Consider the following 57671-nt stretch of genomic DNA (forward strand, 5'->3'; position numbering starts at 1 on the left):
CCGGTCTTGAAAACCGGCGAGGGGAAACCCTCCCAGAGTTCGAATCTCTGCGCTTCCGCCATATAAAAGAAGGGGTTACCGAAAGGTAGCCCCTTTTTGCTATGGGCTCGTAGAACTGACTTAGGATATTTTTTCTGAAGCGATGGCCTGTCGAGGGTGAGAGACACCTTCGTTTTGCGGTCGTAAACCAGCACCTGACTCTCAGTTTTATGTTCGCTGAAGAGCTGCTTATCGCGGCTGCTGCCTTCGTAGTCTGAGATCCCCTTCGCTTTGAGATCGTGGAACGTGCAGTCGAGAACGTATCCCAGCTTTACCGATGCCTTCTACCTGGCGTCTTCCCTGTGATGGCTGAATCCACGCTTACCCAATCCGCTGCCGTGCGTCCCCAGTATGACGTATGAGCCCGGATTATTTGGCGTAACCGCACCAATATTGGTTATCCCTCTGCGGTGAGCTTTGGCTATTTGCTGACGGATAATAACGGCTTTGCCGTCCCTGCTATCAACGTCCGGGGTGATAACAGCTTTGAGGCGCTCTGGCAGTTTAACCCCAATGATAAAACGCTGTACTGCCCGGGTAATGTCTATGTAGGCGGCGCGGCCTATCAGAATGACGGCAACGTTAACAGTTCTGTCTGGGGTGGATATCTCAGTAACTGGCTGAATAACCAGTTCAAAAACCGCGCTGACAATATTAATAACCGCGCGACGTAGGACTACGTTAATAACGACAACATGCCCACGCGCAATGCCGCTGACTATATCGACGCGGTGACGGATATTGATATGAATAACGCACCGGACATTGGGTGGCTGGAGGAGTCGGCGGTGTAGAGCATGCAAACCGCCAGTCTGAAACTGCAGCTGGCCCCTTATGTGTATCCGTTTACGCTGCCTGAAAGTTGCACGATAAAATAGTGTAAGTGATAGCTAATCTCATCGGTTGACACTGATACTGGATAGGCATACAGTTGTTTTGCTGGATATATATCCAGTACTCATCCGCTCCGTTCAGGAGCTTAACGCTGATAAAAAAGGAAATCACGATGGCCGATGAGAAGAAAAATGCCCAAGTTACAGGTGGTATTAACGATGACATTCAGGAGATGAAGTCCCTCACCACCCTGCGTAAGCGGGTGATCGGCGACGGGGAGGTGGTCTCTAAATCCGGCAATGCATTCCGCCTTGCGGGCGGCAATACCGGGGTTATCCTGCGCAAGGATGACAGTGATTTTTACATGCTCACCACAAAAGACGGTCAGGCCCAGGACGGGGAGTGGAACACGCTGCGGCCCTTCTCCTTTAACCTCAGAACCGGCCGGGTCTCCCTGCGCAACGGGGTGGACATTTCCGGCGGGACCTTCGTCTCTCACAACGCCGGCATCACCGCGCAGACCACCGGGCCTGACCCGCTGATTAGGGGCCAGGAATATAACTCCCCGGAAATCTCCACGGCGTTCACAACCGGCAATACCACTGTCAAAGTGCTGATGGGCGCCAGAATCAGTCAGGATAATCAGGAGTATGGACTGATCTCTTACCGGGACCGGCGGGGGCAGTGGAACGAAGTCCGTCTGAAGAAAAATGCCGAGCTTGAAGTTGGCCAGCTTACCAAGCTCAATCCTGAGGGCTGGATTACCCTCGCCGGTAACCGCAAAGTGAATGATGTCGGGGACTACAAAACTAACGGCGTGTGGTTTCAGGGGCGGGGAAACCTCAGCGCTGACTTTTACCACTATGAGGAAACCGGCCACAATCATTATCTGGGTCTTCACGTCGCCAACGGAGGGGCCGACGGCTGGTTTAAATTCCGCAACGACGGTGACTTCTTTGCCAATAATAATCTTCACGCCGGCAATGCCACCCTCGCGGCGGACGGTAATGTTAACGGGCCCCTATGGGACGGCTGGCTGAACGACTGGCTGAATAATGCCTTCTGGTCCAGGGACAGCAATATTAACAACCGCGCGACGTGGGATTACGTCAACAACGATAATACCCCGACGGTGAACGCCGCCAACCGGGGAGCCATCGACGACCGCATCCGGTGGTGGCTGGCCAATCAGGGCGCCGGCGCCGTCGGCACCTGCGGGCTGTTCTACAACCTGTCCGGGCATGACATAAACCCCAACGACATCATTCCGGGTCATCAGCTCCGCTGGTCCTCGGCAGGGGAACGCCAGGGCGGAGCCCCGGACGGGTCGTGGCGCGCGCTGGGCACCGTGAATGCGAGCAAGGGCTACGACGGGGATGAGGTTACCCTGTACGTGCGCGTGAGCTGAGGGAGGTCTCATTATGGCGAATACACAAAACATCCCGTCCGGCTGGTTTGACGTGACTGATGCCCGCCATCCGCGCTGGTCTGACGTCTCGCGCCGGACCATCACCCTGGACGTGCTTTTCGGATGGTGCCGGGAAAGCGGAACGTACATCCCGTTTACCGCCTCCCCGGACGACGGCGAGGCGCATGGCCGGCAGCTGTTTGCCGACGCGAAGGCCGGAGAGTACGGGGAGGTGGCTCCGCCGCCGGCCGCGACGGCGAAAGCGGTGCAGGCGGAGATGGCCCTGCGCATCCGGGAGGCCACGGCGGTGCTGAGCGCCCTGGGCGTGCGGCAGGAGACCCTGGAGGACGCGGTGGACCTCGGGATGGTCGGGGACGACGCCCTGGCGGGACAGGATGCCATCCGGACGGCCGTTAAGGCCTGGAAAACGTACCGGGTCAGGGTGTCGCAGGTCCCAGCGCAGCCTGGGTATCCTCAGAATGTGGGCTGGCCGGATGCGCCTCAGTCAGATTCTACCGGCAGTGATTCAGGGAGGGCAGAGGTATGAGCGGTAACGGCGGCGATAATGCCCACGACAGCGCATTCGGCGGAGGAAGGAACCCGGGGATGGGGAACTCAGGCTCCGAAGATCATTCCGGGTCCTCCGGAAATAGCGGCTCAGGCAGTCAGTCAGGGGCGGGCCATTTTACCGGGCCATCAACTACTATCGGTCCGGACGGACAGGTACATATAAATCTTGAGGGCTGGTCAGAGGATAAAGGCAAGCCTGGCAGCAATGGTGGAAAGGGCGGCAGTGGAAAAGGAGAAGGAGGACAAATTCAGGGGGCGTTACTCACGCCAGTTCCCGGAAAACCCGGCAGTTACACGTCATCAAATCCAGGGCAGACAATGCTGGCGACATCCATTGATGATAATTCCGAAAATGGTACGGGTTCATATACCCTGCATACAGGGAAAAATCAGACAATAGAGGTTACAGTACCCAATGGTGATATTAAACAAATGACCGTTGAGTACAACAACTGGAAAGGTCCAAAGCTTAAATATAAGGATATGCAGAAATTTATTTCTGCTTTCATGGACGCAACCGCGCCTGACAGAGCAAGAAGAGAAGAGGCCCGACGGGCTGAGGAAACCCGTAAGGCCGAAGAGGCCAGAAAGGCAGAGGAAGCCCGTAAGGCCGAAGAGGCCAGAAAGGCAGAGGAGACCCGTAAGGCGGAAGAAGCCAGAAAGGCGGAGGAAGCCCGGAAGGCGGAGGAGGCCCGGAAGGCGGAGGAGGCCCGGAAGGCGGAGGAGGCTCGGAAGGCGGAGGAGGCCCGGAAGGCCGCTGATGTGGCTAAAGGTGAAGCCGCCCGTAAGGCCCTGTTTGCCAGCGTCGGTATCCTGAACGCGCCGTCCTACACCCCGGAAATGGTGAGGGCGGCTAACGCGGCGCTGTCCGGGGAAGGCGCGATGGCGCTGGGCCGGGCACCGGGGATGATACAGTTCTCGGGGGCGGGAACGCTGCCCTTCAGTCCCGGCGTTGCGGGAGGCGAAGCCGGTGCCATCTGGCGCGGCGTGACAGAGTTGTCCCGAATAGCTACCGCCACCCCTCAGGGGGCGGTTATCGCTGCGACCATTTTCTCAATTTTCCATATTCCGTCTGCCGGTGAGGGCAGCGACAGGGTTCCCGACCGCGATATCGACATGCTCGCCGCCCAGGCCAGCCTGTACACGGCGATGAAGACGGAGATTACGCCGGGGATGAAGACCGCGGACCTGCCGGTGCGCGGCTACATATCCGGCGACGGCAATGGCCGGCAGTCGGTGAATCTGGTCAGAACCGGGACGGGCGGGATTTCGCCCACGGTGCCGGTGCTGAACGCGGTGCGTGACAAGGCTACAGGCCTGGATAGAATTACGGTACCGGCAGTAGGGGGAGCGCCGGCGAGGACCATTCTGGTGAACCCGGTCCCGGTGGGGCCGAATGCGACGTGGCACACCGGAAACGACGCGCCGGTGCCGATGACGCCGGTGCATACCGGCACGGAGGTGAAGCAGGCGGACAGCATCGTCACCACGACGTTCCCGGCGGGCGACATTCCGCCACTGCAAGACTTCATCTACTGGCAGCCGGACGCGACCGGGACGGGCGTTGAGCCGATTTACGTCATGCTCAGTAGTCCTCGTGATTTACCAGGTAAAGCCAGCGGCAAGGGTGAAAAAGTGGGTGAAGGCTGGCTGAATATTGCCGGACAGGAACTCGGCGCACCGATCCCCAGCCAGATTGCTGATAAGCTGCGTGGGCGTGAGTTTGCGAACTTTGGTTCCTTTCGCAGGGCGTTCTGGACTGAGGTAAGTAAAGATCCTGAGCTAAGTAAGCAATTTGATCCCGGTAGTATAGCTACTATGAAAAACGGGCGAGCCGCATATGTTAGAAAAACTGAACGTATAGGGAAAAGGGTGAAGATGGAGCTACACCATATAAAGCCGATAAATGAAAACGGGGCGGTCTATGACGCAGATAATTTAGGTGTTGTAACTCCAAAACGACATATAGAGATCCATTCAAATAAGGGGAGTAACCGAAATGGCTAATAAGAGCCTATCTGATTATACAGAAAAAGAATTCCTTGAGTTTGTAAAGGGGATTTATAATGACACTTATTCTTCAGAAGATGCTCATATTGAAGCAGTGCTGGAGTTTGAGAGACTGTCTGAACATCCATCTGGTTCTGATTTGTTGTATTACCCGGAAAAAGGTAAAGAAGGGCCGGAAGGTGCCGTTAAAGAAATTAAAGAATGGCGAGCCAAAAACGGCAAGCCTGGATTTAAAAAAGGATAGTTTTCAATCAACTCTGTGTGATTCCTGAATTTCAGGAAATGCCTCACTGCGAGCAAGGTTGTCAGCCCCTACGCTGGCAACCTTGCTTTTTTGATTAACGGCGCGGCAGGGGTTGCTATGTGGGCAGTTTGAGTAGCTAAAAATGACCTCGCAACCTCGTTTAATTGATAAATCGTATCTCTCCTGACAGGGCATTCATCACTGACGACAGTGATGCGCTCGAAGGAGGTGCGCTGAACGGTGTCACGGTCCACGGCGTGCTCGCTCACACGATAACCGTTTTTGACAGGGAGGTGGGGCCGGTATAGGAGGAAACCCGTAGAATAATGACTTTTTGGCTGATGTAACCTATTGATTGGTAAAAGATGAAATCACAACCTTTATTCTATCAAATTGATTTATACGACTGATATTAAATGATTTTTCTTCAGTCTTGAAAACCGGCGAGGGGAAAACCTCTCAGAGTTTGAATCTCTGCGCTTCCGCCATATAAAAGAAAGGGCTACCGAAAGGTAGCCTGAGCCGTCAGCAACGCCGTAAAACACTGCCCCAACGCGTCTTTTACTGACTGTTGGGGCTTATTCAGTTAAGCGCAATCACGGCATAACCGGCGATCGCGTCGGCGCCCGCTCATCGTCTACCACCTGCCCAAATCGCGGATCGCCGCTGTTCCATGCGCTGACGAAGGCCTGAAGTTCGGCCTTGCTGCGCCCGACAAAATTCCACCACATCATCACCGGCTCGCTGAGCTTTGCGCCTCCCAGCAGCAGTATCCGCGCTCCCTTTTTCAGCGTTAGCCGCACGTTCTCCAGGCCATCGCCCAGATAGAGCAGCTCATTCAGGGCGATGGATTCATCATCGGCTGCGGCCGCTCCCTCAAGGACGAACGCGCCATATTCAAAATCCGGGCGCAGGGGAAGTATGGTCGTCGCTTCGCTACTGGCCCGCATATCGATCCCGAGGAGGGGAGAGAAGTGCAGCGTCGGGGCGCTGTGCCCCCCGGCGTCGCCAACCAGCAGGGTGAAATCAATAGCGTCTTTTTGCCACTGCGGCAGCTCGGGATAGTGGTCGAAGCGGGGAGGCATATTTCTGGCGGCGTCCGGCAGGGCGATCCACAGCTGCGCCGCGTGGAGCCGGGTGTGGCCGGGAGCCGTGTCTTCACTGTGGGCAATGCCGCAGCCGGCGGTCATCAGATTGACCTGGCCGGGCCTGATAATCTGGCGATAGCCGAGGCTGTCGCGGTGCAGAACTTCGCCGTCGAGCATCCAGGTAAAGGTTTGCAGGCCGACGTGCGGGTGCGGGCCGACGTGCATGCCTCCCTGGCCGCGTTCGAAAACCGCCGGGCCTGCGTGATCGAGAAAACACCAGGCGCCAATCAGCCGCCGCTCTCTGACCGGGAGGGCGCGCGAGACGCCAATGCCTCCGACATCGGTCACGCGCGCGCTGATGCGCTGTCGGGGGGCGGGTAGCATGGCCATGGCGTTGTCCTCTGAGTGTGATCGTCTGCCATTTTTAGCCCGAAAGTCCGCGAATTGCCAGCGCCATCGGGTGTAAACCTTACTCCACCAGCAGGTTGCCCGCGCGTACCGGAATCGCGCCGGCAAGCCTGACCACCAGCGCGCCCGTGCAGGCGAACCGGTCCCAGTGCCTGGCGTACAGGACGCCGCCGTGCTCCGCCACCAGCGGGGTCACCTTATCCCCAAGCGGATCGACGATCTCCGCCACGACTTCGCCCGGTTTGACGAGGTCGCCGGGATGGCGGTGGTGTAATACCACGCCGGCGTGCGGGGCGTGCAGATATTCACAGCCCGCCAGCGGCGTGGGGGCGTGCCTGAGCGGAGGCGCTGCTTTTACTTCGCCGCTGATATAGCCGCCCGCCGTCAGCGCCGCGATGATGACCCCGGCATCCTGCTGCGCCTGCCCGGCGGAGACATCCCGCACCCCGCGCAGCTCGAGCGTGGCCGGCAGCAGCCCGCGCGGCATCGGATACTCTGTCGCGAAGTGGCTTCTCAGCGTCAGCCAGGGTTCGCAGCAGGCCTCGTCGAACGGCTCCCCGCCGGAAATCTCCGCCAGCAACTGCACCTCGCTGCCCAGCCAGCGCGCCAGCGGTTCAATCTCCGGCCAGGCGTGGGGCATGGTGTAGAGGTGCGGCAGCGCCTCCCAGTCGCAGTGGATATCCAGCATCAGATCCGCCTGGGTGGCCATGCGCATTAGAGTATGGCGCAGAGAGGCAAGCTCGGTGGCGGGGCGGATCTGCTGATAGTAGTGGTCCAGCGCCTCGCGAATAAGGCGCCTATTTTCGGCCTCATCCTGCGTCAGCCGCCCGCGAAGCGTCTGAACCAGCGCTTCGCCGACCTGCGGAAATTGACGGTTAAAGTCCTGCCCCGAGGGCGCGTGGAAGCGCCCCAGGTGGGTGCCGTGCCAGTGCTGGCCGAGCCCGATGGGGTTAGCTACCGGCACCAGCGTGAAGGCCGCCCGCAGACGGCCAGCGCGCTCAAGTTCGAGCAGATGCTGCTTGAGATACCACGCGGTGGCGATCCCGGGGATCTCGTCTCCGTGCAGTCCGGCCTGTATATAGACCCGCCGGCCGCCGCTTTCACCGTAATGAAAACTGACGATCTCCCGCTGCGTTCCGGGCGTGGCGCAAAGCAAAGGATGGCGCTGCTCTCTCACGATCCTGCCCCGGGCTGCGGCTGAATAGAAATATCGGTTGCGAAATATTTCTTCTGGATTTTATCGAAGGTGCCGTCTTTTTTTATCGCCGTGAAGGCATTATCCAGCGCCGTTTTCAGCTCAGTATCGCCTTTGCGCAGGCCGATAGCCGTACCGGGGCCAATAATCGGATCCTGCACGATAGGGCCGGCCAGCTCAAATGCCTGCCCCTGAGGCTGTTTCAGAAAACCGATGGCCGCCTGCGCCGCGTCGGTGAATACCGCATCCAGCCGTCCCGCCACCAGATCGCTCTCCACCTGGGCCTGATCGCCATAGGCTACCACCGTCACGCCGTAAGGCTCCCACTTCGCTTTGGCATAGCGCTCCTGCACCGTGCCCTGCTGCACTCCCACGCTTTTCCCCTTCAGCGAACCGGCCTCTGGCAGCAGATTAGCCCCTTTGCGGGCGATCAGCTGGACGTGGGTATCGTACAGCGGCATCGTGAAATCGATCTGCTTCATCCGCTCCTCGGTGATCCCCATATCCGAGAGGATGGCGTCGAATTTGCGCGCCTTCAGCGCCGGGATCATGGCGTCAAACTGGCTCTCGACCCAGACGCATTTCGCCTGCAGCTGCGTGCACAGCGCATTGCCGAGATCGATATCGAAGCCCACGAGTTTGCCCTCCGGCGTCTTCGATTCGAAAGGAGGATAGGTGGGATCGACGGCGAAGCGGATCTGTTCAATACTGGCCTGCGCTCCGAACGCGCAGCCGGCCAGAAGGAGAGCGGTAAGGATTTTGCCGCAGCGCGGGCGGTGGATTTTCACTGTCATATTATCTTCTTCATTATGTGATGTTGTAAAAAGCAGACTACTCCCGCGCCGGCTAGATGGCAATTTATCCATAGCGTTCTGTCATAGCGTATTATTTTTGGTAATAACCAGACCGCTGCTCAAAAAATCAGAAAGGAAAGCCATTAATATCTGTCGGGAAGTTGATGATGTTGATTTGATCCCTTTATTGAATGCCTCAGCTTCGCGTTGCATCCGCGCTTTCCCGTCCCTGGTGAAAAGACGCTGAGGCGGGTTACGCTGCACGCCACGGCGCACCGGCAGCCGCGCTGATAAGACCCTGGCCTTTGTATGCTTGTAAATTCGCCGATTGGTTCTATAGTGCCTGAGTTGATAACGCGTATTTACAGGATGGCATGATGCGACTTAACGGAATGACTAAAGGGTTCTTTATCTTTATTCTGGCAATAGTGACATGGGGTTTTTTTGAGGTACTGGCACCTTACTTTTCAGCGGTATTCTGGGCGGCGATCCTCACCGTTATTTTCTATCCGGTGAAAAACAAGCTGCGGGCCCTGCTTAAGGACCGCAACGGCGTGGCATCCATACTGACGGTGGTGATCATCTGCCTGATCGTCTTTATTCCGCTGATGATAATCCTCTCGTCGCTGGCCTTTGAGCTGAACATGGTTTACACCAAGCTGCAGCATAATCGCACGCAGATCCCTGAGGTCGTCTCCGGGTTGCTCAACCACCTGCCGGGGTGGGCGCAGTCCTTTATGGCCGAGCACGATCTGAGCAACGTTGCGCAGATTCAGCAGAAGCTCTCTGCTGTCGCGCTTAAGGGCGGGCAGTACCTGGCCGGCAGCGCGTTTCTGATCGGCAAGGGCACTTTTGGCTTTACGGTGAGCTTCGGCATCATGCTCTACCTGCTCTTCTTCCTGCTCAAGGACGGTCCGTGGCTGGTGCGTCAGATCATGGATTCATTACCGCTGTCTGATTTTGTTAAACATCACTTGTTTGCGAAATTTGCCGCCGTTTCGCGCGCGACCGTGAAGGGCACGGTGGTGGTCGGCGCGGTCCAGGGCCTGCTCGGCGGTATCGCCTTTAAAATCGTCGGTATCGACGGCAGCATTCTGTGGGGGGCGCTGATGGCCTTCCTCTCGCTGGTGCCCGCCGTCGGCTCGGCGATTATCTGGGTGCCGGCCGCTATCTTCCTCTTCGCCACCGGTCAGATTTGGCAGGGGGCGTTTCTGGTCGGCTTTTTCGTCATCATCGTCGGGCTGGTGGACAACATTCTGCGTCCGCTGCTGGTCGGCAAGGACACGAAAATGCCGGACTATCTGATCCTCATCACCACCCTGGGCGGTATGGAGATCTACGGCATCAACGGCTTTGTCATAGGTCCGCTAATCGCCGCGCTGTTTATTGCCTGCTGGAACCTGCTTTCCGGGCGTGAGCACGAGGGTAACGTCGACGAACTTGATGATGACTTCATTCAGGAAGGCGAGCAGCGCCCCGAATAACGCCTTATCACCTCAGATAGTCCGCCTTCGCGGACTATCGTCATTTTCTAATCTTTCCTCTATTTCTGGATAAATACCTTCTGCCGACGCGTATGCAAAAAATAAATATTGTTCTCAATGTTTATTGAAACAATATTTTAAAAGTTTGCTATGGCGATAATGAGAGTAATAGATTGACCCTTCGAGGCTCGTAAGGATCCCTTTGTAGGGCATTCGGGTCCCGATGATGGCCTTGCCGCAGAACGGCTGCCAGAAATTCACCTTCAATAATGACTACCTTATCGGCGCGGCCCCGCTGCCCAATAACCCCGATGGCGGCAATAAGCCGGGCGACTCCTCTCCGGAGCGCTGCGTCAGCGAAGCGGATCCCGCCGGGTTTAAACTCTCTCCGGGTTCGCCTGCGCGCAATGCCGGCAAAGTCATTGCGGATAACGGCGGTAAAGACTATGCCGGCGCAGTCGTAAGCGAAACCGAACTCCTTGCAGGGCTATGAAAAACCCCTCTTTCTGTAAGTCAATGATTAATTGTGACAACTGGATAACAGACTCCGGCCAATTAATAGGGTTATAATGTGCCGCTTTTCAACCTGCGCCGCCGGGAAGAGCGGCGCGTATTAAGCACAGATCTAGAAACTGGCTGCTGAGCATCTGTCTTATACTCAGCGGAGTTGTAGGGAAGTAAGAATAAATAACTGATTGAAATCTGATGCTTAACGTTAATGATATAGCCTGCGAGCGTAACGATCAGCTGCTGTTCAGCGGTCTCACTTTTACGCTGACGGCCGGGGAAATACTTCAGATAGCCGGCCCCAACGGGGCGGGCAAAACCTCCTTGCTACGTCTGCTGGCGGGGCTGGCTAAACCGTGCGCCGGCCAGGTGCTGTGGCAGCAGAAAGCCGTCAGCCGCCAGCGGGAAGCGTGGCACGCCCAACTGCTGTGGATTGGCCACCGGGCCGGCATTAAAAGCACCATGACCGCCGACGAAAACCTGCACTTCTACCACCCGCGCTGCGATCGCAGCCGGCGCTGGCAGGCGCTGGAGCAGGTGGCGCTGGTGGGCTATGAAGATCTTCCCGTCGCCCAGCTCTCCGCCGGTCAGCAGCGGCGGGTAGCCCTGGCGCGGCTGTGGTTGAGCGAGGCTGCGGTGTGGATCCTCGACGAGCCCTTTACGGCGATTGATAAGGCGGGCACCGAAGTGCTGACCCGGCGTATCGAGCAGCACGTTGAGCAGGGCGGCGCGGTGATCCTCACGACCCATCAGCCGCTGCGCCCTCTTGCGGTGCCGCTGCGCACGCTGACGCTGGGCGAGGGGGCTTCCGCGCCATGCTGAAGGCTATTTTTTATCGCGACCTGCGGCTGGCGGTGCGCAACAGCGCCGAGATTTTCAATCCGCTGTGGTTTTTTCTGATCATCATTACGCTGTTTCCGCTGGGTATTGGCCCGGAGCCGCAGACGCTGACCCGCATCATGCCCGGCATCGTCTGGGTGGCGGCGCTGCTCGCCTCGCTGCTGAGCATGGACAGGCTGTTCCGCGACGACTACCTCGACGGCACCCTGGAGCAGATGATGCTGATGCCGCTGCCGCTGCCCGGCGTGGTGTTGTCGAAAGTGGCGGCACACTGGGCGGTGACCGGGCTGCCGCTGCTGCTGATTTCGCCGCTGGCGGCGCTGCTGTTTGGCCTCTCCTGGCACGGCTGGCAGACCCTGGCGCTGACGCTGCTGCTCGGTACGCCGACGCTGAGCTTTCTCGGCGCGATTGGCGTCGGGCTGACGGTGGGTCTGCGCCGCGGCGGCGTATTATTGAGCCTGCTTGTGCTGCCGTTGACTATTCCGCTGTTAATTTTTGCAACGGCGGCCGTGGACGCGGCGCAAATGCAGCTGCCGGTCGACGGCTATATGGCGATCCTCGGCGCGTTTCTGACCGGCTGCGCGACCCTCAGCCCGTTTGCGACGGCGGCGGCCCTGCGCATCAGCGTGCAGTGAATAATAAACATAATCACTTTACTACTGGCAATTTGAGCAATGACTATGAAGGCACTACATCAACTCGCCAAACCAGAGCGCCTCTACGGGCTGTGCGGGCGATTTATTCCCTGGCTGGCCTGCCTCAGCCTGCTGCTGCTGGTTGCAGGCTGCGTCTGGGGCTTCGTCTACGCGCCCGCGGATTACCAGCAGGGCCAGAGCTACCGCATCATGTATCTGCACGTTCCGGCAGCCATGTGGTCGATGGGCATCTATGCCTCGATGGCGATTGGCGCCTTTATCGGCCTGGTGTGGCAGATGAAGATGGCTGACCTGGCGGTAGCCGCTATGGCGCCGGTGGGCGCCGTTTATACCTTTATAGCGCTGGTGACCGGCTCCGCCTGGGGTAAACCGATGTGGGGCACCTGGTGGGTATGGGATGCGCGGCTCACCTCTGAACTGGTGCTACTGTTTCTCTATATCGGGGCCATTGCGCTGTACAACGCCTTCGACGATAAGCGCCTCGCCGGGCGCGCCGCCGGCATTCTGGTGCTGGTGGGCGTGGTGAATTTACCGATTATTCATTTCTCCGTGGAGTGGTGGAACACGCTCCATCAGGGGTCAACCAACATGCAAAAAACCATCGATCCCAGTATGCGCACGCCGCTGCGTCTGACTATTTTCGCCTTTCTGGCGCTGTTTGCCACGCTGACGCTGATGCGCCTGCGTAACCTTATCCTGCTACAGGAGCGCCGCCGCCCGTGGGTGGCCGCGCTGGCGGAAAAAGAGGGAGGCAAAGCATGAACAGCGCATTTGCCTCCTGGCACGACTTCTGGCTGATGGGCGGCTACGCCTTTTACGTCTGGCTGGCGGTGGCCTTTACCCTGGCGCCGCTGCTGGCGCTGGTCCTGCACACCCGTTTACAGCGAAAAGCCCTGCTGCGCGACATCCGCCGCCAGCAGGCCAGCGCCCGCCGCGTGGCTGCCGCGCGCGGCCGCGCTTCTGCACAAGGAGGTGAAGTATGAATTCGCGCCGTAAAACCCGGCTCTGGCTGGCGCTCGCCGTATTGCTCGGCATTGGCCTGACCACCGTGCTGGTGCTCTACGCCCTGCGCTCGAACATTGACCTGTTCTATACGCCGGGGGAAGTTATCTACGGTAAAAATGAAGGCGGCCAAAAGCCGGAAATCGGCCAGCGGCTGCGCATCGGCGGGATGGTGATGCCCGGCAGCGTTAAGCGCGACGCCCACTCCCTGAAGGTGACTTTTACGCTGTACGACGCGCGCGGCGCGGTCAGCGTCAGTTATGACGGCATCCTGCCGGATCTGTTCCGCGAGGGGCAGGGCGTGGTGGCGCAGGGCGTAATGGACGGGCCGGTGCATATTCAGGCCAAAGAAGTGCTGGCCAAGCACGATGAGAACTATACGCCGCCGGAAATTAAGCAGGCGATGGATATCAATCACCGCCCGGCTGCGGGAGGCGCTAAGTCATGATGCCGGAAATCGGAAACTTTTTACTCTGCCTGGCGCTGGGCATTTCGGTGCTGCTGAGCATCTACCCGCTGTGGGGCGGCATGCGCCAGGACGAAAGGATGATGGCGCTCTCCCGGCCGCTGAGCTGGGCGCTGTTCTTCGCTATTCTTGGCGCCTTCCTGATCCTCGTTTACGCCTTCGTGGTCAACGACTTCACCGTCGCCTACGTCGCGAACAACTCCAACACCCAGCTGCCGGTCTGGTTTCGGGTTGCCGCCACCTGGGGCGCGCACGAGGGCTCTCTGCTGCTGTGGGTGCTGCTGATGAGCGGCTGGACCTTCGCCGTGGCGGTGCTGAGCCGCAACGTGCCGCTTGAGGCCGTCGCCCGGGTGCTGGCGGTGATGGGGATGATTAACGCCGGCTTTCTGCTGTTTATTATCCTCACGTCCAATCCGTTTCTGCGCACGCTGCCGTACTTCCCGATCGAAGGTGCCGATCTGAATCCGCTGCTGCAGGATATCGGCCTTATCTTCCACCCGCCGCTGCTCTATATGGGCTACGTCGGCTTTTCGGTAGCCTTCGCCTTTGCTATCGCCTCGCTGATGGTCGGACGGCTGGACAGCGCCTGGGCGCGCTGGTCGCGCCCCTGGACCCAGGCGGCGTGGCTGTTCCTGACTATTGGTATCGTGCTCGGCTCCGGCTGGGCCTACTACGAACTGGGCTGGGGCGGCTGGTGGTTCTGGGATCCGGTGGAAAACGCCTCCCTGATGCCGTGGCTGGTGGGCACGGCCCTGATGCACTCCCTGGCGGTAACCGAAAAGCGCGGCAGCTTCAAGGCGTGGACGGTGCTGCTGGCGATCGCCGCCTTCTCCCTGTGCCTGCTCGGCACATTCCTGGTGCGCTCCGGGGTGCTGGTCTCGGTCCACTCCTTCGCCTCTGATCCGGCGCGCGGCGTCTTTATTCTGGCGTTTCTGATTATCGTCATCGGCGGCTCCCTGCTGCTGTATGCGGTGAAGGGCGGGCAGGTGCGCGCCCGGGTGCGCTACGAACTGTGGTCCCGCGAGACGATGCTGCTTGGCAACAACGTCCTGCTGGTGGCGGCGATGCTGGTAGTGCTGCTGGGCACTATTCTGCCGCTGGTGCATAAGCAGCTCGGGCTTGGCAGCATCTCCATCGGCGCGCCGTTCTTCAATATGCTGTTCACTATTCTGATGGTGCCGTTCGCGCTGCTGCTCGGCATCGGGCCGCTGGTGCGCTGGCGCCGCGACCGGCCCCAGCGCCTGCGCGGCCGTCTGCTGATCGCGCTGGTTACCACCGCCGTGCTGGCGGTGGTGCTGCCGTGGCTGCTGCAGGACCGCATCGAGGCGATGACCGTCCTCGGGCTGCTGATGGCCATCTGGGCCTTCGCGCTGACCGTCGCTGAAGTGATCGAGCGCGCCACCGATCGCCAGGGCCTGTGGCAGGGGCTGCGCAAGCTGAGCCGCAGCCACTGGGGGATGGTGGCCGGGCACGTCGGTATGGCGGTCACCGTCGTGGGGATTGCCTTTAGCCAGAGCTACAGCATCGAGCGCGATGTGCGCATGAAGCCCGGCGATAGCGTGGATATCCACCACTATCACTTCGTCTTTAAGGATGTTCACAACATTACCGGTCCCAACTACAGCGGCGGCGCAGGCCTCATCGAGGTGCAGCGCAACGGCCATCACGAGGCCACCCTGCGGGCCGAGAAGCGCTTCTACAGCGCCAGCCGCCAGGTGATGACCGAGGCGGCCATCGACGGCGGCCTGACCCGCGACCTCTACGCGGCGCTGGGCGAGGAGCTGGACGACGGCAGCTGGGCGGTGCGCCTCTATTACAAACCTTTTGTCCGCTGGATCTGGTACGGCGGGGCGCTGATGGCGCTGGGCGGTCTGCTCTGTATGCTCGATCCCCGCTATCGCCTGCGTAAATCTCTCAAGGAGGCGTCGTGAACCGTAAACTGCTTTTTATTCCGCTGGCTCTCTTCCTGGTCCTGGCGCTGGTGCTGATGTGGCAGCTGATGCGCAACGCCGACGGCGATAAGCCGACCGATCTGGAGTCGGCGCTGATCGGCAAGCCGCTGCCGGTGTTTACGCTTGAGGCGCTGGATAATCCGGGAAAAACCATTGACCGCGACACGCTGATCGACGGCAGGCCGCTGCTGCTCAACGTCTGGGCCACCTGGTGCCCGACCTGCCGCGCAGAGCACCAGTACCTGAACGGACTCTCTGCCCAGGGCGTGCGCATCGTCGGCATGAACTACAAGGACGACAGGCAGAAGGCGGTCACCTGGCTTAAGACCCTCGGCAATCCCTACGCCCTGAGCCTGTTTGACGGCAACGGGATGCTGGGCCTGGATCTCGGCGTCTACGGCGCCCCGGAAACCTTCCTGATCGACGGCAGGGGGATTATTCGCTACCGCCATGCCGGCGAAATGAACCAGCAGGTGTGGCAGCAGGAGCTGCAGCCGCTGTGGCAGAAATACAGCCGGGAGGCCCAATGACCCGACTTTTACTGGCGATGCTTATCGCCCTGTTTTCCTGGCACGCCGCGGCGGCCATCGACACCTGGCAGTTTAAAGACGAGGCCCAGGAGCAGCAGTTCCGCACGCTCACCGAGGAGCTGCGCTGCCCCAAGTGCCAGAACAACAGCATTGCCGACTCTAACGCGATGATTGCCCACGACATGCGCCAGAAGGTGTATGAGCTGATGCAGCAGGGCCAGAGCCGGCAGCAGATCATCGACTATATGGTGGCGCGCTACGGTAATTTCGTCACCTACGAGCCGCCGGTGACGCCATCGACCATTGTTCTCTGGCTGCTGCCGGCGCTGTTTATCGTCGGCGGCGGGCTGGTTATCTGGCGCAGCAGCAGGCGGGGCAGAGCCGCGGGCGAAAGCCTTGCGCCAGACGAGCAGGCGCGCCTGCGGGCGCTGCTGAAAGACGATGAGAGGAGCGAGCGATGACAACCGGCTTTATTGTAATGGCAGCACTGCTGGTTCTGTGCATCGGCCTGCTGTTTGTGCCCTGGAGCGGTAGGCGCAGCATCAGCCGCGACGGCCTCAACCAGCTGATCTACCGCCAGCGCCTGCGGGAGCTGGATGAAAACCGCGATGCCATCGACGCCAGCCAGCGCGAGGCGCTGGTGACCGACCTGCAAAAAAATCTGCTGGATGACGTTCCCGCTGCCACCAGCGCGCGCGCCGGGCGCGCCGGCGCGTGGGTCTATCTGCCGGGTGCGGTGGTGCTGGTGGCGGTTACGCTTGGTATTTTCTTTAAAACCAGTAGCCTGATGGCGGTGAGCGAGTGGCAGCAGGCCGCGGCGCAAACCCCGGCGCTGCTGCAGCGGGCGATGCATCCGGGCGCCCAGCCGCTGACCATGAGCGACCTGTCGCGCCTGGCCCTGGGGCTGCGCACCCGCCTGCAGCAGCATCCCGATAACCTCGAGAGCTGGGTGGTGCTGGGGCGCATCGGCGTGGTGCTCAACAATTACACTCTGGCTTCGCAGGCGTTTGAGAAGGCTTACCGGATGGCGCCGCAGAACGCGGACGTGAAGGCCGGCTATGCCGAGATCCTGCTGCGCTCCCCGGATGAGGCCGACAACCGGCTGGCGGACATGCTGCTGCAGGAGATGAACGCGCAGGCGCCGAACAATACGGAGGTGCTCGGCCTGATGGCCTTCAGCGCCTTTGAGCGCCAGCGCTACCCGCAGGCTATTGATGCCTGGCAGAAAATGCTGCAGGCGCTGCCCGCCGGCGATAGCCGCCGGGCGGTCATCGAACGCAGCATTGCAAAAGCGCAGCAGGAGCTGGATGGGGCAGGGAAGTAATAACGCCGCCGCCGGGTGTCCGGCGGCGGCGTGAGGATCAGGGCTTCAGCGACGGCTGCTGCGCCAGCTCCTTATGCGGAATATCCTTGCGAATTGCGCTCACCTCACTGGCCTCCACCTTCGGCGCCTCGTTGCCCCAGCTGCTGCGGATAAAGGTCAGCACCCGCGCCGCCTGCTCATCGTCAAGACGCCACGCAAAGCCCGGCATCGTCAGGCCGGTCACCTTATCGCCGGTCACCGCCATTTTGCTGCCGCGCAGGGTCACGCTGATGAGCGAAGAGGGATCGTCGCTCAGCACCGCCGGGTTGTGCGCCAGCGCCGGGAAGGTGTTGGCGTAGCCCTTGCCGTTCAGGCCGTGGCAGGCGGAGCAGTTATCGACATACTCCTGCGCGCCCGGATGGCTGACGTCGCCTTTGGTCAGGGCCGCCGTCGCCGCATCGTTGGCCTGCGGCGCCGCCGCTGAGGTGTCGGATGACTTCAGGGAGCGGAGATAGACGGCGATAGCCCGCAGATCGGCGTCGCTCAGGTACTGGGTGCTGTTTTCGATCACATCGGTCATCGAGCCAAACGCGGCGCTGTGGGCCGTCTGTCCGGTCTTCAGGAACTGAGTTATCTCCTCAACCGACCAGCGGCCAATGCCGCTTTTCATATTGCTGGTGAGATCCGGCGCGTGCCAGCCCTCCAGCGTACCGCCGGTGAGGAAGTCCGCGTCCCGCTCGGTACTGCCCTTCTCCTGAAAAGCGATGCCGCGCGGCGTGTGGCAGGTGCCGCAGTGGGCCAGGCCCTGCACCAGATAGGCGCCCCGGTTCCACTCCGCGCTGCGGCCCGCATCCGGCTTGAAGCGATCGCTGTCCTGAAACAGCATATTCCACACTGCCAGCGGCCAGCGCATACTCAGCGGCCACGGAATATCGCTGTCGCGATTGGCCTGCTTCACCGGCGCGACCTGGGTCATAAAGTAGCGGTAGAGGAGGTGCATATCCTCATCGTTGATTTTGGCAAACGAGGTATAGGGCATCGCCGGGTAGAGATGGTGCCCGTCTTTGGCAACCCCTTCCCGCAGGGCCCGGGCAAACTCCTCATAGCTGTAATCGCCGATGCCGGTCTCCTTGTCCGGGGTAATATTGGTGGAGTAGATATCGCCGACGGGCGTGGTCATCGTCAGGCCGCCGGCAAACGGCTTGCCGCCCGGTCCGGTATGGCAGGCGACGCAGTCGCCGGCCGCCACCAGCGCTTTCGCGCTGTTAACATCAAAATCGTCTGCGGATTTCGCCTGCGCGGAGGCGGCCAGCAGGGCCAGCGGCAGCAGGGAAAACAATCCGATCCGTTGCGTAGTCATAAGATTCCTTCCTTCTGTCAGGCCTGGACCAGCGGGCCCGGATGGGCTAAATACTGGTGGCGGATAGCGTTGGCGGCGAACAGCGCCGTGGCGCAGACGATGCCGGTCGGGTTGTAGGCAAGGTTTTGCGGGAAGCAGCAGGCGCCGAGCACGAAGACGTTCGGCACATCCCAGCACTGCAGGTACTTATTGACCACGCTATTATGCGGGCTGTCGCCCATCACCGCGCCGCCCGTGGTGTGGGTGGACTGGTAGGGGCGCACATCGTAGTGTGCATCCATTCCCATAAAGCCCATTTCGTAGTGCGGCGGGTTGATCTGGCGCGCGATCTCCTCCGCTTTGGTGCCGATGAAGTTAGTCATCTTCAGCTCGTTCGGCTGCCAGTCGAAGGTCATGCGTAGCAGCGGTTGGCCGTGCAGATCTTTGTAGGTCGGATCGAGATCGAGATAGCACTGCTTATAGGGCATGACGGAACCGGACGACCCGATGTTCATGGTGTGCAGATAGCTCTTCTTGATCGCCTGCTTCCAGCCGCTGCCCCACTTCGGCGCGTCTTTTGGCGTCGACATCTGCTGAATCGGGCGCCCGCCGGTGATGGTGGCCGAGATCGTGGCGCCGCCGACGAAGCCGAGCCCCGAGTGGTCGAAGTTTTCGGCGTTAAATTCGTCGATAAAAATGCCGGAGGTGCCGGTGGCGGCGAACGGATTGAAGTTGTGATCCTCATTGAAAAACAGCTTAACGCCGCCGTTCATCTGATAGGCATAGTTGCGGCCTACCACGCCCTCGCCGGTCTGCGGATCGTAGGGCTTGCCGATTTTTGACAGCAGCAGCAGGCGCACGTTGTGCAGCTGGAAGGCGCTGAGCACCACGAGGTCGGCGGGCTGCTCCACTTCCTGGCCGTTACCGTCGATATAGGTCACGCCGGTGGCTTTCTTACCGCTGGCGTCCATATTGACCCGCAGCACGTGCGAATGCGGACGCACTTCAATATTCTTATGGCGGGCGAGTGCCGGCAGCACGCAGGACTGCGGCGAGGCTTTCGAATCGTTAAAGCAGCCGTAGCGCTCGCAGAAGCCGCAGTAGTTGCAGACGCCGAGCTGCACGCCGTAAGGGTTAGTCCAGGGCTCGCTGCAGTTGGCCGCCGGGATCGGGAAGGGGTGATAGCCCAGCGCCTTGGTCGCTTTACTGAACAGCAGCCCGGAGTACTGGGTTTTAAGCGGCTTTGTCGGATAGGGATTCTGGCGCGGCGCCTCAAAGGGGTTGCCTCCCTCAATGATCTCACCCTTGACGTTGCCCGCCTGGCCAGAAGTGCCGCAGATCTTCTCGAACTTATCGAAGAACGGCTCCATCTCCTCATAGCTGAAGGGGTAGTCCTGGACCGTCATGTCGGCGGGGATAAAATCGGCGCCGTACTTCTCCACGACCGTACTGCGCATCTTCAGATCCGCCTCCAGCGGACGCCACAGCATCCCGTTCCAGTGCACGCCGGCGCCGCCGACGCCGTTGCCCGGCAGGAAAGAGCCGAAGCGGCGATAGGGCAGCGCGGTCTGCGAGACCGTGTGGCGAACCGTTACCGTCTCTTTTGATGCGTCCTGAAACAGCTTAAGGCGGATGCCGTAGGTCAGTTCGTCCATGATGCGCGGATAGGCAAAATCGGGCCAGGTGTCTCGCATCTCGCCGCGCTCGAGGGCGACGATATTCAGTCCGCTGTCCGCCAGCTCCATCGCCATCAGCGATCCCGTCCAGCCGAAGCCGACAATCACCACATCAACCGGTGCTTTTTTAATCGCCATTTTCACACGCTCCTTTTGCCGGAAATACTGACCGGGCCCAGCGGATACGGCTTGCCGGGGTTGTCCATAACCTGTTGATAGTCGGCGCGGGCGCCGGGAAAGCCAATCAGCTTCCACGAGGCCAGCGTCTGGTTGCCGCCGTGCAGCGGATCGGCAAAATAGCCCTCTTTGGCGTTTTCCAGCATCTGGGTGAAGAAGAGCTTGCCGTCGACGCTATCAAAGGTCAGCTTGCCGCCCTCCAGCTGGTGAAGGAGGTCATCCTGCTGCGCGGCGCTGAGTTCGGCAAAGGCTTTATTCTGCTGCTTGCGGCAGTGGGCGTTCACGGCGGCGATGCCGCGCCGCCAGGTATCGCGCGGCACCAGGCTGGACTGGTAGCCCAGCTCGGGCTCGGCGCTGGCGAAGGGTCCCTGCATATACCACAGGTGGCCATGGCCGTAGGGCAGCTCCATCTGTTTATCAATAAACACCGGCACACCCTCGCTGACGCCGCCGGGGCCGTATTCATCCTCCGGGATCAGCCGTCCGATGGCGGCAAGCACGAACTGCCACTCCTCCTGATTAAAAAAGGTCGGGACGTAATCGGCGCTGACGCCTTCACTCTTTGTCTTTGCGGCCTGTGCTACAAGCGGGTTTAGCGAACCGCCGACGGCGGCAATGGGGATGAGTGAAAGGGTTTGTTTTAAGAAACGGCGCCTGGGGGGAGCAGTATTCTGCATCTCTTTTTACATGGGACTTTCCTGTCATTGCTTCAAGTGTCATTGCTTCAAGTGTCATTGCTTCAAGTGTCAGTATTTGTTATCGACGATTAACTTATCCTGAATTGTCAATATTTGTTACCGACTGTTAACTTAGCCTGCTTACTATTAATTTCCATACTAATAGTGTGATCGCGATCACGCATCGCCGATATCGGGCAAAGCCTATCGCCGATTTTACATATTGATAACCGGACTTAGGAATACGACACCGCCTGGGCGGGTGCCAGCGCGGTATTTAGCCTACGTAAAATGAGCTGTTTACAAATATTTTAAAATCTTTGGGTTAAGTATAAAAAGAAATTAACGCAATAATGTGCAGCACAGCGGTACAGATAATCCTAGATATGACGGCGCTTTTAGCAGGTGCAGGAAAAATGACTGATGCTCTTTAAGAGGATTCAGGCGCTTCTGTACGCTCTGAAATTGCTGTTGGTTAACACCTTCATAACATTGTGGGTATGGTCCTCTACAATTCATTTTGCTATTCTCCAGAAAATTCTTAGCCTGTAAGGAAAAGTCCTAAGGTAGCGTAAGAAATAATATTGAGGAGGCTTATCGCGATTTTTATCGCTGCCCAAAGAATATCTCAGCGGAATGAAGGTGTATTTACGTTGTTATCACTAACTCTACGATGAAATAACTAATCCCAGCCGGAGAAGAGAATGCCAGGATGGACTCTGTAAAATTGACAATAATCCGCTGGACGGCGCTGTCGCTATTATTAGGCTGCGTATTTATGGTGCAGGCGTCAATAAACAGACCGCTGCCGGGCGCCGCCAGTATTCCGGCAATAACGCTTAAGGAAAGTATCCTTTTTGCTTTCGATCGCGACCCTTCCGTAGGTCGTCAGGCGGCGCAGTTGGGTATCGGTCAGGCGCAAATAGACGAAGCAAAAAGCGCGTGGATGCCGCAGATCTCCCTCAACGGCAGTACCGGCCACAGCCGCACCACTGATTCCAGCGGTTCGTTGAATAACTCTGCGGCCTGGGGCCTGAGCCTGACCCAGTTGGTGTATGATTTCGGTAAAACCAGCAGCGCCATTGATCAGTCAAAAGCCCAGCGCGATAGCTACCGCTATAAGCTGATGTCTACCCTTAGCGAAGTGGCGGAGAAAACCGCCCTCAGCTATGTGGAGGTCCAGCGTTATACGGCGCTGGTCGAGGCGGCGCAGGACAATATCAGCGCGCTGCAGAATGTGCAGCAGATGGCCAAACTGCGCGCCGACGCCGGGCTTAGCTCAACCTCTGATGAGCTCCAGACCCAGACGCGCGTCGCGGGTATGCGCGCCACGCTTGAACAGTACCGCGCCGCGCTGGGCAGCGCCCGCGCCCGGCTTGCCGTGCTGACCGGCATTGACGCCGCGCGGCTCTCGCCGCTTCCTGCTTCTCTTATGGTTTCCGGCGACTCGCTGGATAACATTGATTACTCACTTATCCCGTCAGTGCTGGCGGCGGAAAGCATGGCGACCTCCGCCGATTATGCCGTCCAGCGCTCGAAGTCGCAGCACTGGCCCACCCTCAGCCTCAAGGGCGGACGTACCCGCTATCAGTCCGATAATCGCTCCTACTGGGACGATCAAATTCAGCTCAATATCGATGCGCCGCTCTATCAGGGCGGCGCCGTTTCCGCCCGCGTACAGCAGGCGGAGGGCGCACGAGCAATGGCGGCTAATGAAGTCGATCAGGCGCGTTTTGACGTGTTGCAGAAAGCCTCCGTGGCGATGGCCGACTGGTCAGGCGCGCGCGGCAGACTGGACGCCGGCAATATGCAGCTGCAGAACGCCCTGCGGGCCCGCGAGGTTTATAAAAACGAATATACCCTGAGCAAGCGCAGTATTAACGATTTGCTCAGCGTTGAACAGGATGTCTGGCAGGCGATGTCATCGCGAATTATCGCCGAGTTCGACAGCTGGAGCGCGGCAATTAATTACGAAACGGCAGTGGATAATTTGCTGCCCGCCGTCGGCGTTGAAAAAAATGCCGGCGCAAGATTACCCGACCTCGGTTAACAAAACGTGCGGCGACCGCGGTCGCTAAAATAAATCAGAAATGGCGGGAGCTTTCCCGGAGATAACGCGTCTCTGGCGGAAGTCGGTATGGAAATGCTCCCCGGCAAGGAGAGTTATATGAGTAACGTAAGAGTTGTTGAAGTCATTATTCGTAAAACGGCAGAAAAAACCGCGCTGCGCGGTGAGGGAAATATTTCTGTAGCGGTTTCTGCGCCCAGCGTTATTGAGATCCAGGGGTCTGCCCAGGATGTCGAACGCTATGTTCGTCAGGGTAAAGATCTCCTTATCTATATGAAAGACGGCAGCGTGATCCGCTGCAGCCATTATTTTGCCGAAGACCCTGAAGATAAGCTGCATTCAGAGCTGGTATTTAACGATCAACAACACTTAACACATATAACATTTGCTGAAACGGGCGACACCGCCGCGCTCGCCTCCGCCGAACTGACGCCGCAGGCCACGCCGATTGCCAGCATTCAGCCTTTCCTTGAGCAGGGCAACTCGCTGGACGATGCGCCGTGGGGCTGGATCGCCGGCGCCGCGCTCGGCGGCGGCGCCATCGGCGCGCTGCTGGCCCACGATGGCGGCGGCGGACATAAAACCCGCACCGAAGTGATCGACAACACCCGCGACGTTGAGAGCGCCAGGCCAACCTTCGTGGTCAGCGACAATCAGGGCGATAAGCAGGGCGTACTAGCCGCGAAAGAGGTGACTGACGATAAAACGCCCACCTTCAGCGGCACCGGCCAGCCGGGCGCGACTATTCAGATCAAAGACAGTAGCGGCACTACGGTTGCCAGCGCCCAGGTCGATAAAGACGGCAAATGGTCGGTCACGCTCTCCCCGCAAAACGACGGGGAGTACACCTGGTCAGTGGTGCAGATTGACGGTACAAAAGTCACGCCTGCGGGCGATATTACGCTGACTATCTCATCTGCAACGGCTGCGATCGCCCTGGATACCACCGGCGGGGACAATATCATCAATGCCGATGAGCAGGGCAAAGGCTTTACCATTTCGGGTACCAGCAGCCATCTCCCGGAAGGCACCGCGCTGACCGTTACGCTGAACGGCAAAACCTATGCGGCGAAAGTGGGCGCGGACGGCAAGTGGAACGTCGCTATCTCCGCAGCCGATGCGAAAGCGCTCGGCGACGGCGCCTGGACGATTTCGGTGAGCGGAAAAGACGCTACCGGTAATACGGTTACCGGCAGCCAGGTGCTGCAGGTGGATACCCATGCGCCGATCGTCTCCGTCGATCCGGTGACCAAAGATAACATTGTCAACGCCGCCGAGCACGGCGCCGATCTGATCGTTACGGGTAAAACGACGGCAGAACCGGGTCAGAAGGTTACCGTCACCCTCAATGGTAAAAACTATACCGCTACCGTCGGCACCGACGGCAACTGGTCGGTGACCGTTGGCGCGGCCGACGTGAAGAACCTGGCGGACGGTAACCAAAACATTAGCGTCAGCATCAGCGATAAGGCCGGTAACGCGGGCTCGGCGAAAGCGGACTTTACCGTCGATACCGCCGTTCCCGCGGTGACCGTGGATAAAGTCACCGGCGACGACATCATTAACGGCAGCGAGCGCGGCCAGGTCCTGATCGTGACCGGCGAAGCGAAAAATGCCGGTGCCGGCGATGTGGTGACGCTGACCCTCAACGGTAAAAACTACACCGCCGTTGTCGATGCCCAGGGCAAATGGAGCGTGGGCATTTCCAAAGAGGACATGGCTGCGCTGGATGACGGCGCGCATACCGTTACGGTTAGCGTGACGGATAAAGCGGGCAATACCGGCAGCGTCAATCATGAGATCGCCGTTGACGCCACGCCGCCCGGCCTCACCATTGATAAGATTGCCGAAGACGGCGTGATTAACAGCGCGGAGAAAGGGCAGGATCTGACCATCAGCGGAACCGCGGTCGGGCTTGAAAAAGATGCCATCGTCACGGTTACGCTGAACGGCAAAACCTACCAGGCGAAAGTCGACGAAAACGGCAGTTGGAGCACCACGGTGCCGGCGGACGACGTTCAGGCGTTAGGGGATAAAGAGTACCTGGTAACCGCAACCGCCGCCGATCCGGCAGGCAATATCGGCAGCGCCTCCCATAGTGTTAACGTTGATACCGTGTCGCCGACGGTCCTTATCGATCGCATTGCCGGTGATGATGTGATTAACGCCGCTGAAGCTGAAGTCGGGCAGGAGATCCGCGGGCGCGTCATCAATGCGGAAGCGGGCGATCGCGTGATCGTTGTCCTCGGTGATAAAGAGTACGCGACAACGGTTCAGCCGGATCTGAGCTGGAGCGTGAACGTTCCGGCCGGGGATCTGACGGCGTTAGGCAACGGCCCGCTCACCGTTACCGCAACCGTCACTGACAGTTACGGCAACCGCGGCGGCGATGAGCGTCATTTCGCCATCGACGCCAATATTCCGGGCCTGCGCATCAATACCATCGCCGGCGATGATGTCATTAACAGCCTCGAACACGGTCAGGACCTTATCGTTACCGGCACCAGCAGCGGCCTGAAGGCGGGCGCTTCCGTCACCGTGAGCATTAACGGCAAAGATTACGCGGCGACGGTACTGGCCGACGGCAGCTGGAGCGCGGCGATATCCAGAGAGGATGTCGGGGAGCTGGCCGCAGGCGTCGTGAACGTCAGCGCGTCCGGCACCAGCGAAGCAGGCAACCCGGTTCATACCGATCGCCCCGTTACCGTCAATCTGGCAGACGTTGCCATCACCATCGACAGCGTGACCGATGACAATGTGCTCAACGCGGTGGAAAAGGGCCAGTCTCTGCTCCTCTCCGGCTCGACGGCTAACGTCGAAGCGGGCCAGGAGGTGACGGTTGTGCTCGGCGGTAAAACCTATACCGCAACCGTTGACGCCGACGGCAGCTGGCACCTGACGGTACCGGAGGTCGACGTGGCCGCGCTGAAAGACGGCAGCGTGAACGTACAGGCAAGCGTTGAAAACGGCGTCGGCAACGGCGCCTCTGCAGGCTGCGACTTCCGCGTTGATACCGTGGCGCCTACGCTGACGATTGACCCGGTCAGCGGCGATAATATGCTCAACGCCGCAGAGGCGTCTCAACCCCTTATCATCAGCGGCACCAGCTCGGCGGAGGCCGGGCAGGTGGTGAATGTGACCTTCAACGGCCGCGATTACACCGCTACCGTCGGCAGCGACGGCCGCTGGTCGCTGGAAGTTCCGGCGTCAGGCCTTGCCGGTATGGACAACGGCCCGGCGCAGGTCGCGGCGTCCGTGTCTGACCGCGCGGGTAACCCGACAAGCGCCGGCAGCTCTGTGCTGGTGGATACCGCCGTGCCGCAGATAACCATTAATACCATCGCCGGTGACGATATCATCAACAGCGCTGAACACGATCAGGCGCTGCTTATCGCGGGTAAAGCCAGCGGCGCGGAAGCGGGCGATGCGGTGAAAATCACCCTCAACGGTCGCGAATACCTCACCGTGCTGGACGCAAACGGCAACTGGAGCATCGGCGTTCCGGCGGCAGACGTGAAGGCGCTGGCCGAACAGCCGCATACCGTTACGGTGACGGTAACCGATAAAGCGGGTAACGCAAACAGCCTCAGCCACGATGTGACCGTCAATCTGGCGCAGCCGACGCTGACTATTAATACCGTCTCCGGCGATGACGTTATCAACAGCGCTGAGAAGGGCGAAAACCTGATCGTCAGCGGGACCGCCAGCGGCGTGAAGGCGGGGACCGACGTCAGCATCACGCTGAACGGTAACACCTACCACGCGACCGTCGGGGATAACGGCACCTGGAGCACCGCCGTTCCGGCAAATGATGTAAAAGCGCTGGGCGAAGCGCGCTATGACATTCGCGCTTCCGTCACCGACGGCGCCGGTAACAGCGGCAGCGCCTCTCATCCGGTGATCGTGGATGCTACGCTTCCTGCGGTAACGATTGAGCGCATTTCCGGCGACGATGTTGTCAACGCCGCGGAGGTCGCTGCTGGCCTGAATATCGGCGGCCGCGTCATCAATGCCCAGCCGGGCAACACCGTAACCGTCACTATTGCGGGCAGGGAGTACAAGGCGACGGTAGAGTCCGACCTGAGCTGGACGATCAACGTGCCGGCAGGGGATCTGAAGGCGCTGGGCAACGGTCCGCTGACCGCGATTGCCACCGTCACCAACGGTCACGGTAACACCGGCGGCGGCGAGCGCGACTTCAGCATTAACGCGAATATGCCGGGCCTGCGCATCAATACCGTGGCCGGCGACGATGTCATCAACTGCATCGAGCACGGCCAGGATCTGATCGTCAGCGGCAGCAGCAGCGGCCTGAAGGCGGGCGCTGCGGTGACCGTGACCCTCAACGGCAAAGACTACGCGGCGACGGTGCTGGCAGACGGCACCTGGCGTGCGGCGGTACCGAAGGACGACGTCGGCGAGCTGGCGGCGGGCGCGGTGAAGGTCACCGCCACCGGCACCAGCGAGGCGGGTAATCCGATAAGCGTCGATCGTATCGCGCGGGTTGACCTGTCAGAGGTGGCCATCAGCATCGACACTATCACCGAGGATAACGTCCTCAACGCGGCGGAAAAAGGCCAGGATCTGGCGCTCTCCGGTACGACCTCCGGCGTTGAGTCGGGTCAGAAGGTCACCATTGCCTTCGGCGATAAGATTTACACCGCGGTTGTTAATAACGGCAGCTGGTCCTGCACCGTGTCGGCCGCCGATCTGGCGGGCCAGCGCGACGGCAGCGCCAGCCTGCAGGTGAGCGTCAGCAATGTAAACGGCAACAGCGCCTCGGCGAGCCACGACTATCTCGTGGATACTACTGCCCCGGCGGTCACCATTGACGTTATCAGCAGCGACAACATGCTGAACGCGCAAGAAGCGGGCCAGCCGCTGACCATCAGCGGGACCAGCACGGCGGAGGTGGGCCAGCAGGTGAACGTCACCTTTAACGGCCATGACTATCCCGCCGTTGTCGGCGCAGACGGTTGCTGGACGCTGGACGTTCCGGCGGCAGATATGGCCGGCATTCAGGATGGTCCGGCGCGGATAACCGCAGAGGTTACCGATCGGGCGGGCAACCCGGCCCGCACCGATACCTCTGTTACGGTGGATATCACCGTTCCGCAGATCACCATTGATACGGTCTCCGGCGACGACATCATTAACAGCGCAGAGCACAATCAGGCGCTGCTTATCACCGGTAAAGCCGCCGGGGCGGCGGCGGGCGATAGGGTCACCGTGACCCTCAACGGCCATGACTACCTGACCGTGCTGGACGCCAGCGGCAACTGGAGCATTGGCGTCCCGGCGGCCGACGTGAAGGCGCTGGGCGAACAGACTCACGATATTATCGTGACGGTGACTGATAGAGCGGGCAACAGCAGCGAAGGCAAGCACGATATCTCCGTCAATCTGGCGCAGCCTGAACTGACCATTAACACCATTGCCGGTGACGACATCATTAACAGTACCGAGAAGGGCCAGGATCTGATCCTCAGCGGTACGGCGACCGGCGTGAAGCCGGGTACCGAGGTCAGCGTGACGCTGAACGGTAAAACCTACCACGCCACGGTCGAGGACAACGGCAGCTGGCACACCACCGTCCCGGCGGCGGACGTCGGCGCGCTCGGCGAAGCGCGCTATGAAGTGGTCGCCAGCGTTACCGATGCCGCTGGCAACAGCGGTAATACAACCCATACCGCTATCGTCGACTCCCGGGCTCCGGCAGTGGTGATTGACCGCATCGCCGGCGATGATGTTATCAACGCGGCAGAAGCGGCGGCGGGTCAGAACATCAGCGGCCGGGTCATTAACGCCGAGGTGGGCAATACCGTTACAGTCACCATTGCCGGTAAAGAGTACATCACCACGGTTCAGCCGGGCCTGAGCTGGACGATTAACGTGCCGGCAGGGGATCTGAAAGCGCTGGGCAACGGTCCGCTGACCATCACCGCCACCGTGACCAACGGCCATCAGAACAGCGGCGGCGGCGAGCGCGACTTTACGATCAGCGCCGGGATGCCGGGCGTGCGTATTGATACTATCGCCGGTGACGATGTCATTAACCGCATTGAGCACGGTCAGGATCTGATCGTTACCGGCAGCAGCGACGGCCTGAAGGCGGGCGCTGCGGTGACCGTCACCCTCAACGGTAAAGACTATGCGGCAACGGTGCTGGCAGACGGTACCTGGCGCGCGGCGGTGCCCAAAGCCGACGTCGGCGAACTGGCGGCGGGCGCGGTGAAGGTGACCGTGTCCGGCACCAGCGAAGCGGGCAACCCGGTTCAGGTCGATCGTATTGCGCGGGTGGATCTGGCAGAAGTGGCCATCAGCATTGACAACGTCACCCAGGATAACGTCCTCAACGCGGCGGAGCGTGGCGAGAACCTGATCCTGTCCGGCAGTACCGCCGGCGTGGAGTCGGGTCAGAAGGTCACCATTGCCTTCGGCGAAAAGATTTACACCGCAGTTGTTAATAACGGCAGCTGGTCCTGCACCGTTCCGGCCGCCGATCTGGCGGGCCAGCGCGACGGCAGCGCCAGCCTGCAGGTCAGCGTCAGCAACGCCAACGGCAACGGCGCCTCGGCGGGCCACGACTACCGCGTCGATACCCTTCCGCCGGCCATCAGCATCGACGTTATCAGCGGCGACAATATGCTGAACGCCGCAGAAGCGGGCCAGCCGCTGACCATTAGCGGCACCAGCACGGCGGAGGCGGGCCAGAAGGTGATCGTCACCTTTAACGGCCGCGACTATCCCGCGACGGTGGGTAGCGACGGCACCTGGTCGCTGGAGGTGCCGGCGGCAGATATGGCGGGTATTGCCAATGCGCCGGCGCAGATTGTAGCGACCGTTTCCGACCGGGCGGGCAACCCGTCCTCTGCCGGAACGTCTATCGTGGTCGATACCGTCGTGCCGGAGGTGACCATTAATACGGTTGCCGGTGACGACATCATTAACAGCGCCGAGCATAGCGAAGCAATGCTGATTACCGGCTCCGCCACCGGCGCAGAGGCGGGTGACAAGGTGACCGTGACCCTCAACGGTCACAGCTACATCACCGTCCTCGATGCCAACGGCAGCTGGAGCATCGGCGTCCCGGCGGCCGACGTGAAGGCGCTGGGCGAACAGACTCACGATATTATCGTGACCGTAACCGATAAAGCGGGCAACAGCAGCGAAGGCAAGCACAATGTGACCGTTAATCTGGCGCAGCCTGAGCTGACCATTAATACCGTTGCCGGTGACGACATCATTAACAGCGTCGAGAAGGGTCAGGATCTGATCCTCAGCGGTACGGCGACCGGCGTGAAGCCGGGTACCGAGGTCAGCGTGACGCTGAACGGTAAAACCTACCACGCCACGGTTGAGGCCAACGGCGTATGGCACGCCACCGTCCCGGCGGCGGATGTTGGCGCGCTGGGCGAAGCGCGCTATGACGTGACCGCCAGCGTCACCGACGGCGCCGGTAACAGCGGCAGCACCGCTCATCCGGTGATCGTTGACGCCACGCTGCCTGCGGTCATCGTTGACCGTATTGCCGGCGATGACGTCATTAACAACGCCGAAGCGGCGGCGGGCCAGAATATCAGCGGCCGCGTCGTCAATGCGCAGGCGGGTAACACCGTGACCGTGACTATTGCCGGAAAAGAGTATACCGCTATTGTGCAGCCGGATCTGAGCTGGACCGTCAGTGTCTCCACCGGCGATCTCAACGCGCTGGGCAACGGTCCGCTGACCATCACCGCCACCGTCACTAACGACCGCGGCAATACCGGCGGCGGCGAGCGCGACTTTACCATCAGCACTAATATGCCGGGCCTGCGTATCGATACCGTGGCCGGCGACGATGTCATTAACAGTATTGAGCACGGCCAGGATCTGATCGTCAGCGGCACCAGCAGCGGTCTGCAGGCGGGTTCTGCGGTGACCGTCACCCTCAACGGCAACGATTACGCGGCGACGGTGCTGGCAGACGGCACCTGGCGCGCGGCGGTGCCTAAGGCCGACGTCGGCGAGCTGGCGGGGGGTGCAGTGAAAGTCACCGCCTCCGGCACCAGCGAGGCGGGCGATCCGGTTCAGGTCGATCGTATTGCGCAGGTCGATCTGTCAGAAGTGGCGATCAGCATCGATAACGTCACGGACGATAACGTCCTCAACGCGGCGGAGCGTGGCGAGAGCCTGATCCTGTCCGGCAGCACCGCCGGCGTGGAGTCCGGTCAGAAGGTTACCATTGCCTTCGGTGATAAGATTTACACTGCGGTTGTTAATAACGGCAGCTGGTCCTGCACCGTTCCGGCCGCCGATCTGGCGGGCCAGCGCGACGGCAGCGCCAGCCTGCAGGTGAGCGTCAGCAACGCCAACGGCAACAGCGCCTCGGCGAGCCACGACTACCGCGTGGATACCGCTGCTCCGGCGGTCACCATTGACGTTATCAGCGGCGACAACATGCTGAACGCGCAAGAAGCGGGCCAGCCGCTGACCCTCAGCGGCACCAGCACGGCGGAGGTGGGCCAGCAGGTGAACGTCACCTTTAACGGTCACGACTATACCGCGACGGTGGGTAGCGACGGCCGCTGGACGCTGGAGGTGCCTAAGGAGGATATGGCCGGTATTGCCGACGGCAGAGCGTCGATTACCGCGACGGTTACCGATCGGGCGGGCAACCCGGCCAGCGGCGATAGCGCGATACTGGTAGATACCACCGTACCGGCAGTGACCATCAATAAGGTGGCCGGTGACGACATCATTAACAGCGCCGAGCACGGGCAGGCGCTGCTGGTGACCGGCTCCGCCACCGGCGCGCAGGCGGGCGACAAAGTGACCGTGACCCTCAACGGCCATGATTACGTCACCGTGCTGGATGCGAACGGCAGTTGGAGCATTGGCGTACCGGCCTCCGATGTCGGGGCGCTGGCGGGGACGGATTACACCATCACCGCCTCGGTGACCGATAGAGCGGGCAACAGCAGCGAAGGCCAGCGCGACATCGCGGTCAATCTGGCGCAGCCTGAGCTGACCATTGACACCATTGCCGGTGACGACATCATTAACAGTACCGAGAAGGGCCAGGATCTGATCCTCAGCGGTACGGCGACCGGCGTGAAGCCGGGCACCGAGGTCAGCGTGACGCTGAACGGGCAAACCTACTCCGCGACCGTAGGGGCCGACGGAACCTGGCACGCGAGGGTCCCGGAGAGTGACGTCGCCGCGCTGGGCGAAGCGGGCTACACCGTCGTGGCTTCGGTCATCGACAGCGCGGGTAACGGCAGTAGCGCCGACCGCGGCGTGCTGGTCGACAGCGCCCTGCCGGGCGTTATCATCAATACCGTTGCCGGTGACGACATCATCAACACCGCCGAATCGAAAGCCGCGCTGGATATCAGCGGCCGCGTATTTAACGCCGCCGCGGGCGATACCGTCACCGTCACCGTTGGCAACAACACCTATAAGACGACGGTTGAACCGGGTCTGACCTGGAAAGTGACCGTGCCTGCGGCAGATATGGACGGCCTGACCACCGGTAAGCTGGACGTGTCGGCTACCGTCACCAACGGCCACGGTAACACCGGCGCAGGCGTGCGCGATGTGGCGATCAATCTCGACCAGCCGACGCTGAGTCTCGATCCGGTTACGGGCGATAACATCATCAACCTCAGCGAGCACGGCCAGGATCTGATCCTCACCGGCACCAGCAGCGGCCTGAAGCCGGGCGCGGCGGTAACGGTGACGGTGAACGGCATCGATCACGAGGCGCGGGTACTGGCAGACGGCACCTGGAGCGTCAACGTGCCGAAGGCGGAAGTGGAGGCGCTGGCCGGCGATTCGGTCAGCGTTAAGGTTTCCGGCACCAGCGAGGCGGGTAACCCGGTTGATATCGACCGCGATATCACCCTCGATCTGAGCCCGATCTCCATCAGCGTGGATCCGGTGACGGACGATAACGTGCTGAACGCCGCCGAGAAAGGGGCGTCGGTTGAGATTTCCGGTAAGACCACCGGCGTGGAGGCCGGTCGGGAGGTCACCCTTACGCTCGGCGACAAGACCTATACGGCGGTCGTTCAGGCCGACGGCAGCTGGAAGACCAGCATTGATGCGGGCGATCTGAAGGACGGCGATGCCACCTTCAGCGTCAGCGTAGAAACCAGCAGCAATAACGAAGCGCACGCGTCGTGGACCTTCACCGTCGATACGACGGCGCCGACGCTGACCATCGATCCGATCGCTGCCGATAACATGCTGAACGCGGCAGAAGCGGGCCAGCCGCTGACCCTTAGCGGCACCAGCAGCGCCGAAGCCGGGCAGACGGTGAATGTGACCTTTAACGGCCACGATTACACCGCCACGGTTGGTACGAACGGCCGCTGGACGCTGCAGGTTCCGGCAGATGATATGAAGGGCATTGCCAACGGCGACGCGCCGGTTACCGCGACGGTCACCGACCGCGCGGGCAACCCGGCGAACGCGGGCGTATCGGTGCTGGTGGATACCGCCGTACCGGAAGTGACCATCAATAAGGTGGCCGGCGACGACATCATCAACAGCGCCGAGCACGGCCAGGCGCTGCTGGTGACCGGCTCTGCGACCAATGCGCAGGCGGGCGATAAGGTGACCGTGACCCTCAACGGCCACGATTACGTCACCGTGCTGGATGCGAACGGCGGCTGGAGCGTCGGCGTACCGGCCTCCGACGTTGCCGCGCTGGCAGACGCGGATTACACCATTACCGCCGCGGTGACCGATAAGGCGGGCAACAGCAATCACGCTGACCGCGATATTGCGGTCGATCTGGCGAAGCCGGTGCTGACCATCGATACCGTCGCCGGTGACGATGTGATCAACAGCGCGGAGAAAGGCGGGGCGCTGACCCTCAGCGGCACCGCGACGGGCGTGGCAGCGGGCGCTGACGTCAGCGTGACGCTGAACGGCAATACGTACCACGCTACCGTTGAAGCGAACGGCACGTGGAGCCTGGCGGTTTCGGTCGCCGATGTGGCGGCGCTGGGTGAAGCCGGCTACCGGATCGTCGCCTCCGTCACGGGCAGCAGCGGAAATGAAGGCAGCGTCGGCCGCGACGTGCTGGTCGACAGCGCCCTGCCGGGCGTTATCATCAACGCCGTCGCCGGTGACGATGTCATTAATACCGCCGAATCGAAAGCCGATCTGGATATCAGCGGCCGCGTAATTAACGCCGCCGAGGGCGATATCGTGACCGTGAAAGTCGGCGCCAACACCTATACCACCACGGTCGAGCCGGGCCTGACCTGGAAAGTGACCGTGCCTGCGGCAGATATGGACGGCCTGACCACCGGCAAGCTCGACGTGGCGGCCACCGTCATCAACGGCCACGGCAACACCGGTGCAGGCGTGCGCGAGGTGGCGGTCAATCTCGACCAGCCGACGCTGAGCCTCGATCCGGTTACCGGCGATAACATCATCAACCTCAGCGAACACGGCCAGGATCTGATCCTCACCGGCACCAGCAGCGGCCTGATGCCGGGCGCGGCGGTAACGGTGACGGTGAACGGCATCGATCACGAGGCGCGGGTGCTGGCAGACGGCACCTGGAGCGTCACCGTGCCGAAGGCGGAAGTGGAGGCGCTGACCGGCGACTCCGTCAGCGTTAAGGTTTCCGGCACCAGCGAGGCGGATAACCCGGTTGAAACCGGGCGCGATATCACCCTCGATCTGAGCCCGATCTCCATCAGCGTGGATCCGGTGACGGACGATAACGTGCTGAACGCCGCCGAGAAAGGGGCGCCAGTTGCGATCTCCGGTAAGACCACCGGCGTGGAGGCCGGTCAGGAGGTCACCCTTACGCTGGGCGACAAGACCTATACCGCAGTCGTTCAGGCCGACGGCAGCTGGAAGACTAACATTGATGCGGGCGATCTGAAGGACGGCGATGCCACCTTCAGCGTCAGCGTCGAAAACCAGAGCGGCAACGGCGCGGACGGTTCGCACACCTTCGCCGTCGATACGACGGCGCCGACGCTGACCATCGATCCGATCGCTGCCGATAACATGCTGAACGCGGCAGAAGCGGGCCAGCCGCTGACCATTAGCGGTACCAGCAGTGCCGAATCCGGGCAGACGGTGAACGTGACCTTTAACGGCCGCGACTACCCCGCCGAGGTTGGCGCGAACGGCCGCTGGACGCTGCAGGTTCCGGCAGATGATATGAAGGGCATTGCCAACGGCGACGCAGCGGTTACCGCGACGGTCACCGACCGCGCGGGCAACCCGGCGAACGCGGGCGCGTCGGTGCTGGTGGATACCGCGGTGCCGGAGGTGACCATCAATAAGGTGGCCGTCGACGACATCATCAACGGCGCCGAGCACGGCCAGCCGCTGCTGGTGACCGGCTCTGCGACCAATGCGCAGGCGGGCGACAAGGTGACCGTGACCCTCAACGGCCGCGACTACGTCACCGTGCTGGACGCGAACGGCAACTGGAGCATCGGCGTACCGGCCTCCGATGTTGCCGCGCTGGCAGACGCGGATTACACCCTTACCGCCGCGGTGACCGATAAGGCGGGCAACAGCAATCACGCCGATCGCGGCATCAGCGTCGATCTGACCAGGCCGGAGCTGACCATCGACACCGTTGCCGGTGACGATATCATCAACAGCATCGAGAAAGGCCAGGATCTGCATCTTACCGGTGCCGCGCCAGATCTGGCGGCGGGCAGCAGCGTTAGCGTGACGCTGAACGGTAAAACCTACCAGGGTGAGGTAGCTGCCGACGGTACCTGGAGTGCGACGGTGCCGGCGGCCGACGTCAGGGCGCTGGGCGAAGCGCGCTATGAGGTTACCGTCTCTGCGCAGAGCGAGGCAGGGAACACCGGCAGCGCTGGCCATGAGGTGATTGTCGACACCCGGCTGCCGACGGTCATTATCGAGCGTATTGCCGGTGATGATGTGATTAACCGCGCCGAAGTTGATGCGGGCCAGACAATCAGCGGCCGCGTGGCGAATGCTGAAGCGGGCAATACCGTCACCGTGACCATCGCCGGTAAAGAGTACACCACGACGGTACAGTCGGATCTGAGCTGGAGCGTCAACGTACCGAACACCGATCTGGAGGCGCTGGGCAACGGCCCGCTGAGCGTTACCGCCACCGTGATGAACGGTCACGGTAATACCGGCAGCGGCGAGCGAAACTTCACTATCGACGCTAACCTGCCGGGTATGCGTATTGATATCGTGGCCGGCGATGATGTCATCAACGGCATTGAACACGCCCGGGATCTGATCGTGACCGGCAGCAGCGACGGCCTGAAGGCGGGCTCTGCGGTTAACGTCACTATCAACGGTAAGGACTACCCGGCAACGGTACTGGAGGACGGCACCTGGCGCGCGGCGGTACCGAAGGCCGACGTCGGTGAACTGGCCGAAGGCGCGGTGAAAGTCACCGTTTCCGGTACGAATGAGGCGGGCAATTCGATGCACGTCGACCGCATTGTACGCGTCGATCTCTCCGAGGTCGCTATCAGCATTAATAGCGTCACGGAAGATAACGTGCTCAACGCCGCCGAGAAGGGGCAGGATCTGATCCTTTCCGGCTCGACCTCCGGAGTAGAAGAGGGGCGCGAAGTCACTATCTCCTTCGGCGATAAGATTTACACGGCGACCGTCGGCGCAGACCACAGCTGGAGCTACACGGTACCGGCGCCAGACCTGGCGGGCCAGCGCGACGGCAGCGCCAGCCTGCAGGTGAGCGTCACCAACGTGAACGGCAACGGCGCGTCGGCGGGCCACGACTACCGCGTGGATACCCTGGCCCCGGCGATTACCATTGACGCTATCAGCGGCGACAACATGCTGAACGCGGCAGAAGCGGGCCAGCCGCTGACCATTAGCGGCACCAGCAGTGCCGAAGCCGGGCAGAAGGTCACCGTGACCTTTAACGGCCGCGACTACCCCGCCGAGGTTGGCGCGAATGGCCGCTGGACGCTGGAGGTTCCGGCTGACGATATGAAGGGCATTGCCAACGGCGATGCGCAGGTCACTGCGACGGTCAGCGACCGGGCGGGCAACCCGACAAATGCAGGCGCATCCGTGCTGGTTGATACCACCGTGCCGCAGATTACCTTCGATAAGGTTGCCGTTGACGATGTGATCAACAGCGCCGAACACGGCCAGGCGGTGATGATCACCGGTAACGTCGCCGGCGCCGCGCCGGGCGACATTATTCAGATCGCGCTGAACGGCGTCACCTACAGCGCGACGGTGAAAGGCGACGGGAGCTGGAGCGTGGGCGTACCGGCAGGCGACGTCCGGGCGCTGGCCGAAACGGGCCATACCATCACGGCATCGATCACCGACAGGGCGGGCAACAGCAGCAGCAATACCCACAGCGTCACCGTTAACCTGGAGAAACCGGTACTGACCATTGATCCTATCTCCGGCGATGATGTTATCAACAGCACCGAGAAAGGTCAGGAGCTGCACCTGAGCGGCAAGGTCACCGGCGTGGCTGAAGGGGCTGACGTTACCGTCAATCTCAACGGCAAGAGCTACACGGGCAAAGTCGGCGCCGGCGGCATCTGGACCGCAACGATACCGGCTGCCGATGTCCAGGCGCTGGGCGAAGCGCGCTATGAGGTGAGCGTTTCCGCGAGCAGCAACGTGGGCAACACCGGTGGCGAGAGCCGCACGGTGATGGTTGACTCCGCGCTGCCGGCGGTCATCGTCGATCGCATTGCCGGCGATGATGTGATTAATGCGGCGGAAATTGCCTCTGGCCAGAACATCAGCGGCCGGGTGATTAACGCGGAGGCGGGCAATACCGTCACCGTGACCATCGCGGGTAAAGCGTATACCGCGACGGTACAGTCGGATCTGAGCTGGACGGTTAACGTTTCTGCTGAGGATCTGCAGGCGCTGGGCAACGGGCCGATGAAGGTCACTGCCAGCGTAACTAATAACAATAACAACACCGGCGGCGGCGAGCGCGAGTTCACCATCGACGCTAACCTGCCGGGGATCCGCATCGATACCGTGGCCGGTGACGATGTGATTAACGGCATCGAGCACGGCCAGGCTCTTATCATTACCGGCAGCAGCGACGGCCTGAAGGCCGGCGCCGCGGTCACCGTGACCCTCAACGGTAAGGACTACGCGGCAACGGTACTGGCTGACGGTACCTGGAGCGCGGCGGTGCCGCAGGCGGACGTTGGCGAGCTGGCGGCAGGCGCGGTGAAAGTTACCGTTGCCGGTACCAATGAGGCGGGCAACCCGATGCACGTCGATCGCATTGTGAAGGTCGATCTCTCGGACGTCGCCATCAGCATCAATAGCGTGACGGCGGACAACGTGCTCAACGCGGCGGAAAAACTGCTGCCGCTTGAGCTGACGGGCACCACCACTAACGTCGAAGCGGGCCAGACGGTAACTATCGCGTTTGGCGGCAAGATTTATACCACGACCGTTGGCGCAGACGGCGGCTGGACCTGCTCCGTACCGGCCGGTGACCTGACGGGCCTGCGCGACGGCAGCGCCAGCGTCCAGGTCAGCGTGGCGAACGTTCACGGCAACGGCGCCTCGGCGGGCCGCGGCTACGTGGTCGACACGCTGGCGCCGACGATAACGATTGATACCGTTGCCGGCGATAACACCATCAACGTGGCCGAAGCGGGCAAAGGCGTGGTGATTAGCGGTACCACGACGGCAGAGGCCGGTCAGGAGCTGACCGTCTCCTTTAACAATCACGACTACAAGGCGACGGTGGGCGCCGATGGCCGCTGGACGGTCACCGCGCCTGCGGGCGATCTTAAGGATCTGGCCAGCGGCGCTGACAGCATTACCGTTAGCGTCTCTGATAGGGCGGGCAACGCCGCAGCGGCCGACCGCGCCGTGACGGTAGATGTCGACGTACCGAAAGTGACCATTAACACCATCGCCGGTGATGATGTGATCAACAGCACCGAGCACCAGCAGCCGCAGATTATTACCGGTTCGGCAACCGGTGCGGCGGCGGGTGATAAGGTGACCCTGACCATCGGCGGCCAGCAGTTCACGACGGTACTGGATGGCAACCTCAACTGGAGCATCGGCGTTCCGGCGAACGTCATTTCCGGGCTGCACGACGGTAAGAACATCCCGGTTACCGTCAGCGTGACCGACGCCGCGGGCAATACCGGGGAAAGCACGCATCCGATTGAAGTGAGCAGCGCCATTGCCTCGCTGGACTTCCAGGCTATCTCCGGCGACAACATCCTTAATGCCACCGAGAAAGGCGAGCCGCTGGTGATTAACGGCACCAGCGCAAACCTGGCGGAAGGCACCACCGTCACCGTGACCTTCAATAACCGGACCTACACGGCAACAACCGCTGCGGACGGCAGCTGGTCGCTGACCGTCTCTCCTGCCGATCTGGCGACGCTCGGCGAGGCGAACTACGTTCTGACCGCGACGGCGGAAAACAGCATCGGCAACCGCGTTGACGCCCGGTCCAGCCTGGTGGTTGATACCGCCTCGCCGTACGTCATCATCAACAGCATTGCCGGTGATGATGTCATCAATACCGCTGAAGCCGCCCAGTCGCAAACTATCGGCGGGCGGGTGGTTAATGCGGTGGCCGGCAACACCGTCACCGTCACCATTGCCGGTAAAGAGTATACGACCACGGTGCAGCCGGATCTGACCTGGAGCGTGAGCGTGCCGTCTTCCGACTGGACCTCGCTCGGCGACGGCCGCCTGAACGTGACGGCAAGCGTCACCAATACCCAGGGCAATACCGGCGGCGGCGAGCGCGGCATCACCATTGATGCCCATCTGCCGGGTCTGCGTATTGATACGGTTGCCGGGGACGATGTGATTAACCGCCTCGAGCGCGGCCAGGATCTGGTCGTCACCGGCAGCAGCAGCGATCTGCAAGCGGGCTCTGTCGTTACCGTTACCCTTAATGGCAAAGACTACACGGCCACCGTGCTGGCAGACGGCACCTGGAGCGCCGTGGTACCGAAAGCCGACGTGGGCGTGCTCTCCGCGGGCGCGCTGAAGGTAACCGCTTCCGGCACCAGTGAAACGGGGAATACCGTGAGCGTTGATCACAACGTGAAGGTTGACCTGAGCAGCGTTGCTATCACTGTCGACAGCGTGACGGATGACAACGTGCTGAACGCGGCCGAGAAGAGCGAGCCGCTGACGCTGACCGGGCGCACCGGTAACGTGGAGGCGGGGCAGACCGTGACCGTGGCCTTCGGCGGTAAAGTTTATACCGCGACGGTGGCCGCAGACGGCACCTGGCGCTGCGAGGTGCCGGCAGCGGATCTGGCCTCGCTGAAAGAAGGCACCGACAGCGTGCAGGTCAGCGTCACTAACGCGGCGGGCAACGGCGCCTCGGCGGGCCACGACTATCGCGTCGATACCGTGGCGCCGACCATTACCGTCGATAGCGTCACCGCGGATAACGTAATCAACAGCAATGAGGTGAAAACCGGCGTTACGATTTCGGGCACCGCCACGGCGGAAGCCGGACAACTGGTGACCGTGACCTTCAACAATCACGACTATACCGCCCGCGTGGGCGCCGGCGGCCGCTGGTCGCTGGTGGTTCCCGGGGCGGATCTGAAGTCTCTCACCGACGGTACCGAGAACATTGTTGTTAAGGTTGCCGATAAGGCCGGTAACGAAGGACAGGCAGATAGCACCGTGGGCGTTGACGTTAGCGTGCCGAAAGTCACCATCAACACCATCGCCGGTGACGATATTATCAATATCGCCGAGCACCAGCAGTCGCAGATCGTCAGCGGTTCCGTCGCGTTTGCGGGCCCGGGCGCGAAGGTTACCGTTACCCTCAACGGCTACACCTATACCACGGCCGTGGATAACCAGGGCAACTGGAGCGTCGGCGTACCGGCCAACGTCATCGCCGCGCTGCACGACGGCACGACGACGGTGGCGGTCAGCGTTACCGATGCCGCGGGCAATACCGGCAGCGCAACCCGTCCGCTGGAGGTTAACAGCGGCCTGCCGTCGCTGGACTTCAACGCTATTGCCGAAGATAACGTGCTTAACGCCGTTGAGAAAGGCCAGGATCTGGTCATCAGCGGCACCAGCGCCAACCTCAAGGAAGGCACTGAGGTCACCGTCAACTTTAACGGCAAGGACTACACTGCCCATACGCTGGCGGACGGCAGCTGGACTCTCACCGTGGGCGCGGCGGATCTCGCCGCGCTGGGAGAGGCCACATACACCCTCAGGGCGACCGCCGTCAGCAGCATCGGCAACAGCGTCAGCACTAACGACTACCTGCAGGTCGATACGGCGTCACCGTACGTCATCATCGACAGGATCGCCGGTGATGACGTGGTTAACGTTGCCGAAGCGGCGATGGATCAGGTTATTACCGGTCGCGTGGTTAACGCGGCGGCGGACGATATCGTCACCGTTACCATTGGCGCCGTCGAGTACACGGCCGTCGTACAACCGGACCTGAGCTGGACCATTTTCGTTCCTTCTTCCGATATTACGGCGCTGGGCAACGGCGACCTGACGGCGACGGCGACCGTGATTAACGGCCACGGCAACGTCGGCGGCGGCGAGCGCGACTTTACCATCGACGCCAACCTGCCGGGCCTGCGTATCGATCCGGTGACCGGCGACGATGTGATTAACCGCATCGAGCGCGGTGAGGATCTGGTTGTCACCGGCAGCAGCAGCGGTATGCAGCCGGGCGCGCCGATTACGGTGACCCTCAACGGCCGGGACTACACGGCAACGGTACTGGCAGACGGTACCTGGAGCGCAACGATTCAGGCGGCCGACGTCGGAATGCTGGGCGCCGGAACGGTGAACGTCACCGCCAGCGGCACCAGCGACATCGGTAATACGGTGACGATTGACCACCCCGTGCGGGTGGATCTGTCGGGCGTCGCCATCTCCGTCAATAGCGTCACGTCCGACAACGTGCTGAACGCGGCGGAGAAAGCACAGGATCTGGTTCTGTCCGGCACCACGGCGAACGTGGAAGCGGGTCAAAAGGTGACCATTGCCTTCGGCGGTAAGGTTTACACCACTACCGTTGCGGAAAACGGGACGTGGAGCTACACCGTTGCGGCCAAAGATCTGGTTGGTCTCAGGGAGGGCAGCGCCAGCGTACAGGTCAGCGTGGCGAACGTTGCCGGTAACGGCACGTCGTCAACCCGCGGCTATACCGTGGATACGATTGCGCCAAACGTGAGCGTAAACCCGGTTACCGCCGACAACGTAATTAACAGCGCGGAGGCGAAGAGCGGGGTTATGCTCTCCGGCACCACCACGGCAGAAGCCGGACAGAGCATCACTATCACCCTGAACGGCCACACCTACACCACCCTCGCCGGGGCTAACGGCAGCTGGAAAGTGGGCGTACCGGGCGCGGACCTCGCCGGTATTGCCGACGGCAGTCACGATGTAACGGTGAAGGTCGCCGATAAGGCGGGCAACCTGACCGAAGTTACCCATCAGGTGACGGTGGACGTTACGGCGCCGGTGGTGACCATCAACACCGTTGCCGGTGACAACGTCATCAACACCGCTGAACACCAGCAGGCGCAGGTGATCGGCGGTACGGCAAGCGGCGCGGCGGCCGGTGACAAAGTGATGGTCAATATCGACGGCCACAACTACGTGACCGTGGTTGACGCCAACGGTAACTGGAGCGTCGGCGTCCCGGCTGACGTTATCGCGTCGCTGAATGACGGCTCCCGCATCGTGAATGTGACCGTCACCGACGCGGCGGGCAACGTGGGCAGCGGCAAGCAGGAGGTGGTAGTCAGCAGCGGCAAGCCGTCGCTGGAATTCAACACTATTGCCGAAGATAACGTGCTCAACGCCGTTGAGAAGGGCCAGGATCTGGTCATCAGCGGCAAGAGCGCCAATCTGGATGCGGGCACGACCGTTACCGTGACGCTCAACCATCAGGATTACACCGCAATAACTGATGCCGACGGCAACTGGACGCTGACCGTAAGCGCCGCCGACCTGGCCGCGCTTGGCGAGGCGAACTACACCGTCAGCGCCAGGGCCTCTAACGGGATCGGCAATAGCGTCGAGGAGAAAGCGAACCTGCAGGTGGATACCTCGCTGCCTTACGTGGTTATTAACGCCATCGCCGGCGACGATGTTATCAACGCCGCCGAATCCCTGTCCGGCCAGAACATCACCGGCCGGGTGGTTAACGCCGCCGCGGGCGATACGGTGACGGTCAATATTGCCGGCAAGGAGTACAGCGCGCTGGTGCAGCCGGATCTGAGCTGGATGGTTCACGTTCCGTCGACGGATCTGCAGGAACTGGGCAACGGGCGTCTCAACGTTACGGCCTCCGTGACCAACGGCCACGGCAACACCGGCGGCGGCGATCGCGACTTTGCGATTGACGCCAATATGCCGGGGCTGCGTATCGACACCGTGGCGGGCGATGACATCATCAACAGCATCGAGCACGGTCAGGCGCTGGTGATTACCGGCAGCAGCGACGGCCTTAAGGCTGAGACTGCGGTGACCGTCACCCTCAACGGTAAAGACTATGCGGCCACCGTGCTGGCGGACGGCTCCTGGAGCGCGGCGGTAGCGAAAGAGGACGTTGAGGCGCTGCAGTCCGGCGCGGTGAAAGTCACCGTGAAGGGCACCAGCGAAGCGGGCAACGAGGTGCACATTGACCACAACGTGATTGTCGATCTGACGGGCGTTGCCATCAGCATCAACCCGGTTACCGCCGATAACGTGATTAACGCGGCGGAGAAAGGTGAGGATCTGATCCTCTCCGGCAGCACCGGTAATGTCGAAACGGGCCGTGAAGTCACCCTCGTCTTCGGCGGTAAGAGCTACACCACCACCGTCGGCGCGGGCGGCGTCTGGAGCTACAAGGTGCCGGCAGCCGATCTGGCGACCCTGAAGGACGGCAGCGCCAGCGTGCAGGTGAGCGTCACCAACGAAGCGGGCAACAGCGCGTCCGCGGGGCACGACTACCGCGTTGATACCCAGGCTCCGACGCTGGCGATTAACACCCTGAGCGGCGACGACATGCTGAACGCGGCGGAAGCGGGTCAGCCGTTGACCGTGAGCGGCACCAGCAGCGCGGAGGCCGGCCAGAAGGTCACGGTAACGCTCAACGGCCGCAGCTACACCGCGACCGTGGGCAGCAACGGCAGCTGGACGCTGGATGTTCCGGCATCGCACCTCGGCGCGCTGGCCGACGGCAGCGTGAAGGTCACGGCATCGGTAACGGATAAAGCCGGTAACCCGGCCTCGGCCGACCGCAGCCTGACCGTTGACGTCAGCGAGCCGAAGGTGACCCTCGACATCATCGCGGGCGACAACGTGATCAACAGCACCGAGCACGAACTGGCGCAGCTTATCAGCGGCAAAGCCTCGGGCGCCGCCGCGGGCGATAAGGTGACGGTGACGTTTGGGTCTCATACCTACACCACCGTGCTCAACGCCGACGGCTACTGGAGCGTGGGCGTCCCGGCTAACGTTATCTCGTCGCTGACTAACGGCGACGTGGCGGTCAGCGTCAGCGTCACCGACGCGGCGGGCAATACCGGCCGTGCGGACGGCAAAGTGACGGTCAGCAGCGATAAACCGACCATCCGCTTTAACGACATCGCGGAGGACAACATCCTCAACGCCGTTGAAAAAGGACAGGATCTGGTTATCAGCGGCACCAGCACCCACCTGGCGGCGGGCACGACGGTGACCGTGACCCTGAACGGCAAGTCCTACACCGCCACCACGGCGGCGGACGGCAGCTGGACCCTGACCCTCAAGCCGGTCGATCTGGCGGGGCTGGGCGAGGCGAACTATGTTCTCAGCGCCACGGCGGCCAACAGCATCGGCAACAGCGTTGAGGCAACGGCCAATCTGCAGGTCGATACGGCGCTGCCGTACGTGATTATCAACGCCATCGCCGGTGATGACGTCATTAACAAAGCCGAGGTTGAGGCGGGCCAGAACATCACCGGCCGCGTCATCAACGCGGCGGCGGGCGATACGGTAACCGTTATCATTGCCGGTAAGGGCTATACGGCGAAGGTGCAGTCGGATCTGAGCTGGACGGTGAACGTGCCGTCGGCGGATCTGACGGCGCTCGGCGACGGCGGCCTGAAGGTCACGGCTTCCGTGACGAACGGCCACGGCAACACCGGCGGCGGCGAGCGCGGATTTGCCATCGACGCCAACCTGCCGGGCCTGCGCATTGATACCGTGGCGGGCGACGATGTGATCAACCGCATCGAGCGCGGCCAGGATCTGATGGTCACCGGCAGCAGCGACGGCCTGAAGGCGGGCTCGGCGGTGACGGTGACCATTAACGGTAAAGACTACGCGGGGACGGTGCTGGCAGACGGTACCTGGAGTGCGGCGGTACCGAAGGCGGACGTCAGCGCCCTGGGCGCCGGCAAGGTGCAGGTATCCGTTGCCGGCACCAGCGAAGCGGGCAATCCGGTCCACGTCACGCGCGACGTAACGGTCGATCTGTCCGATGTGTCGATTAGCATCAATCCGGTGACCGCTGACAACGTCGTTAACGCGGTGGAAAAAGGTCAGGAGCTGCTGCTGTCGGGTTCAACCGGCAACGTGGGTGAAGGTCAGAAAGTGACGATCGTCTTCGGCGGTAAGACCTTTATTACCACCGTAGCAGCAGACGGTACCTGGAACTACAAAGTCTCGCCGTCCGATATGCTTTCCCTGAAGGACGGCAGCGCCAGCGTGCAGGTGAGCGTCACTAACGCCGCGGGCAACAGCGCCTCGGCGGGCCGCGAGTTCACGGTGGATACCGCGGCGCCGACGGTCACGGTAGATACGGTCGCGGGCGACAACATCATCAACGCGGAAGAGGCGGGTAAAGCGCTGACCCTCAGCGGCACCAGCACGGCGGAAGCCGGGCAGACGGTGACGGTCACCTTTAACCAGCACGACTACACCACAACCGTCGGGGCAGACGGCAAGTGGACGCTGATTGTTCCGGCCGCCGACCTGGCGGGCATGACCGGCGACAGCGCGCAGGTTATCGCGAAAGTGGCCGATAAAGCGGGTAACCCGGCGTCGGCAACCCATAACGTCGGCGTCGATACGGTTAAGCCGGATGTGACCATCGATAAGATTGCCGGCGATAACGTCATCAATACCACCGAGCACGGCCAGGCGCAGATTATCAGCGGCTCGGCCCCGGGCGCAGGCGCGGGCGATAAGGTGACGGTGACCATTGATGGCCATACCTACACCACGGTGCTGGACGCGGATCTGAAGTGGAGCGTGGGCATCCCGGCGAGCGTCATCTCGGCGCTGCACGATGGCACGGTGACCGTGGCGGTGTCCGTCACCGACGCGGCGGGTAACGTCGGCAGCAATCAGCAGAACGTGCTGGTCAGCAGCGGTCAGGCATCGCTCAGCATTGCCGACATTGCCGTTGATAACGTGCTGAATGCCGGCGAGAAGGGCCAGGATCTGGTCATTAGCGGCACCAGCGCCAACCTCAATCCTGGCACTACCGTAACGGTCACGCTGAACCACAAGCAGTACACCGCCACGACCGCAAACGACGGCAGCTGGTCTCTGACTATTGCCGCCGCCGACCTGGCCGGACTGGGCGAGGCGAACTACGTTGTAAGCGCCACGGCGTCTAACGGCATCGGCAACAGCGTTGAAGCCACGTCGAACCTGCTGGTGGATACCGCCTCGCCGTACGTCATCATCGGCAGCGTTGCCGGAGATGATGTGGTGAACGCCGCCGAAGTGGCGGCGGGCCAGAGCATCAGCGGCCGCGTCGTTAACGCAGCGGCGGGCGATGTGGTCACCGTCACCATTACCGGTACCGGCAAAGAGTACACCGCTATCGTGCAGTCCGATCTGAGCTGGACGGTGAATATGTCGGCGGCGGATCTGACGGCGCTCGGCAACGGTCGCCTGAGCGCGGTTGCCACGGTGACCAACGGTCACGGCAACACCGGCAGCGGTAAGCACGATTTCACCATCGATGCCAGCCTGCCGGGCCTGCGTATCAACACCGTGGCGGGCGACGATATCATCAACAGTATCGAGCACAAGCAGGATCTGATCGTCACCGGCAGCAGCGACGGCCTCAAGCCTGGCTCGGCGGTGACGGTCACCCTCAACGGTGAAAATTATGCGGCTACCGTACTGGCGGACGGTACCTGGCGCGCGGCAATCCCGAAAGAGAACGTCGGCGAACTGGGCGCCGGGCCGATAAAAGTTCTCGTCTCGGGGACCAGCGAAGCGGGCAACCCGGTGCAGATTGACCATAACGTGATTGTCGATCTCGCAAGCGTCGCTATCAGCGTCGATCCGGTCACGGCAGACGGCGTGATCAACGCCGCCGAGAAGGCGCAGGATCTGCTCCTCACCGGCAGCACCGGTAACGTGGAGAAAGGCCAGACGGTGACCATTGCCTTCGGCGGTCACATCTACACCACCACCGTCGGCGCGGGCGGCGTCTGGAGCTTCACGGTGCCGGCAGCCGATCTGGCGACCCTGAAGGACGGCAGCGCCAGCGTGCAGGTGAGCGTCACTAACGCGGCGGGCAACAGCGCGTCTGCGGGTCACGACTATCTGGTCGATACCGTGGCACCGGCGATTGCTATCAATACCCTGAGCGGCGACGACATGCTGAACGCGGCGGAAGCGGGGCAACCGCTGACCGTGAGCGGCACCAGCAGCGCGGAAGCCGGTCAGAAGGTCACGGTAACGCTCAACGGCCACAGCTACACCGCGACCGTGGGCAGCAACGGCAGCTGGACGCTTGACGTACCGGCGGCCGATCTGGCCGCGCTGCACGACGGCAGCGTGAAGGTTACGGCATCGGTAACCGACAGGGCCGGTAACCCGGCCTCGGCCGACCGCAGCCTGACGGTTGACGTCAGCGTGCCGGTTGTCACCATCAATGACATCGCCGGCGACAACGTGATCAACAGCACCGAGCATAGCCAGGCGCAGGTGATCGGCGGTACCGCTACCGGCGCCGCCGCGGGCGATAAGGTGACGGTGACCATCGCCGGGCACACCTATACCACCGTGCTCAACGCCGACGGCTACTGGAGCGTGGGCGTCCCGGCAGACGTTATCTCGTCGCTCGCCAACGGCGACGTGGCGGTCAGCGTCAGCGTCACCGACGCGGCGGGTAACGTCGGCAGCAAGGACGGTAAGGTTGTCGTCAGCAGCGATGCGCCGACTATCACCTTTAACGACATCGCCCAGGACAACATCCTCAACGCCGTTGAGAAAGGTCAGGATCTGGTGGTCAGCGGCGGCAGTACCCACCTGGCGGCGGGTACGACGGTGACTGTGACCCTGAACGGCAAGTCCTACACCGCCACCACGGCGGCGGACGGTAGCTGGACCCTGACGGTGAAACCGACGGATCTGGCGGCGCTGGGCGAGGCGAACTATGTCCTCAGCGCTACGGCGGCCAACAGCATCGGCAACAGCGCCAGCGCCAGCGCCAATCTGCAGGTCGATACGGCGCTGCCGTACGTGATTATCAACGCCATCGCCGGTGATGATGTGATGAACAAAGCCGAAATTGAGACGGGCCAGAGCATCACCGGCCGGGTCATCAATGCGGCGGAGGGCGACACCGTGGCCGTGACTATCGCCGGTAAGGCGTATACGGCGAAGGTGCAGGCGGATCTGAGCTGGACGGTGAACGTACCGTCGGCGGATCTGACGGCGCTCGGCGACGGCGGCCTGAAGGTCAAGGCCTCCGTGACGAACGGCCACGGCAACACCGGCGGCGGCGAGCGCGGATTTGCCATCGACGCCAACCTGCCGGGCCTGCGCATCGATACCGTGGCGGGCGACGATGTGATCAACCGCATCGAGCACGGCCAGGATCTGATGGTCACCGGCAGCAGCGACGGCCTGAAGGCGGGCTCGGCGGTGACGGTGACCATTAACGGTAAAGACTACGCGGGGACGGTGCTGGCAGACGGCACCTGGAGTGCGGCGGTACCGAAGGCGGACGTTAGCGCCCTGGGCGCCGGCAAGGTGCAGGTATCCGTTGCCGGCACCAGCGAAGCGGGCAATCCGGTTCACATTACCCACGACGTGACGGTCGATCTGTCCGACGTGTCGATAAGCATCAACCCGGTCACCGCCGACAACGTGGTCAACGCGCTTGAGAAAGGCCAGGAGCTACTGCTGTCGGGCGCCACCGGCAACGTCGGCGAAGGCCGGCAGGTGACGATTGCCTTCGGCGGCAAGACCTTTACCACTACCGTGGCGGCCGACGGCACCTGGAGCTACAAAGTCTCGCCGTCCGATATGCTTTCCCTGAAGGACGGCAGCGCCGGCGTGCAGGTGAGCGTCACTAACGCTGCGGGCAATAGCGCCTCGGCGGGCCGCGAGTTTACGGTGGATACCGTAGCGCCGGGCGTCACGATAAATACTGTCGCCGCGGACAACATCATCAACGCGGAAGAAGCGGGTAAAGCGCTGACCCTCAGCGGCACCAGCTCGGCGGAAGCCGGACAGACGGTGACGGTCACCTTTAACCAGCACGACTACGCGGCAACCGTGGGGGCCGACGGCAGCTGGACGCTGGATGTTCCGGTTAGCGGTATGGCGGGACTTACCGACGGGCCGCTGAACGTCACGGCAGTCGTTGCGGATAAAGCGGGTAATACGACAACGGCAACGCGCAACGTGCAGGTTGACGTGACCGCGCCGTCGGTGACGATTGACCCCGTGGCGGGCGATAACGTCATTAACACTGAGGAGCACACCCAGGCGCAGGTTATCAGCGGTACCGCGAAGGGCGCCGATGCCGGTAACAAGGTTGAGGTTACCATCGGTACGGAGACCTGGACGACGGCGGTTGACGCGAAGGGCAACTGGAGCGTCGGCGTCCCGGCCAGCGTCATTGAGAGCCTGCAGGACGGTACGGTGACGGTGAACGTCGCGGTGACCGACACGGCGGGCAATACCGGCCACGCCCATCAGGATGTGCTGGTAAGCAGCGCGGTTGCCGTCCTGACCTTTGACGCGATTGCCGGGGATAACATCCTCAATGCGACGGAGAAGGGGCTGGATCTGCTGGTCAGCGGCGGCAGCGCTAACCTGGCGGCGGGCACCAAAGTGACCGTCACGCTGAACGGTAAGGAGTACGTTGCTACCACGGCTGAGAACGGAACCTGGTCGCTGACGGTGAAAGCCGCCGATCTGGCCGGACTGGGCGAAGCGAACTACGTCCTGACCGCGACGGCGAAGAACGCCATCGGCAACAGCGTCAGCAAAGACGCCACGCTGACGGTGGATACCTCGGCGCCGGCGGTGACCATCAATACCGTTGCCGGCGATAACGTCCTCAACGGTAAAGAAGTCGCGGAGGCCGTCACGGTATCCGGCACCACCACGGCGGAGGCCGGTCAGAAGATCACGGTGACCCTCAACGGCCACAGTTATGAGACTACGGTGGGCCTCGGCGGCGCCTGGTCGCTGGATATCCCGGCGACCGGCCTGCAGGGCATGACGGACAAGGACTATACCATTACCGCCAGCGTCACTAACCAGACCGGTAACCTCGGCAGCGCCGACAGAGCGATTACGGTCGATACGACGCCGCCGGTGGTGACCTTCAATAAAGTGGCCGAAGACGACATCATCAACCACGTTGAGCACGGCCAGGCGCAGATTATCAGCGGTAAGGCAACGGGCACGACGACGGGCGACCGGGTGGTGGTCAGCATTGACGGCAAGGAGTATGTCACCACCGTTGACGCCAGCGGCAACTGGCTGGTCGGCGTACCTGCCGATGCGGTAGCCGCGCTGAAGGATGGTAAAACGACCATCACGGCGACGGCGACGGACAGCGCGGGTAACAGCAGCTCCGCAAGCCACGAGATCGTTGTCAACACGGCGTCAGTGTCCATCACCATCGGCACGATTTCCGGCGACGACGTGATTAACAAGCAGGAGATCGGCAGCGAGCTGATCATTGGCGGCACCAGCAAGGAGATTGCCGAGGGCACGCCGGTGACGGTGACGCTGAACGGCAAAAACTACCCGGCGACCATCGGCGCAGACGGCGCCTGGAGTGCAAGGGTACCGGCGACGGATCTGGCGGCTATCGTCGACGGCCACTATACGGTCTCCGTCGCGGTAACCGACAGCGCGGGCAACAGCGGTCAGGATACGCACATCGTCAGCGTGGATACCACGCCGCCGGTGGTCAGTATTGAAACCATCTCCGGCGACGACGTGATTAACGCCGCCGAGAAGCTGCTGCCGCTGACTATTCGCGGCGCCTCCAGCGCCGAAGTGGGCCAGACGGTGACCGTCACCCTGGGCGGCAAGTCCTGGACGGCGCAGGTCACCAGCAACGGCACCTGGACGCTGGATGTTCCGGCCGATGCGCTGGCCGCGCTGCCTCAGGGCAAGCTGACGGTGACCGCGACGGTAGACGATAAGGCCGGCAACGGCGGCAGCACCACGCGCGACATCACCGTGGATACTACGCCGCCGACCGTGACGATTGATAAAGTTGCGGGCGACGATGCCATCAATAGCGATGAGCAGAAAGCGGGGCAGACCATTAGCGGTACCGCCGATGCCGAAGAGGGGCAGGTTGTTACCGTGACCTTCAACGGCCACGAGTATCGGGCAACGGTGAATGCCGCCGGCAAGTGGTCCGTCAATATCCCGGGCCGCGACTTCCTCGGTACCGCCGACGGGGCCTACACCATCGAAGCCCGCGTATCCGATAAGGCCGGTAACCCGGGCGGCGTTACCCGCGACGTAACGCTCAACGGTGAAGTGCCGACCATCTCCATCAACACGCTCTCGGGTGATGATGTTATCAACGCGGCGGAGCACGGCGTTGCGCTGGTGGTCAGCGGTACGACCTCCGCACCGGCAGGCCAGACGGTGACGATTACCCTCAACGGTAAATCGTACACCGCGGAAGTGATGGCGGGCGGCGCATGGTCCTGCACCGTCGGCAGCGCCGATGTTGCGGCGCTGGCGGACGGCAGTTCCTATACCGTTAATGCGAAGGTGAGCAATGCGATCGGCAATAGCGCGGATGTTAATCACGGCCTGACGGTTGACTTAACGCCGCCGTCCATGGATATCCGCATCGACGCTCTGCAGAACGATACCGGGCTGAAGGGGAATGACTTCATTACCAATGATACCAGCGTGGTGATCAACGGCTCCCTGACGGCGCAGCTCGGTAAGGATGAGACGGCGCAAATCAGCATCGACGGCGGCAAGACCTGGATTGACCTGACGGTAACGGGCACCACCTGGCAGTATGCGGATGGCCGCACGCTGGCAGACGGCGACTACGAGTATCAGGTACGGGTCGTTGATGCTGCGGGTAACGTTAATCCGGGCAATACCCAACACGTGATTGTCGATACCACGAAGCCGGAGGCGTCAACAATTACCATTGACGCCATTCTGCAGGATACCGGGCTGAGTTCGACCGACTTTATTACCGCAGATAAGCAGATCAGCCTGCAGGGTACGCTCGGCGCCGCGCTCGGCAAGGGCGACCATGCGCAGATCAGCATCGACGGCGGCAACACCTGGGTTGATGTTGACGTCAGCGGTACCCGCTGGACGTGGGTCGACGGCCGCACGCTGGCGGATGGTAAGTACAACTACCAGCTCCGGGTGATTGACGATGCGGGTAACGTCAGCGCGGAAAACAGCAAAGTGGTCACCATTGATACCGTCGCGCCTGACGATAGCAAGACCATCAGCTTCACCGGCATCAGCGACGATACCGGCCGCGGCGGCAACGACTTCATTACTAACGATACGTCTCTGACGATCAACGGCGCGCTGGGCAAAACCCTGGCCGACGGCGAATACGTGCAGATCAGTATCGACGGCGGTAATACCTGGCAGATGGCCACGGTTATCGGCAATACCTGGAAGTACGTTGATGGCCGCACGCTGACCGACGGCATCTACAACTACGATGTCCGCGTGATTGACGCCGCCGGCAACGTCGGCGCCCACGGTAGCCAGGCGGTGACGGTGGATACCACGCCGCCGGATGCGACGATAACCATAGACCGCATCGAACTGGATACCGGCGTCAGCGACAGCGACTATCTGACCAGCGCGAAGTCCTACACGCTGCACGGGTCGCTCTCCAAGGCGCTGGGCGCCGGGGAGTTTGTCCAGATAACCCTCGACGGCGGGAAAACCTGGATTGACGCGACCGTTGCCGGTACCCAGTGGCGCTACAGCGACGTGCGCTCGCTGGCAGACGGTATTCACAGCTACGAGGTGCGGATTGTCGATCTGGCGGGCAACGTGGGCAACTCCACGGCGTCGCAGGATGTCAGGGTTGATTCCACCGCGCCGGAGTACGGCATTAAGATCACCAGCATCACGGAAGACACCGGCTCATCCGGCAGCGACTTTGTCACCATGGATAAGACGCTGACCCTCCACGGCACGCTCGACCAGGTGCTGGCGAAGGATGAGCACGCGCAGATAAGTCTCGACGGCGGCAAGACCTGGATTGACCTGACGGTCACCGATAAGGTCTGGAGCTATGAGGATACCCGCGAGCTGGCCGATGGCAACTACACCTATATGGTGCGGGTCAAGGATGATGCGGGCAACACCAGCGCCACCGCGCAGCAGGTGGTAACGGTGGATACCACGCCGCCGGAGACCCATGGTCAGATTGTCGGCTATGCCGATGACCAGGGCGAGCGGCAGGGAGCCAATCTCAGCGCCGATTTTGCCACTGACGATACCGCCCCGGTCATCAACGGCTCGCTCAATCAGCCGCTGGCCGACGGCGAAATCGCCGAGCTTTATCGCGACGGTAAGCGCCTGGGACAGCTTGTCACCAACGGAACAACCAGCTGGACGTTTAACGACAGCGGCCTGACCGACGGCAACCACAGCTATATCGTGCGCGTCACGGACAGAGCGGGTAACTACGTTGAGTCAGGAGAGTGGGTACTGAAGGTGGATACCACCGTACCGACGACGGTCGCTAAGGTGACCGATCTGACCACAACGGATACCACGCCGATCATTAGCGGTGAGCTTAACGCGGCGCTGAAGAACGGCGAGTATCTGACGGTAACGGTGAACGGTAAGACCTATACCTCTGAGAAGGGAGGGGCAGTGGTTGTCGACCCGGATAGCCATACCTGGTATCTGCAGGTGCCGGACTTTGACGCGCTGGCTGTCAAGGCAGAAGCCTATGATGTAGCAACGCTGGTCAGAAGCAGCGCTGGTAACGGCAATACCGCGGGCGTGATGCACGGTAACGTTACGGTAGGGGCTGAGGCATCGATGGTGCCGGGGTGGACGGTGACCTCGGCAGGAAGCTCGTATTCAGGCGCTTATTCATTAAATGAGGACGGCCTGTGGACTGTTCTGACTAACGGACAAATAGGGACTGCGAGTGGTCAGAACAGCTATACCATCGGTACTAAGTTCGACATCGCGGGTAACTATACGTCAGGAACATTTGCAGATATTAACCGCGATGGCCTCTCGGATGTGCTGGCAATGGGCACCAGCTATTCAACGATGCGGCAACTGACGAACAATGGCGATGGATCCTTTGATAATATGACTATCACGCGCGCCATGATGGGTAATCAGGACATCTGGTACGGGTCCATAGTGGCGATTGATATTCAGGGTGACGGATATATTGACTTTGTCCTTGGTGATGCAGGCGGTCCAGATTCACGTACTTTCATGCGCAACACTAACGGCGTACTGCAGGGTGATTCTGGTGGTGGTACGTACGGTACCTTTGTCTCCGGCGCAAAAGTGGGGAATTACAATAGCCTGATTGAAGCATCGGGTGTTGATCTTAACAACGATGGACGGGTTGATATTGCGCAGCATACAACCAATGGCAGCAATAATTATGCGCTGTCGACAATGATCAACACGGGGGATGGCAACTTTGTCTGGGGCCAGAACTTTACCAATACGATGTATAGCGCCACTGGCTCAGGGGCGGCTAATAATGCTGTCAGCATGACCTGGGCAGACTTCAACGGCGACGGCTCGATGGATCTGTTTATGGGAATGACGCGTTCCAGCACGGTCGGTGGCCTCATGCTGAACGATAAATCCGGTAATCTGGGAGCGTTGCAAGCCATTGGCACAGCTTCTTCGGATAAATTCGAGGGTAACGTGAGCATTGCCGTTGACTGGAACCACGACGGTAAAATGGACATCATCAAGTTGGCAACGACAACCCAGTCATACCTCTATACCAACGGCGGTATCGTTAACAATAACGTCAGCTTCACGGCCTCTAAATTTGGGGACGCATCATCTTCCCGAGTGGCGAGTGCTGCGTTGGTCGATTATGACTGGGACGGTAAACAAGATCTTCTGATCATGCGCCAGAACGGCAAGGTCGAACTGCAGCGCAATACTAATGACGTTGCTGACGGTACGGCGATCCATTTGAAAATCGTCGACAGCCAGGGAATCAACGCTTATTTCGGGAATACCGTCAAATTGTATGATTCGAATAATCAGTTGGTTTCGGCACAAGTGCTGAATGCACAGTCTGGTATGGGTATTAACGACTCGTCAGCGCTGCTCAGTTTTTATGGGCTGAAAGCAGATGAGATTTACCGTGCGGAAATGGTGTATCAGATAAACGGCGTACCGAAGACGACGACCTGGGACGGCCTGACGGCAGGGGCTGCACACGATAACTATGCCGTTACCGCTGAAGCAGGCACCGGAAAACATGAAGGTACGTTAACCGGCACCGGCTACAACGATACCTTTATTGCCGATACGGGAACCTATACCTACAAGGGCGCTGGCGGCTGGGAATCGCAGTCCGATCACGAGACCTGGAGCGCCACCGGCGGTATGGATATTGTGGATTTCCGCAACTCCACGGTAGGGATTACCGCCGATCTGAGTAAAGGTACCGCGCAGTCGACCGGCTACAACACCTCGACCTTTACCGACATCGAAGGCATCGCCGGCTCGGCTCACGACGACGTTATTACCGGCAACAGCGGCAATAACCTGTTCGAAGGCCGCGGCGGCAACGACACCTTCAACATCGGTAACGGCGGCCACGATACGCTGCTCTATAAGCTGATTAACGCCGCCGACGCGACCGGCGGTAACGGTCACGATACGGTTAACGGCTTTACGGTGGGCACCTGGGAAGGTACGGCGGACTCCGATCGTATCGACCTGCGCGAACTGCTGAGCGACAGCGGCTATACGGGGACCGGATCGGCGCACTACGTGGATGGCGTTGCCACCCTCGATGCCAGCGCCGGGAACATCCTTGATTTCATCAAGGTGACCACCGACGGCAGCAGCACCACCATTCATATTGACCGCGACGGCTCCGGAGGCAACTTTAATCCGACCGATGTGGTCACGCTGAACGGGGTGCAGACCGACCTTGCCACGCTGCTGGCTAACCACCAGCTGCTCGTGGTGTAGTCGCCACCCGGCGGGCGGGGAAGCGATTCCCCGCCTGTTTTTTTTACCTGCACTGTTAGTAAGAGATTTCTGATATTCTGGTGGCCGGGTACTTCATAAGCAGGGCCCGGCTGTTGGACATGGATATCATTTTGCGGCGCCAGGTTGGTGCCCGACAGGAAGTAATGTTATGACTACACACCCTCTCTATGAGCCGTGGCTGCAGGCCATGCTCGTTATCGCAAAGCATTATCGTCTGGACTTTTCTCAGGAGCACGTCCGGGTCACCATTACTCACGAAAGCCAGTCTCCCCGCCTGCAGGTGCTGGAGGATATGGCGCGCCAGCTGGGGCTCGGCTTTCGCATCGTGCCCGCTAACGCCTCGCTGCTCGATCCCTGGCGTCTGCCGGTGATCGCCGAATTTACCGGCGGTCAGGTAGGCGTGATTACGCGCATGGATAAAGATGAACGGGTCAGCGTTCAGTTCAGCGGCGACGGCGGCCAGGAGACGGTTCTGACGCTGGAGGAGCTGGGCACGCGGCTTAAAACCACGGTTGTCCTGCGCCCGCTGGAGTCCGTGCCGGATGCGCGAGTCGATGAGTATATTAAGCCCTATGAGAAAAACTGGTTCTGGCAGCTGGCCCTGAAGGACTGGCGCCGCTACGGCGACATTATGCTGGTAGCCATGGTCGCTAACGTGCTGGCGCTATCGGGGATGCTGTTTTCCATGCAGCTCTATGACCGGGTGGTGCCGTCGCAGTCCGAGCCGACGCTGTGGGTGTTATTCAGCGGCGTCATGCTGGCGATTGCCTTTGAATTTACCATGCGCATGCTGCGGGTGCATATTTCCGACAAAATCGGTAAGCGCGCCGACCTGCGCATCTCCGAGCGGGTGTTCGCCCACGCCATGCGCATAAAAAACGGCGCAAAATCGAAATCCACCGGATCGTTTATCGCCCAGATCCGCGAGCTGGAGTCGGTGCGCGAGCTTATCACCTCCACGAC

25 protein-coding genes and 1 pseudogene (1 of these 26 running past the window's edge) are annotated in these 57671 nt (G+C 61.1%); 19 read left to right on the plus strand and 7 right to left on the minus strand.

Features of this window, described 5'->3' with window-relative positions; all coding sequences use genetic code 11:
- Positions 1 to 128: 128 nt before the first annotated feature.
- Positions 129 to 320 (minus strand): annotated as a pseudogene (locus tag ENGE1_RS29060) (tyrosine-type recombinase/integrase); the annotation flags it as partial.
- A gap of 144 nt (positions 321 to 464) precedes the next feature.
- On the opposite strand from ENGE1_RS29060, the gene ENGE1_RS08115 reads away from it, so the two are divergent.
- The 5 genes from ENGE1_RS08115 (at position 465) to ENGE1_RS08135 (ending at position 5105) form a co-directional block, all read left to right on the plus strand.
- Positions 465 to 713: a hypothetical protein gene (locus ENGE1_RS08115; protein ID WP_139625923.1), complete on the plus strand. Its 249-nt coding sequence runs from the start codon at positions 465 to 467 to the stop codon at positions 711 to 713.
- 332 nt (positions 714 to 1045) lie between these two features.
- Positions 1046 to 2281 (plus strand): phage tail fiber protein, encoded by a 1236-nt coding sequence (locus tag ENGE1_RS08120; protein ID WP_053075541.1) that lies wholly within the window; start codon positions 1046 to 1048, stop codon positions 2279 to 2281.
- 13 nt (positions 2282 to 2294) lie between these two features.
- Entirely contained in the window at positions 2295 to 2828 is a 534-nt protein-coding gene (locus ENGE1_RS08125; RefSeq protein ID WP_048252415.1) for a phage tail assembly chaperone, read from the plus strand.
- Positions 2825 to 4858, plus strand: a complete 2034-nt coding sequence (locus ENGE1_RS08130) for an S-type pyocin domain-containing protein (RefSeq protein WP_080964487.1) — start codon at positions 2825 to 2827, stop codon at positions 4856 to 4858. The genes ENGE1_RS08125 and ENGE1_RS08130 overlap by 4 nt, the downstream gene beginning before the upstream one ends.
- The gene (locus ENGE1_RS08135; protein WP_072065252.1) at positions 4851 to 5105 is read left to right on the plus strand and encodes a bacteriocin immunity protein; all 255 of its coding nucleotides are present in this window, start codon (positions 4851 to 4853) and stop codon (positions 5103 to 5105) included. Before ENGE1_RS08130 ends, ENGE1_RS08135 begins: the two co-directional genes overlap by 8 nt.
- Before the next feature lie 596 nt (positions 5106 to 5701).
- On the opposite strand, the gene ENGE1_RS08140 is transcribed toward ENGE1_RS08135, so the two are convergent.
- From ENGE1_RS08140 to ENGE1_RS08150, 3 genes are all read right to left on the minus strand, one after another.
- Positions 5702 to 6583: a pirin family protein gene (locus ENGE1_RS08140; protein WP_048252417.1), complete on the minus strand. Its 882-nt coding sequence runs from the start codon at positions 6581 to 6583 to the stop codon at positions 5702 to 5704.
- A 79-nt stretch (positions 6584 to 6662) separates the two neighbouring features.
- Complete coding sequence (locus tag ENGE1_RS08145) at positions 6663 to 7778, minus strand: succinylglutamate desuccinylase/aspartoacylase family protein (protein ID WP_048252418.1); 1116 nt, start codon at positions 7776 to 7778, stop codon at positions 6663 to 6665.
- Complete coding sequence (locus ENGE1_RS08150) at positions 7775 to 8590, minus strand: ABC transporter substrate-binding protein (protein ID WP_043084669.1); 816 nt, start codon at positions 8588 to 8590, stop codon at positions 7775 to 7777. The genes ENGE1_RS08145 and ENGE1_RS08150 overlap by 4 nt, the downstream gene beginning before the upstream one ends.
- A 377-nt stretch (positions 8591 to 8967) precedes the next feature.
- Between ENGE1_RS08150 and ENGE1_RS08155 the strand changes: the two genes are divergently transcribed.
- The 11 genes from ENGE1_RS08155 to ccmI all read left to right on the plus strand — a co-directional run bounded on the left by ENGE1_RS08155 (position 8968) and on the right by ccmI (position 17351).
- Positions 8968 to 10074 carry an AI-2E family transporter gene (locus tag ENGE1_RS08155; protein WP_048252419.1) on the plus strand — a complete coding sequence of 369 codons (1107 nt, stop codon included), beginning with the start codon at positions 8968 to 8970 and terminating at the stop codon, positions 10072 to 10074.
- Between the two features lie 223 nt (positions 10075 to 10297).
- Positions 10298 to 10567: a hypothetical protein gene (locus tag ENGE1_RS08160; protein WP_048252420.1), complete on the plus strand. Its 270-nt coding sequence runs from the start codon at positions 10298 to 10300 to the stop codon at positions 10565 to 10567.
- Positions 10568 to 10779: 212 nt separating this feature from the next.
- Positions 10780 to 11403 (plus strand): cytochrome c biogenesis heme-transporting ATPase CcmA, encoded by a 624-nt coding sequence (gene ccmA, locus ENGE1_RS08165; protein ID WP_048252421.1) that lies wholly within the window; start codon positions 10780 to 10782, stop codon positions 11401 to 11403.
- Positions 11397 to 12056, plus strand: a complete 660-nt coding sequence (gene ccmB, locus ENGE1_RS08170; protein ID WP_043084666.1) for a heme exporter protein CcmB — start codon at positions 11397 to 11399, stop codon at positions 12054 to 12056. Before ccmA ends, ccmB begins: the two co-directional genes overlap by 7 nt.
- A gap of 45 nt (positions 12057 to 12101) precedes the next feature.
- A complete protein-coding gene (locus ENGE1_RS08175; RefSeq protein WP_048252422.1) occupies positions 12102 to 12839 on the plus strand; it encodes a heme ABC transporter permease in 738 nt (245 codons plus the stop codon).
- The gene (gene ccmD, locus ENGE1_RS08180; protein ID WP_048252423.1) at positions 12836 to 13060 is read left to right on the plus strand and encodes a heme exporter protein CcmD; all 225 of its coding nucleotides are present in this window, start codon (positions 12836 to 12838) and stop codon (positions 13058 to 13060) included. The genes ENGE1_RS08175 and ccmD overlap by 4 nt, the downstream gene beginning before the upstream one ends.
- Positions 13057 to 13527, plus strand: coding sequence for a cytochrome c maturation protein CcmE (gene ccmE, locus ENGE1_RS08185; RefSeq protein WP_045287964.1), 471 nt, complete (start codon positions 13057 to 13059; stop codon positions 13525 to 13527). Before ccmD ends, ccmE begins: the two co-directional genes overlap by 4 nt.
- The gene (locus ENGE1_RS08190; protein ID WP_048252425.1) at positions 13524 to 15476 is read left to right on the plus strand and encodes a heme lyase CcmF/NrfE family subunit; all 1953 of its coding nucleotides are present in this window, start codon (positions 13524 to 13526) and stop codon (positions 15474 to 15476) included. The genes ccmE and ENGE1_RS08190 overlap by 4 nt, the downstream gene beginning before the upstream one ends.
- Positions 15473 to 16027, plus strand: a complete 555-nt coding sequence (locus tag ENGE1_RS08195) for a DsbE family thiol:disulfide interchange protein (RefSeq protein ID WP_048252426.1) — start codon at positions 15473 to 15475, stop codon at positions 16025 to 16027. Before ENGE1_RS08190 ends, ENGE1_RS08195 begins: the two co-directional genes overlap by 4 nt.
- Positions 16024 to 16488, plus strand: coding sequence for a cytochrome c-type biogenesis protein (locus ENGE1_RS08200; RefSeq protein WP_045287962.1), 465 nt, complete (start codon positions 16024 to 16026; stop codon positions 16486 to 16488). Before ENGE1_RS08195 ends, ENGE1_RS08200 begins: the two co-directional genes overlap by 4 nt.
- On the plus strand, positions 16485 to 17351 hold the full coding sequence (gene ccmI / locus ENGE1_RS08205) for a c-type cytochrome biogenesis protein CcmI (RefSeq protein ID WP_048252427.1): 867 nt from the start codon (positions 16485 to 16487) through the stop codon (positions 17349 to 17351). Before ENGE1_RS08200 ends, ccmI begins: the two co-directional genes overlap by 4 nt.
- A gap of 37 nt (positions 17352 to 17388) precedes the next feature.
- Here ccmI and ENGE1_RS08210 read toward each other — a convergent pair whose 3' ends face one another.
- The 3 genes from ENGE1_RS08210 to ENGE1_RS08220 are packed head-to-tail and all read right to left on the minus strand — an operon-like array spanning position 17389 to position 21199.
- The gene (locus ENGE1_RS08210) at positions 17389 to 18690 is read right to left on the minus strand and encodes a c-type cytochrome (RefSeq protein WP_048252428.1); all 1302 of its coding nucleotides are present in this window, start codon (positions 18688 to 18690) and stop codon (positions 17389 to 17391) included.
- Positions 18691 to 18707: 17 nt separating this feature from the next.
- Positions 18708 to 20483, minus strand: a complete 1776-nt coding sequence (locus ENGE1_RS08215) for a GMC family oxidoreductase (RefSeq protein ID WP_048252429.1) — start codon at positions 20481 to 20483, stop codon at positions 18708 to 18710.
- A 2-nt stretch (positions 20484 to 20485) separates the two neighbouring features.
- Entirely contained in the window at positions 20486 to 21199 is a 714-nt protein-coding gene (locus ENGE1_RS08220; RefSeq protein WP_064360603.1) for a gluconate 2-dehydrogenase subunit 3 family protein, read from the minus strand.
- Between the two features lie 778 nt (positions 21200 to 21977).
- On the opposite strand from ENGE1_RS08220, the gene ENGE1_RS08225 reads away from it, so the two are divergent.
- The 3 genes from ENGE1_RS08225 to ENGE1_RS08235 all read left to right on the plus strand — a co-directional run.
- Positions 21978 to 23249, plus strand: a complete 1272-nt coding sequence (locus ENGE1_RS08225; protein ID WP_225823562.1) for a TolC family outer membrane protein — start codon at positions 21978 to 21980, stop codon at positions 23247 to 23249.
- Positions 23250 to 23366: 117 nt separating this feature from the next.
- Positions 23367 to 56687, plus strand: coding sequence for an Ig-like domain-containing protein (locus ENGE1_RS28385; protein WP_064360604.1), 33321 nt, complete (start codon positions 23367 to 23369; stop codon positions 56685 to 56687).
- Positions 56688 to 56856: 169 nt separating this feature from the next.
- On the plus strand, positions 56857 to 57671 hold the beginning of the coding sequence (locus ENGE1_RS08235; protein ID WP_043084656.1) for a type I secretion system permease/ATPase. The gene runs 1366 nt beyond the window's last position; only the first 815 of its 2181 coding nucleotides appear in the window; the start codon lies at positions 56857 to 56859; its stop codon lies beyond the right edge, outside the window.

This window comes from Pluralibacter gergoviae ATCC 33028 = NBRC 105706 (assembly GCF_001598855.1).
In the GTDB taxonomy this organism is placed as follows: Bacteria; Pseudomonadota; Gammaproteobacteria; order Enterobacterales; family Enterobacteriaceae; genus Pluralibacter; species Pluralibacter gergoviae.

Bases quoted from the DNA above. Each gene is read 5' to 3' on its own strand.
- ENGE1_RS08120 (WP_053075541.1), top strand. From the start codon at position 1,046: ATGGCCGATGAGAAGAAAAATGCCCAAGTTACAGGTGGTATTAACGAT.
- ENGE1_RS08125 (WP_048252415.1), top strand. From the start codon at position 2,295: ATGGCGAATACACAAAACATCCCGTCCGGCTGGTTTGACGTGACTGAT.
- ENGE1_RS08130 (WP_080964487.1), top strand. From the start codon at position 2,825: ATGAGCGGTAACGGCGGCGATAATGCCCACGACAGCGCATTCGGCGGA.
- ENGE1_RS08135 (WP_072065252.1), top strand. From the start codon at position 4,851: ATGGCTAATAAGAGCCTATCTGATTATACAGAAAAAGAATTCCTTGAG.
- ENGE1_RS08140 (WP_048252417.1), bottom strand. From the start codon at position 6,583: ATGGCCATGCTACCCGCCCCCCGACAGCGCATCAGCGCGCGCGTGACC.
- ENGE1_RS08150 (WP_043084669.1), bottom strand. From the start codon at position 8,590: ATGACAGTGAAAATCCACCGCCCGCGCTGCGGCAAAATCCTTACCGCT.
- ENGE1_RS08155 (WP_048252419.1), top strand. From the start codon at position 8,968: ATGCGACTTAACGGAATGACTAAAGGGTTCTTTATCTTTATTCTGGCA.
- ENGE1_RS08160 (WP_048252420.1), top strand. From the start codon at position 10,298: ATGATGGCCTTGCCGCAGAACGGCTGCCAGAAATTCACCTTCAATAAT.
- ccmA (WP_048252421.1), top strand. From the start codon at position 10,780: ATGCTTAACGTTAATGATATAGCCTGCGAGCGTAACGATCAGCTGCTG.
- ccmB (WP_043084666.1), top strand. From the start codon at position 11,397: ATGCTGAAGGCTATTTTTTATCGCGACCTGCGGCTGGCGGTGCGCAAC.
- ENGE1_RS08175 (WP_048252422.1), top strand. From the start codon at position 12,102: ATGAAGGCACTACATCAACTCGCCAAACCAGAGCGCCTCTACGGGCTG.
- ccmD (WP_048252423.1), top strand. From the start codon at position 12,836: ATGAACAGCGCATTTGCCTCCTGGCACGACTTCTGGCTGATGGGCGGC.
- ccmE (WP_045287964.1), top strand. From the start codon at position 13,057: ATGAATTCGCGCCGTAAAACCCGGCTCTGGCTGGCGCTCGCCGTATTG.
- ENGE1_RS08190 (WP_048252425.1), top strand. From the start codon at position 13,524: ATGATGCCGGAAATCGGAAACTTTTTACTCTGCCTGGCGCTGGGCATT.
- ENGE1_RS08200 (WP_045287962.1), top strand. From the start codon at position 16,024: ATGACCCGACTTTTACTGGCGATGCTTATCGCCCTGTTTTCCTGGCAC.
- ccmI (WP_048252427.1), top strand. From the start codon at position 16,485: ATGACAACCGGCTTTATTGTAATGGCAGCACTGCTGGTTCTGTGCATC.
- ENGE1_RS08210 (WP_048252428.1), bottom strand. From the start codon at position 18,690: ATGACTACGCAACGGATCGGATTGTTTTCCCTGCTGCCGCTGGCCCTG.
- ENGE1_RS08215 (WP_048252429.1), bottom strand. From the start codon at position 20,483: ATGGCGATTAAAAAAGCACCGGTTGATGTGGTGATTGTCGGCTTCGGC.
- ENGE1_RS08220 (WP_064360603.1), bottom strand. From the start codon at position 21,199: ATGCAGAATACTGCTCCCCCCAGGCGCCGTTTCTTAAAACAAACCCTT.
- ENGE1_RS08225 (WP_225823562.1), top strand. From the start codon at position 21,978: ATGGTGCAGGCGTCAATAAACAGACCGCTGCCGGGCGCCGCCAGTATT.
- ENGE1_RS28385 (WP_064360604.1), top strand. From the start codon at position 23,367: ATGAGTAACGTAAGAGTTGTTGAAGTCATTATTCGTAAAACGGCAGAA.